This is a genomic window from Streptomyces sp. PR69 (assembly GCF_026420845.1).
Taxonomy (GTDB): Bacteria; Actinomycetota; Actinomycetes; order Streptomycetales; family Streptomycetaceae; genus Streptomyces.
In genome coordinates, this window is the sequence record NZ_JAOWCB010000022.1 from 57,271 (window position 1) to 101,825 (window position 44,555).

General features: G+C 70.6%; 35 protein-coding genes, 2 tRNA genes and 1 pseudogene (1 of these 38 running past the window's edge). 10 read left to right on the forward strand and 28 right to left on the reverse strand.

The features are described 5' to 3' along the window. The 3 genes from OF819_RS20555 to hrcA all read right to left on the reverse strand — a co-directional run. Positions 1 to 1,080, reverse strand: partial view of a nitronate monooxygenase gene (locus OF819_RS20555; protein ID WP_267245071.1) — the 5' portion only. It extends 42 nt beyond the left edge of the window; only the first 1,080 of its 1,122 coding nucleotides appear in the window; it begins with the start codon at positions 1,078 to 1,080; the stop codon falls past the left edge of the window. Positions 1,081 to 1,324: 244 nt separating this feature from the next. Then, positions 1,325 to 2,467, reverse strand: a complete 1,143-nt coding sequence (gene dnaJ / locus OF819_RS20560; protein WP_267245072.1) for a molecular chaperone DnaJ — start codon at positions 2,465 to 2,467, stop codon at positions 1,325 to 1,327. After that, on the reverse strand, positions 2,468 to 3,484 hold the full coding sequence (hrcA, locus tag OF819_RS20565) for a heat-inducible transcriptional repressor HrcA (RefSeq protein WP_267245073.1): 1,017 nt from the start codon (positions 3,482 to 3,484) through the stop codon (positions 2,468 to 2,470). Positions 3,485 to 3,683: 199 nt separating this feature from the next. On the opposite strand from hrcA, the gene OF819_RS20570 reads away from it, so the two are divergent. Together OF819_RS20570 and OF819_RS20575 are read left to right on the forward strand one after the other, a co-directional pair. Then, positions 3,684 to 4,406 (forward strand): MBL fold metallo-hydrolase, encoded by a 723-nt coding sequence (locus OF819_RS20570; protein WP_267245074.1) that lies wholly within the window; start codon positions 3,684 to 3,686, stop codon positions 4,404 to 4,406. A gap of 95 nt (positions 4,407 to 4,501) precedes the next feature. Beyond that, positions 4,502 to 5,308, forward strand: a complete 807-nt coding sequence (locus OF819_RS20575) for a DUF3097 domain-containing protein (RefSeq protein ID WP_267245075.1) — start codon at positions 4,502 to 4,504, stop codon at positions 5,306 to 5,308. A 164-nt stretch (positions 5,309 to 5,472) separates the two neighbouring features. On the opposite strand, the gene hemW is transcribed toward OF819_RS20575, so the two are convergent. From hemW to lepA, 3 genes are all read right to left on the reverse strand, one after another. After that, the gene (gene hemW, locus OF819_RS20580) at positions 5,473 to 6,705 is read right to left on the reverse strand and encodes a radical SAM family heme chaperone HemW (RefSeq protein ID WP_267245076.1); all 1,233 of its coding nucleotides are present in this window, start codon (positions 6,703 to 6,705) and stop codon (positions 5,473 to 5,475) included. Between the two features lie 70 nt (positions 6,706 to 6,775). Next, positions 6,776 to 8,665 (reverse strand): AMP-dependent synthetase/ligase, encoded by a 1,890-nt coding sequence (locus OF819_RS20585; RefSeq protein ID WP_267245077.1) that lies wholly within the window; start codon positions 8,663 to 8,665, stop codon positions 6,776 to 6,778. 288 nt (positions 8,666 to 8,953) lie between these two features. Then, the gene (gene lepA / locus OF819_RS20590; RefSeq protein WP_267245078.1) at positions 8,954 to 10,819 is read right to left on the reverse strand and encodes a translation elongation factor 4; all 1,866 of its coding nucleotides are present in this window, start codon (positions 10,817 to 10,819) and stop codon (positions 8,954 to 8,956) included. Between the two features lie 216 nt (positions 10,820 to 11,035). Here lepA and rpsT point away from each other — a divergent pair, with 216 nt between their 5' ends. Further along, positions 11,036 to 11,302: a 30S ribosomal protein S20 gene (gene rpsT, locus OF819_RS20595; RefSeq protein ID WP_267245079.1), complete on the forward strand. Its 267-nt coding sequence runs from the start codon at positions 11,036 to 11,038 to the stop codon at positions 11,300 to 11,302. 488 nt (positions 11,303 to 11,790) lie between these two features. On the opposite strand, the gene holA is transcribed toward rpsT, so the two are convergent. After that, positions 11,791 to 12,780: a DNA polymerase III subunit delta gene (gene holA, locus OF819_RS20600; protein ID WP_267245080.1), complete on the reverse strand. Its 990-nt coding sequence runs from the start codon at positions 12,778 to 12,780 to the stop codon at positions 11,791 to 11,793. A 72-nt stretch (positions 12,781 to 12,852) separates the two neighbouring features. On the opposite strand from holA, the gene OF819_RS20605 reads away from it, so the two are divergent. Further along, the gene (locus tag OF819_RS20605; RefSeq protein WP_416370585.1) at positions 12,853 to 13,080 is read left to right on the forward strand and encodes a hypothetical protein; all 228 of its coding nucleotides are present in this window, start codon (positions 12,853 to 12,855) and stop codon (positions 13,078 to 13,080) included. A gap of 41 nt (positions 13,081 to 13,121) precedes the next feature. On the opposite strand, the gene OF819_RS20610 is transcribed toward OF819_RS20605, so the two are convergent. The 6 genes and pseudogenes from OF819_RS20610 to leuS all read right to left on the reverse strand — a co-directional run bounded on the left by OF819_RS20610 (position 13,122) and on the right by leuS (position 22,983). Further along, positions 13,122 to 13,949 carry an arylamine N-acetyltransferase family protein gene (locus OF819_RS20610; RefSeq protein WP_323748947.1) on the reverse strand — a complete coding sequence of 276 codons (828 nt, stop codon included), beginning with the start codon at positions 13,947 to 13,949 and terminating at the stop codon, positions 13,122 to 13,124. 234 nt (positions 13,950 to 14,183) lie between these two features. Beyond that, a pseudogene (locus OF819_RS20615) lies at positions 14,184 to 16,784 on the reverse strand (ComEC/Rec2 family competence protein); the annotation flags it as partial. Continuing rightward, positions 16,781 to 17,599: a helix-hairpin-helix domain-containing protein gene (locus OF819_RS20620; RefSeq protein WP_416370583.1), complete on the reverse strand. Its 819-nt coding sequence runs from the start codon at positions 17,597 to 17,599 to the stop codon at positions 16,781 to 16,783. The pseudogene OF819_RS20615 and the gene OF819_RS20620, both read right to left, overlap by 4 nt. Positions 17,600 to 18,086: 487 nt before the next feature. Continuing rightward, positions 18,087 to 18,932, reverse strand: a complete 846-nt coding sequence (locus OF819_RS20625; protein WP_267245083.1) for a DegV family protein — start codon at positions 18,930 to 18,932, stop codon at positions 18,087 to 18,089. 177 nt (positions 18,933 to 19,109) lie between these two features. Further along, positions 19,110 to 19,970, reverse strand: coding sequence for a hypothetical protein (locus tag OF819_RS20630; RefSeq protein ID WP_267245084.1), 861 nt, complete (start codon positions 19,968 to 19,970; stop codon positions 19,110 to 19,112). A gap of 142 nt (positions 19,971 to 20,112) precedes the next feature. Then, on the reverse strand, positions 20,113 to 22,983 hold the full coding sequence (leuS, locus tag OF819_RS20635; protein ID WP_267245085.1) for a leucine--tRNA ligase: 2,871 nt from the start codon (positions 22,981 to 22,983) through the stop codon (positions 20,113 to 20,115). Positions 22,984 to 23,409: 426 nt separating this feature from the next. Here leuS and OF819_RS20640 point away from each other — a divergent pair, with 426 nt between their 5' ends. Then, positions 23,410 to 25,044 (forward strand): hypothetical protein, encoded by a 1,635-nt coding sequence (locus tag OF819_RS20640; RefSeq protein WP_267245086.1) that lies wholly within the window; start codon positions 23,410 to 23,412, stop codon positions 25,042 to 25,044. Continuing rightward, positions 25,041 to 26,630: an NADH-quinone oxidoreductase subunit NuoF family protein gene (locus OF819_RS20645; protein ID WP_267245087.1), complete on the forward strand. Its 1,590-nt coding sequence runs from the start codon at positions 25,041 to 25,043 to the stop codon at positions 26,628 to 26,630. The genes OF819_RS20640 and OF819_RS20645 overlap by 4 nt, the downstream gene beginning before the upstream one ends. A 153-nt stretch (positions 26,631 to 26,783) precedes the next feature. Here the strand turns inward: OF819_RS20645 and OF819_RS20650 are convergent. From OF819_RS20650 to OF819_RS20690, 9 genes are all read right to left on the reverse strand, one after another. Continuing rightward, positions 26,784 to 26,856: transfer RNA gene (locus OF819_RS20650), tRNA-Ala, on the reverse strand. Between the two features lie 158 nt (positions 26,857 to 27,014). Further along, positions 27,015 to 27,248: a hypothetical protein gene (locus OF819_RS20655; protein WP_030352343.1), complete on the reverse strand. Its 234-nt coding sequence runs from the start codon at positions 27,246 to 27,248 to the stop codon at positions 27,015 to 27,017. Between the two features lie 3 nt (positions 27,249 to 27,251). Next, positions 27,252 to 27,416 (reverse strand): hypothetical protein, encoded by a 165-nt coding sequence (locus tag OF819_RS20660; RefSeq protein ID WP_267245088.1) that lies wholly within the window; start codon positions 27,414 to 27,416, stop codon positions 27,252 to 27,254. A gap of 136 nt (positions 27,417 to 27,552) precedes the next feature. Then, a tRNA-Ala gene (locus tag OF819_RS20665) sits at positions 27,553 to 27,625 on the reverse strand. A 138-nt stretch (positions 27,626 to 27,763) separates the two neighbouring features. Beyond that, positions 27,764 to 28,384, reverse strand: a complete 621-nt coding sequence (locus OF819_RS20670; protein ID WP_267245105.1) for a histidine phosphatase family protein — start codon at positions 28,382 to 28,384, stop codon at positions 27,764 to 27,766. 164 nt (positions 28,385 to 28,548) lie between these two features. Then, a complete protein-coding gene (gene rsfS / locus OF819_RS20675; RefSeq protein ID WP_267245089.1) occupies positions 28,549 to 28,980 on the reverse strand; it encodes a ribosome silencing factor in 432 nt (143 codons plus the stop codon). 113 nt (positions 28,981 to 29,093) lie between these two features. Continuing rightward, positions 29,094 to 30,779: an LCP family protein gene (locus OF819_RS20680; protein WP_267245090.1), complete on the reverse strand. Its 1,686-nt coding sequence runs from the start codon at positions 30,777 to 30,779 to the stop codon at positions 29,094 to 29,096. Positions 30,780 to 30,798: 19 nt separating this feature from the next. Beyond that, complete coding sequence (gene nadD / locus OF819_RS20685) at positions 30,799 to 31,422, reverse strand: nicotinate-nucleotide adenylyltransferase (protein WP_267245091.1); 624 nt, start codon at positions 31,420 to 31,422, stop codon at positions 30,799 to 30,801. Between the two features lie 40 nt (positions 31,423 to 31,462). Further along, positions 31,463 to 31,627 carry a hypothetical protein gene (locus OF819_RS20690; protein ID WP_267245092.1) on the reverse strand — a complete coding sequence of 55 codons (165 nt, stop codon included), beginning with the start codon at positions 31,625 to 31,627 and terminating at the stop codon, positions 31,463 to 31,465. A 277-nt stretch (positions 31,628 to 31,904) separates the two neighbouring features. On the opposite strand from OF819_RS20690, the gene OF819_RS20695 reads away from it, so the two are divergent. Next, positions 31,905 to 33,014, forward strand: coding sequence for a M48 family metallopeptidase (locus OF819_RS20695; RefSeq protein ID WP_267245093.1), 1,110 nt, complete (start codon positions 31,905 to 31,907; stop codon positions 33,012 to 33,014). Between the two features lie 92 nt (positions 33,015 to 33,106). On the opposite strand, the gene OF819_RS20700 is transcribed toward OF819_RS20695, so the two are convergent. The 5 genes from OF819_RS20700 to proB form a co-directional block, all read right to left on the reverse strand. Then, complete coding sequence (locus tag OF819_RS20700; RefSeq protein WP_267245094.1) at positions 33,107 to 34,189, reverse strand: hypothetical protein; 1,083 nt, start codon at positions 34,187 to 34,189, stop codon at positions 33,107 to 33,109. A 123-nt stretch (positions 34,190 to 34,312) separates the two neighbouring features. Beyond that, positions 34,313 to 34,939, reverse strand: a complete 627-nt coding sequence (locus OF819_RS20705; RefSeq protein ID WP_267245095.1) for a hypothetical protein — start codon at positions 34,937 to 34,939, stop codon at positions 34,313 to 34,315. Positions 34,940 to 35,017: 78 nt separating this feature from the next. After that, positions 35,018 to 36,316, reverse strand: a complete 1,299-nt coding sequence (locus OF819_RS20710) for a glutamate-5-semialdehyde dehydrogenase (protein ID WP_267245096.1) — start codon at positions 36,314 to 36,316, stop codon at positions 35,018 to 35,020. 191 nt (positions 36,317 to 36,507) lie between these two features. Then, positions 36,508 to 37,182 (reverse strand): hypothetical protein, encoded by a 675-nt coding sequence (locus tag OF819_RS20715; protein ID WP_416370584.1) that lies wholly within the window; start codon positions 37,180 to 37,182, stop codon positions 36,508 to 36,510. 130 nt (positions 37,183 to 37,312) lie between these two features. Next, the gene (gene proB / locus OF819_RS20720; RefSeq protein WP_267245097.1) at positions 37,313 to 38,440 is read right to left on the reverse strand and encodes a glutamate 5-kinase; all 1,128 of its coding nucleotides are present in this window, start codon (positions 38,438 to 38,440) and stop codon (positions 37,313 to 37,315) included. 276 nt (positions 38,441 to 38,716) lie between these two features. Here proB and OF819_RS20725 point away from each other — a divergent pair, with 276 nt between their 5' ends. From OF819_RS20725 to OF819_RS20735, 3 genes are all read left to right on the forward strand, one after another. Next, positions 38,717 to 41,581, forward strand: coding sequence for a bifunctional glycosyltransferase/CDP-glycerol:glycerophosphate glycerophosphotransferase (locus OF819_RS20725; RefSeq protein ID WP_267245098.1), 2,865 nt, complete (start codon positions 38,717 to 38,719; stop codon positions 41,579 to 41,581). A gap of 41 nt (positions 41,582 to 41,622) precedes the next feature. Next, the gene (locus tag OF819_RS20730; RefSeq protein WP_267245107.1) at positions 41,623 to 42,786 is read left to right on the forward strand and encodes a glycosyltransferase; all 1,164 of its coding nucleotides are present in this window, start codon (positions 41,623 to 41,625) and stop codon (positions 42,784 to 42,786) included. 346 nt (positions 42,787 to 43,132) lie between these two features. Continuing rightward, the gene (locus tag OF819_RS20735; RefSeq protein WP_267245099.1) at positions 43,133 to 43,996 is read left to right on the forward strand and encodes a transposase; all 864 of its coding nucleotides are present in this window, start codon (positions 43,133 to 43,135) and stop codon (positions 43,994 to 43,996) included. A 31-nt stretch (positions 43,997 to 44,027) separates the two neighbouring features. Here the strand turns inward: OF819_RS20735 and OF819_RS20740 are convergent, their stop codons facing one another. Continuing rightward, positions 44,028 to 44,297, reverse strand: coding sequence for a hypothetical protein (locus tag OF819_RS20740; protein ID WP_267245100.1), 270 nt, complete (start codon positions 44,295 to 44,297; stop codon positions 44,028 to 44,030). Positions 44,298 to 44,555: the final 258 nt, after the last annotated feature.

Sequence of the window (44,555 nt, forward strand, 5' to 3'; positions counted from 1 at the left end):
CACGCTGTCTGCGGCGCCGGGCTCAAGGCCGGCCCTGGCCGCCTCCGCCTCGGCGGCCAGCACGGCGACAAGCTCTCCCGCGGGCAGGGCACGGGCCAGCCGGTGCCCCTGTCCGGCCCACAGGGCCATGCCCTGAGGGTCGCCCGCCTTGGCGGCGGCCTTGCGCAGGCCACTGGTCAGATGGTGGATCTGCGGATAGGCGGCGGGGGCGTACGGGCCGTGCTCCCGCATAAAGCGGTTCACCAGGCCCCGGGCCGGCCGTCCGGAGAACGCCCGGGTCAGCTCGGTGCGGACGAACAGCGGATCGGTCATGGCCTGCTTGTGCAGCGCGTGCGCCCCGGACTCAGGGCAGACGAGAAACGCGGTGCCCAGCTGCGCGGCGCTCGCGCCCGCGGCGAGGGCCGCGGCGATCTGGCCGCCGCGCATCAGCCCGCCGGCGGCGACGATCGGCAGCCGTACGGTCTCGCGGACCAGCGCGATCAGCGAGAGGAGCCCGAGGCCCGATCCGTCGGCGTCCGGGTCGTCCCGGTGCGTGCCCTGGTGCCCGCCCGCCTCGATGCCCTGCACGCACACGGCGGCCGCCCCCGCCTCCTCGGCGGCCAGCGCCTCCTCCGGGGTGGTCACGGTGACGACGGTGAGCGTGCCGACCTTCGCGAACGCCTCAAACACCGTGGGAGTGGGGCAGCCGAAGGTGAACGACACCACGGCGACCGGATCGTCGAGGAGAACGGCCAGCTTGGCCTCGTACCCGTCGTCCGTGCCGCTGTCGGGGTCGCCCAGCTCTGTCTCGTACCAGGCGGACTCCCCGGCGAGCTGCTGCCGGTAGACGTCCACGGCGGCGGTGTCGGCGGTCGCGGGCTGCGGCATGAAGAGATTCACCCCGAAGGGGTGGCCGGTGAGCGCGCGGAGCTGTTTCACCTCTTGGTACATGCCGTCCGCCGTCTTGTACCCGGCCGCGAGGAACCCCAGCCCGCCTGCCTCGGCCACGGCGGCGGCGAGCCGGGGACACGATGCGCCGCCGGCCATGGGGGCCTGCACGATCGGGAGCCGGCAGAGGGTGGTCAGTGCGGTGGACGACATGCCCAGCATCGTGCCACGTCCCGCTCTGTGCTGGGGCTCCGCCCCAGACCCCGTCTTCCGGGGGCTTAAGCCCCCGGACCCCCGCGCCTCAAACTCCCCCAGCTACCTCCCCCAGACTCCGTCCGGGGGTACCCCCACGGAGGTGCCCCCAGGGGTGCCCCCAGGCGAGGCTGATTTTGTCCTCAAGCGCCGGACCGGCTGGAAAATCCAGCCGGTTGGGGGAGCTTGAGGACACAGCCAAAGGCTAACGCCCGTTGAACGCGTCCTTCAGGCGGGAGAACAGCCCCTGCTGCCCCGGCTGGAACTGCCCCATCGGCCGCTCCTCGCCCCGCAGCTTCGCCAGCTCCCGCAGCAGCCGCTCCTGCTCCGGGTCCAGCTTGGACGGGGTCTGCACCTCCACATGCACGATGAGATCGCCACGGCCGCCGCCGCGCAGGTGGGTGACGCCGCGGCCGTGCAGCGGGATGGACTGGCCGGACTGGGTGCCGGGGCGGATGTCGACCTCCTCCATCCCGTCCAGCGTCTCCAGCGGGCACTTCGTGCCCAGCGCCGCCGCCGTCATCGGGATGGTCACCGTGCAGTGCAGATCGTCGCCGCGCCGCTGGAAGACGGGGTGCGACAGCTCATGGATCTCTACGTAGAGATCACCCGCGGGCCCGCCGCCGGGGCCGACCTCGCCCTCGCCCGCGAGCTGGATGCGCGTGCCGTTGTCGACCCCGGCCGGGATCTTGACGGTGAGCGTCCGCCGGGAGCGCACCCGCCCGTCGCCCGCGCACTCCGGGCACGGCGTCGGCACGACGGTGCCGAAGCCCTGGCACTGGGGGCACGGCCGCGAGGTCATGACCTGGCCCAGGAAGGACCGGGTGACCTGCGAGACCTCGCCACGGCCGCGGCACATGTCGCACGTCTGCGCGGATGTGCCGGGGGCCGCGCCCTCGCCGCTGCACGTCGTGCAGACGACGGCGGTGTCGACCTGGATGTCCTTGGTGGTGCCGAAGGCGGCCTCGGTGAGCTCGACCTCCAGGCGGATCATCGCGTCCTGGCCGCGCCGGGTCCGCGAGCGCGGTCCGCGCTGCGACGCCGTGCCGAAGAACGCGTCCATGATGTCCGAGAAGTTCCCGAACCCGCCCGCGCCGAAGCCGGCGCCCGCGCCACCGCCGCCGCCCGCCTGGGACAGCGGATCGCCGCCGAGGTCGTAGACCTGCTTCTTCTGCGGGTCCGACAGCACCTCGTACGCCGCATTGATCTCCTTGAAGCGCTCCTGCGTCTTCGGGTCCGGATTCACATCCGGGTGGAGTTCGCGCGCGAGGCGGCGAAAGGCCTTCTTGATCTCGTCCTGCGATGCATCGCGACGCACGCCGAGTACGGCGTAGTAGTCCGTGGCCACTTACGACTCCGCCAGGATCTGTCCGACGTAACGTGCCACTGCGCGTACCGCTCCCATCGTTCCGGGGTAGTCCATGCGGGTCGGTCCGACCACGCCGAGTTTGGCGACTGCCTCGTCGCCCGAACCGTAGCCGACCGCGACGACGGACGTGGAACTGAGCCCCTCGTGCTCATTCTCATGTCCGATCCGCACGGTCACACCGGAGTCCTTGGCCTCGCCGAACAGCTTGAGGAGCACGACCTGCTCCTCAAGCGCCTCCAGCACCGGCCGGATGGTCAGCGGGAAATCATGCGCGAAGCGGGTCAGATTGGCGGTGCCGCCGATCATCAGCCGCTCCTCGGTCTCCTCGACCAGGGTCTCCAGCAGGGTCGCGAGCACCGTGGAGACGGTGGCCCGGTCTTCCGCTTCGAACGACTCGGGAAGGTCCTGCACCAGCTGCGGCACATCCGTGAAGCGCCGGCCGACGACACGGGCGTTGAGCCGGGCCCGCAGATCCGCGAGCGAGGTCTCGCCGAACGGCGCGGGGCAGTCGACCATGCGCTGTTCGACCCGCCCGGTGTCCGTGATCAGCACGAGCATCAGCCGGGCGGGGGCGAGAGAGAGCAGTTCCACATGCCGGACCGTGGAGCGGGTCAGCGAGGGGTACTGGACGACGGCGACCTGCCGGGTCAGCTGCGCCAGCAGCCGCACCGTGCGCCCGACGATGTCGTCGAGGTCGACGGCCCCGTCCAGGAAATTCTGAATCGCCCGGCGCTCCGGGGAGGACAGCGGCTTCACACCCGCCAGCCTGTCCACGAACAGCCGGTAGCCCTTGTCGGTCGGGATCCGCCCGGCGCTGGTGTGCGGCTGGGCGATGAAGCCCTCCTCCTCCAGCACCGCCATGTCATTGCGGACGGTCGCGGGCGAGACGCCGAGCCGGTGACGCTCGGTGAGCGCCTTGGAGCCGACGGGCTCCTCCGTGCCGACATAGTCCTGGACGATCGCGCGCAGCACTTCGAGTCTGCGTTCGCTGAGCACTGCGCACACCTCCAGCTGTGGTCTCTCTCGGTCCTGCTTGGCGCCTGCTCGGCGCCTTCTGGCTTCTTGCCTGGCACTCACTGCGTCCGAGTGCCAGCCTTCCCCCGAGCCAGTGTACGGCCGTGGGGTACGCCCTGAGCAAGGGCGGCCGACCACGCTACCGCGAGCCGTCCCAGGTCGTTGCCAGTAGCGTCGCCGTATGGACGTCAGTTGGGAAGACTTCGGCTGGGAGCGGCTGGCCGACGGGGTGGGCCGACGACGGCTTCCGGTGTGGGACGCGACCGTGGGTCTGGTGGCCGGCAGGGACGCCGTTCTGCTGTTCGACACGGGGTCCACGCTGCGTGAGGGGGCCGCGATCCGGGCCCAGACCGAGGCCCTGACGGGCGGGCGCCGCGTGACGCATATCGCACTGAGCCATCCGCACTTCGACCATGTGCTGGGCACGGCGGCCTTCTCCGGCGCCCAGGTGTACGGGGCGGTCGGCGTCGACGCCCTGATGCGGCGGGAGCGGGACGCGATCCGCGCGGACGCGGTACGGGAGGGGCTGGACGCGGCCGAGGCGGGCGAGTCCGTCGATCTGATGGTCATCCCCCAGCACGGGGTGTTCGGCGAGCAGACGCTGGACCTCGGCGGCCGCCAGGTGCTGCTGGCCAATGTGGGGCCCGGCCACACCGGCCACGATCTGGCGCTGCTGGCGCCGGGCAGCCCCGAGGTGGTGTTCTGCGGCGATCTGGTCGAGGAGTCGGGCGAGCCCCAGGCGGGCCCGGACGCCATCGCCTCGCGCTGGCCCGCCGCCCTGGACCGGCTGCTGGCGCTGGGCGGGGACGACGCGGTGTATGTGCCGGGGCACGGGGCGGTGGTCGACGCCGCGTTCGTACGGCGTCAGCGCGATGAGCTGGCGAGACGCTTCGGGGTGTCGTAACGTCGGCCAAATGCGCAGCTACAGCCCGGACCTGACACCCCCTTGGCTGCATCTCCCGGGGGACAACCCCCGGACCCCCGGCAGAATGGCCCCCCATGCGACCGCGACACTACAGCGCTGACCTGACAGCCCCCTGGAAGAAATCCGCCGCCGTGCCCGAGGTGGCCGCGGAGGCGGATCTGGTGGTGGAGGAGGTCTCGACGGGCTTCTGCGGCGCGGTGATCCGCTGTGAGGCGGGGACGGTGACCCTGGAGGACCGCTTCGGCAAGCACCGGGTCTTTCCGCTCGCCCCGCGTGGCTTCCTGCTGGAGGGCGAGGTCGTCACCCTGGTCCGCCCCTCCTCCCAGGCCCCGTCGCGCCCCGCCCGTACCGCCTCCGGCTCCCTCGCGGTGCCGGGCGCACGGGCCCGTGTCGCCCGCGCGGGGCGCATCTATGTGGAGGGCCGCCATGACGCGGAGCTGGTCGAGAAGGTGTGGGGCGACGATCTGCGCATCGAGGGCGTCGTCGTGGAGTACCTGGAGGGCGTCGACGACCTTGCCGCGATCGTCGCCGACTTCGCGCCGGGGCCGGACGCCCGGCTGGGCGTCCTGGTCGACCATCTGGTGCCGGGTTCGAAGGAGTCCCGGATCGCGGCCCGGGTCACGGGCGATGACGTCCTCGTGGTGGGCCACCCTTACGTCGACGTCTGGCAGGCGGTGAAGCCCGCCGCCCTGGGCATTGCCGCCTGGCCTGCGGTCCCGCCCGGCGAGGACTGGAAGACCGGCGTCTGCCGGGCGCTCGGCTGGCCTCCCAACACCGGGGCGGCCTGGCAGCGCGTTCTGGGCTCCGTCCGCTCCTACAAGGACCTGGAGCCGGCGCTGCTGGGCGCTGTGGAGCGGCTCATCGACTTCGTGACGGAATAAGGCCCCGTATAGGGCCCGGTACAGGGCCCCGTTGCGGGAGATCGTTCCGCAGGCTGGGCCCCCGGGCGAAGCTCTGGGGGAGGGTTGGCACAACGCCCCGTGACCGGGTACGCGCACGGGGTGCGCCCGCCCCGATCACCTGGGCCCTGGGGGCTCTGGTGCCCTCAGTCCACCAGGTCCCGCACCACCGCGTCCGCGAGCAGCCGCCCCCGCAGCGTCAGCGCCGCCCGCCCCGCCTCGTACGGCCCGGGTTCGAGGAGCCCGTCCGCCAGCGCCTTGCGGGAGGCGGCCAGCCCGGCGTCCCGCAGCAGCTCCAGCGGCACTCCCTCCCGCAGCCTCAGCTCCAGCAGCACCCGCTCCACCCGGCGGTCCTCCGCCGACAGGAGTTCGCGGCCCGCGCCCGGGGAGCGTCCCTGCGCCAGGGCGGCCGCGTACGCACCCGGGTGCTTCACATTCCACCACCGCACGCCGCCGACATGGCTGTGCGCGCCAGGGCCCGCGCCCCACCAGTCCGCGCCGCGCCAGTAGAGCTCGTTGTGCAGGCAGCGGCCCGCCTCGGAGGCGGTCCAGTTCGATACCTCGTACCACTCGAAACCGGCCGCGGAGAGGGTCTCCTCGGCGATCAGATACCGGTCCGCGTGCACGTCGTCGTCGGTCATCGGGACCTCGCCGCGCCGGATGCGCCGGGCGAGCTGGGTGCCCTCCTCGACGATCAGGGCGTATGCCGACACATGGTCCGGGCCCGCGCCGACGGCGGCGTCGAGCGAGGCCCGCCAGTCGTCGTCGCTCTCCCCCGGCGTACCGTAGATCAGGTCGAGGTTCACATGGTCGAAGCCGGCGGCCCGGGCCTCGGCCACGCATGCCTCCGGGCGCCCCGGGGTGTGCGTGCGGTCGAGGACCTTCAGCACATGCTGCCGGGCGCTCTGCATGCCGAAGGAGATCCGGTTGAAGCCGCCTTCCCGCAGCGCGGCCAGATAGGCGGGGTCCACGGACTCCGGGTTGGCCTCCGTGGTGATCTCCGCGTCGTCGGCGAGCCCGAACTCGTCCCGTACCGCTGTGAGCATCGCCACCAGATCGCCTGCGGCCAGCAGCGTCGGGGTGCCGCCGCCGACGAAGACGGTCCGCACCGGCCGGGGGTCGTCGCCGAGGACCTTGCGGGCGAGGCGGATCTCGTCGGCGAGCGTGGCGGCGTAGTTGTCGCGGGAGGCGAGCACGCCGCCGCTGCCGCGAAGCTCGGTGGCGGTGTAGGTGTTGAAGTCGCAGTAGCCGCAGCGGGTGGCGCAGTACGGCACATGCAGATAGAAGGCGAGCGGACGGTCCGCGGACGCGTCGAGCGCGGACGCGGGCAGGGCGCCGTCCTGAGGCACGGGCTCGCCGTCGGGCAGTACGGAAGGCATGCCCTCCATTGTCCGTCACCGGCGGCGAACCCCTGCCGGGCGCCGTGTGCTGTACGCGTATGCCGTGCGCTCACGCCTCGCGGGCGCCGTCGTACATCTCCTCGATGAGGTCCTTGTACTCGCGCTCGACGACCGGGCGCTTGAGCTTGAGGCTGGGCGTCAGCTCGCCGTGCTCGATGTCGAGGTCGCGCGGCAGCAGCCGGAACTTCTTGATCGTCTGCCAGCGCTGGAGGCCTTCGTTGAGGCGCTGCACATAGCCGTCGATGAGCTGCTCGACCTCCTTGGAGGCCACCACCTCGGCGTATGGCTTGCCGCCGAGGCCGTGCTCCTCGGCCCAGCCAAGGATGGTCGGCTCATCGAGGGCGATCAGGGCGGTGCAGTAGTTCCGGTCCGCGCCGTGCACCAGGATGTTGGAGACGAACGGGCAGACCGCCTTGAACTGGCCCTCGATCTCGGCGGGCGCCACGTACTTGCCGCCGGACGTCTTGATCAGGTCCTTCTTGCGGTCGGTGATCCGCAGATAGCCGTCGGCGGACAGCTCTCCGATGTCGCCGGTGTGCAGCCAGCCGTCGGGCTCCAGGACCTCGGCGGTCTTGTCGGGCAGCCCGTGGTAGCCCTCCATGATTCCGGGGCCGCGGAGCAGGATCTCGCCGTCGTCCGCGATGCGCACCTCGCAGCCGGGCAGCGGCTTGCCGACGGTGCCGGTGCGGTACGCCTCGCCGGGGTTGACGAAGCTGGCGGCGCTGGACTCGGTCAGGCCGTAGCCCTCGAGGATGTGGATGCCCGCGCCGGCGAAGAAGTAGCCGATGTCGGGTGAGAGGGCGGCGGAGCCGGAGACGGCGGCGCGCAGCCGGCCGCCGAAGGCCGCGCGGAGCTTGCTGTAGACGAGCGCGTCGGCGATCTTGTGCTTGACGGTCAGCCCGAAGGGGGCGGATGCCTTGCCGGTGCGGCGGTAGCTGTCCTGCGCGGCCTTGGCGTACTCGCGGGCGACGCCGGCCGCCCACTGGAAGATCTTGTACTTGGCCCCGCCGCCCGCGCGCGCCTTGGCGGCGACGCCGTTGTAGACCTTTTCGAAGATCCGCGGGACGGAGGCCATATAGGTGGGCTGTACGACCGGCAGATTCTCAATGATCTTCTCGACCCGGCCGTCGACGGCCGTGACATGGCCGACCTCGATCTGGCCGGAGGTGAGCACCTTGCCGAAGACATGGGCGAGCGGCAGCCACAGGTACTGCACATCGTCCTTGTTGATCAGACCGGTGCCGGCGATGGCCTTGGCCATATACGACCAGTTGTCATGCGGCAGCCGGACTCCCTTCGGGCGGCCCGTGGTGCCCGAGGTATAGATCAGCGTCGCAAGCTGATCGGCCGTGATCGCCTTGATGCGATCCCTGACCGCGTCGGGGTGCTTCTCCAGGTGCTGTGCGCCGCGCGCCTCCAGCTCGGCGAGCGAGAGCAGCCAGCCTTCGGGGTCCGCCGGGTCGGCCTCCACCCCCTCGGTGTCGATGACCACGACATGGCTGAGGCCCGGCAGCTCGGCTCGCTTCTCGCGCGCCTTGGCGAGCTGTACGGCGTCCTCGGCGATCAGCACCCGGCTCTCGGAGTCGGCCAGGATGTAGGCGGACTCCTCGGCGTTGGTGGACGGATAGACGGTCGTGGTCGCACCGCCCGCGCACATCACGCCGAGGTCCGCGAGGATCCACTCGACGCGGGTGGAGGAGGCGAGGGCCACCCGCTCCTCGGGGCGCAGCCCCAGGTCGATCAGCCCGGCGGCGATGGCGTCGACGCGGTCGGCGGCCTGCCGCCAGCTCAGCGACTTCCAGTCGTCCGGGCCCTGACCGGAAGCGGGGGGCACCGGATAGCGATAGGCCTCGCCGTCGGGCGTGGCCGCGACGCGCTCGGTGAAGAGCATCGCCACGGAGGGCGGTCGGTTCTCGATCAGAGTCTGGTTTTCGCTCACGACGTCGTCCTCCGAGCCTGGCCTTCCTGGCCTTTTTAACTGGCGAGTAACCATCGAGCCGTGATCAGAGTAGAGCGGACGCGTCCGCCGCGTAAGACTCTGCACGCTGCCGCTTCATAACGAACACGGCGCGAACACGGCGCGAGAAAGCATCCGCCCCGGCCGTGCACCGGGGCGGATCCTCTCACGTCACTTCTTTTCGGCGCTTCGAGCCGTTTCCCGCAGCTTCCCGCCCCACTTGTCGCTTCCTGCCCTGCTTCTTGTCCTGCGTCTTGTCCTGCGTCTGCCCTACTTCTTGCCCTTGGCGCCTTCGTCGCTGGAGAGGACGGCGATGAAAGCCTCCTGCGGGACCTCCACGCTGCCGACCATCTTCATCCGCTTCTTGCCTTCCTTCTGCTTCTCCAGCAGCTTCCGCTTACGGGAGATGTCACCGCCGTAGCACTTGGCGAGGACGTCCTTGCGGATGGCGCGGATGGTCTCGCGGGCGATCACGCGCGAGCCGATGGCCGCCTGGACCGGCACCTCGAAGGCCTGCCGGGGGATCAGTTCCTTGAGCTTGGCGACCAGCCGTACGCCGTATGCGTACGCCTGATCCTTGTGGGTGATCGCGGAGAACGCGTCGACCTTGTCGCCGTGCAGCAGGATGTCCACCTTGACCAGGCTGGAGCTCTGCTCGCCGGTCGGCTCGTAGTCGAGGGAGGCATAACCGCGCGTCTTGGACTTCAGCTGGTCGAAGAAGTCGAAGACGATCTCGGCGAGCGGAAGGGTGTAGCGGATCTCCACCCGGTCCTCGGAGAGGTAGTCCATGCCGAGCAGAGTGCCGCGGCGGGCCTGGCAGAGCTCCATGATCGAGCCGATGAACTCGCTGGGAGCGAGGATCGTGGCCCGCACGACCGGCTCATGGACCTCGGCGATCTTCCCCTCGGGGAACTCACTCGGGTTGGTGACCGTGTACTCCGTCCCGTCCTCCATCACCACGCGGTAGACCACGTTGGGCGCGGTGGCGATCAGGTCGAGGCCGAACTCGCGCTCCAGGCGCTCGCGGATGACGTCCAGGTGCAGCAGGCCCAGGAAGCCCACGCGGAAGCCGAAGCCGAGGGCCGCGGAGGTCTCCGGCTCGTAGACCAGCGCGGCGTCGTTGAGCTGCAGCTTGTCGAGGGCTTCCCGCAGCTCCGGGTAGTCGGAGCCGTCCAGCGGATACAGGCCGGAGAACACCATCGGCTTGGGGTCCTTGTAGCCGCCCAGCGGCTCCTCGGCGCCCTTGGTCTGCTGGGTGATGGTGTCGCCGACCTTGGACTGGCGGACGTCCTTCACACCGGTGATCAGATAGCCCACCTCGCCGACCCCGAGACCGTCGGCCGGGAGCATCTCGGGCGAGTTGGTCCCGATCTCCAGCAGCTCGTGGGTGGCGTTCGTGGACATCATCCTGATGCGCTCGCGCTTGCTGAGCTGTCCGTCGACCACACGGACATAGGTGACGACGCCCCGGTAGGAGTCATAGACCGAGTCGAAGATCATCGCGCGGGCCGGGGCGTCCTTCACGCCGACCGGGGCGGGGACCTCGCGGACGACGCGGTCGAGCAGCGCCTCGACGCCGAGGCCCGTCTTGGCCGACACCTTCAGCACGTCCTCGGGCTCGCAGCCCACCAGGTTGGCCAGCTCTTCCGAGAACTTCTCGGGCTGGGCGGCCGGCAGGTCGATCTTGTTGAGGACCGGCACGATCGTGAGGTCGTTCTCCATCGCCAGATAGAGGTTGGCGAGGGTCTGTGCCTCGATGCCCTGAGCGGCGTCGACGAGCAGGATCGTGCCCTCGCAGGCGGCGAGGGAGCGCGACACCTCATAGGTGAAGTCGACGTGCCCCGGGGTGTCGATCATGTTGAGGATATGGGGCTTTCCCTGGTCGGGGCCCTCGGTGGGGGCCCAGGGCAGCCGCACGGCCTGGGACTTGATCGTGATGCCGCGCTCGCGCTCGATGTCCATGCGGTCGAGGTACTGGGCGCGCATCTGCCGCTGCTCGACCACTCCGGTCAGCTGGAGCATCCGGTCGGCAAGCGTCGACTTGCCGTGGTCGATGTGCGCGATGATGCAGAAGTTGCGGATCAGCGCCGGGTCGGTACGGCTCGGCTCGGGCACATTGCTGGGGGTCGCGGGCACGCAGGGTCCTGATTCTCGAGACGCCGGGCGCGTCTGGCTCGGTCGATGGCTGAGGCTTACGTCTTCAGTCGATACGTAGGCTCTATGGTCCCACGCGCACGGGAGTGTGCTCGGTTTGGGCCGCTCGATGAGCGACTGGTAGCCTGGGCAGCTGTGTCTCGCGCACCCTCTCGCGTGGGACGGACAAGAGATCATCGAACCTGTAAAGGCTCTTTCGTGGCGAACATCAAGTCCCAGATCAAGCGGAACAAGACCAACGAGAAGGCGCGCCTGCGCAACAAGGCCGTCAAGTCCTCGGTCAAGACCGCGGTCCGCCAGGCCCGCGAGGCCATCGCGGCGGGCGACGCCGAGAAGGCCACCGCGGCCGTCGCGCTGGCGTCGAAGAAGCTCGACAAGGCCGCCTCGAAGGGTGTCCTCCACAAGAACAACGCCGCCAACAAGAAGTCGGCGCTGGCTGCCAAGGTTGCCACCCTCAAGGGCTGAGCTCTTGATTGATCGCCGGTAGGGATCCGGCGGGCCCTCTCATCCGCCCCCTTCCCCGGCACCACACTCTCCGCGCCGCACGCGGCCTGCGTTCGCCACGCGGGTGCGGCGCACCAGCCGAAAACGAAGGCCCCGGCCCTCGCCCTTTCCCCAGGGCAGGCGTACCGGGGCCTTCGCCATGCGGCTCTTTCCGGTAACTGGGGGCAAGCCCCCAGACCCCCATTACGGCCTGAAGGCCATGCCCTCAAGCGCCGGAGGGGCTCCAAGCGAGCCCGTCCGGCGCTTGAGGCGCGGGGGCCGGAAGTTCAGCCTCGCCGGCGATTGAGGCGCAGGGGGCTGCACCATCAAGCCCCGTGGGGGCACCCCCGGACGGAGTCTGGGGGAGATTGAGGCGCGGGGGTCAGGGGGCGGAGCCCCTGGAAACGGGGTCTGGGGCGGAGCCCCAGTTACGGGAAAGGGCGGGGAGGGGAAACCCGCCCGGCCACCGCCTAGCCACGGCGAGCCCGCGCCGCCCGCGCCACCGCCACCACCGCCTTCTCAAGCGCGTACTCCGGGTCGTCCCCACCGCCCTTCACCCCTTCGTCCGCCTCCGCGACCGCCCGCATCGCCGCCGCGACGCCGTCCGGGGTCCAGCCGCGCATCTGCTGCCTTACGCGGTCGATCTTCCACGGCGGCATGCCCAGCTCGCGTGCGAGATCGGCGGGCCGTCCGCCTCGTGCGGAGGACAGCTTGCCGATCGCCCGGACGCCCTGCGCCAGCGCGCTGGTGATCAGGACTGGGGCGACCCCGGTGGACAGCGACCAGCGGAGCGCCTCCAGGGCCTCCGCCGCCCGCCCCTCCACCGCACGGTCGGCCACGGTGAAGCTCGACGCCTCGGCACGGCCCGTGTAGTAGCGGGCGACGACCGCTTCGTCGATCGTGCCGTCCACATCCGCCGTGAGCTGCGCCACCGCGCTCGCCAGCTCCCGCAGATCGCTTCCGATCGCGTCGACCAGCGCCTGGCACGCCTCGGGCGTCGCCGATCTGCCAAGCCCCCGGAACTCCGACCGGACGAACGTCAGCCGCTCCGCGGGCTTCGTCGTCTTCGGGCAGGCGACCTCACGCGCTCCGGCCTTCCGGGCCGCGTCCAGCAGGCCCTTGCCCTTGGCTCCCCCCGGGTGCAGCAGCACCAGCGTGATCTCCTCCGCGGGCGCTGCGAGATAGGCCTTCACGTCTTTGACCGTGTCGGCGGACAGATCCTGCGCGTTCCGCACGATCACGACCTTGCGCTCGGCGAACAGCGACGGGCTGGTCAGCTCGGCGAGCGTGCCGGGCTGCAGCTGGTCGGCGATGAGGTCGCGGACGTCCGTATCGGGGTCGGCGGCTCGCGCCGCCGCCACCACCTGCCGCACCGCCCGGTCCAGAAGCAGGTCCTCCTGGCCCACCGCGAGCGTGACGGGGGCGAGCGGATCGTCGGTCGAATTCTTTCTGCTGGCCATTGCCCTCCAGCATCCCATGGCCCGCTGACACTCCTGCCCGTGCCGGAGAATGGGCGGGTGAGTGAACGACACATTCTGGTGCTGCCGGACCGCGACTCGGCGGAAGAGGTGGCCGAGGGGCTTGCCGACCGCTTCGGGGTGACGGAGGAACCCCAGCTCGTACGGGACGCCCTGGCCGGCGAGGACGATGCGGAAGACGCCCAGTGGCTGGTCGTCGTGGAAGATCCGGACGGCCGGCTGGCCCCCGCCGCGCTGGACGGCTTCGCCGCCGAATTCGACGGCTGGCTCGAAGTCCCCTGACCCTCCGGCCTCCCACGGGCTGTCGGCTCATATAGCGGGCCCTAGCTCTGCCGCCGCGCCACGGGCTCGGACGGCAGCCGGTCGAGCCGCAGCCCGAAGTGGTCGCGGTAGGCGGCGAGCAGAGCGGCGTCGTTGGCCAGCTTCCGCTCCTGGCGTTCACCGTGTTCGTGGGTCACCAGTTTTCTGCCGGAGATCGTGATCCGGCCGGTGGAGGTGAGCCGGGAGCACACGACGGACCGGCAGAACTGCGATTGGGGCGACGTACGGTGCCACCATGCCCCGGCGGTGAAGTCCCTCAGCTCACGGGGCCGTGTCTCCAGCCGGAACTGGGGCTTGTCGTCCCGGAGCACATCGAGGTCGCCCTCCGGCGCCTCGGTGACCCGGAACGTGCCCGCGGGGTCCAGCTGGTCGCCGCGCTCGTCGAGCGCGAGCGGGTAGTGGCTGTGGTCGCCGAAGCCGACGTCCGCCAGCCAGGGCCCTGAGGAGTCGGCCGTCTCCACCCGCAAGGCGAGATGGTCGTACGGGATGCCCAGCCGGCCGTCTTCCCCGAACACCCGCGCCTGGAGCAGATCGACCCGGAAGCCCAGCGCCCGCAGCAAGAGGGCGAAGGCTCCGTTGAGTTCGTAGCAGAAGCCGCCGCGCCGTGCGTCCACGATCTTGGTGAGGAGCGCTTCCTCCTCCAGCAGAATGTCCTCGCCGAGATGGATGGACAGATTCTCGAACGGCACCTCCGTCAGATGGTGCAGCTGAAGCTGGCGCAGGGCGCCGGCGTCCGCCCGCTCCGGGCGGTCGGCTCCGATACGGCTGAGGTAGTCGTCCATGGGGTCCATGGGGCCAGTGTCGTCTTCCGGTGATCCTTCCGCATGCATCCCAAGTCCTGGGCCTGTCGGCCAGGCCACGGTCGGGCCACCTCCCGCCCGGCCTCTCGACTGCGGCCGGCGTCGGGCGGCATCGAGCGGCGTGGGGCGACGTGCCTCCGGCCGTCGGCAGCAGGCAGCAGGCAGCAGGCGTCCTGCGGGGAGGCCGGCGGGGGGAGACCGTGGCCGGTGGCGGCTGTGAAGGGATGCGCCTCCGGCGGCGGTGAGGGCCGACGGCTTGCTGACGAGCGCGCGCAGCCCGCCGCCCTCGCCCGTCACCGCGATCGCCCCGGCCTCGTCGGTCCGCAGCACGCGCGCCCCCGCGGCCCGCAGGGCCGCCACGGTGCGAGGAGACGGATGGCCGTACCGGTTGTCCCTTCCGCAGGAGATCAGCGCGAGACGCGGGCGGACGGCTCGCAGCAGTCCCGGATGCTGGTGAGCGGAGCCGTGGTGGGCGACCTTGAGGACGTCGACCGGCGGCAGCGTGGGATGCGCCCGCAGCAGACCGCGCTGGGCGGGCGGCTCAAGATCGCCGGGGAGCAGTACGGTCGGTCCGCCCTCGATCCGCACGAGCAGCGTGACACTCGCGTCGTTGGCCCCTTCCGGAGCTGTCGGCCGCCCGCCGGAAGCGCCAGGTCCGCCCTGCCTCTCACGCCCCTCAGACCCTTCACGCCCCTCAGGCCAGAGGACCTGCCACGAGAGCCGCCCCACGGCCCGCCGTTCTCCGGCCGCCGCGGTGATCACGGGCACTCGGGCGTCGGCGGCCGCTCGCCGGACGAACCGCGCCTGGTCGCCCGGCTCGCCGAACGCCGTCGTCTGGACGACGCCCACCGCTCTGCCCCTGAGGACCCCCGGGAGCCCGTGCACATGGTCGGCGTGGAAGTGGGTGAGCAGCACCAGGGGGATCCGGGTGACGCCGAGCTCCCGCAGACAGCGGTCCGCCGGCTCCGGATCGGGCCCCGCGTCCACGACGACCGCCGCTCCGTCGCCCGCCGCGAGAACCATGGCGTCGCCCTGTCCGACATCGCACATCACCAGCGCCCACGCCGGGGGCGGCCAGCCGGTGACGGCTCTGGTCACGGAGGGCGGGCGCAGCAGGACGAGCAGGAGCAGCAGCGCGCACCCCGCGGCCGCCCATGGGTGCCGGGGCGCCCTGCGCACGGCGACCACAGCGATCAGCATGGCGAGGGCGAGCAGCAGCCCGCCGGTCCAGCCGCCCGGCCAGCTTGCCTCCGCTCCGGGCAGCGCGGCGCCGGTGTAGGCGACGGAGGCGATCCATTCGGCGGGCCACCCCGCGCAGCGGGCCAGCAGTTCGGCGATGGGCATCGCCGCCGGCGCGGTGGCGAGCGCGGCGAATCCGAGGACCGTGGCAGGGGCCACCGCGAGCTCTGCGATCAGGTTGCAGGGAATCGCGACCAGGCTGACCCGGGAGGCGAAGACGGTGACCACAGGTGCGCAGACGACCTGCGCGGCCGCGGCGGCGGCCAGCGCCTCGGCGAGCCTCGGCGGCACCCGGCGGCGCTGCAGTGCGCTGCTCCAGCCGGGCGCGAGGGTGAGCAGGGCCCCGGTGGCCAGTACGGAGAGCAGGAAGCCGTAACTGCGGGACAGCCATGGGTCGTAGAGCAGCAACAGCAGCACTGCCGCGGCCAGGGCGGGGAGCAGCGAGCGGCGGCGGCCCGTGCCGATGGCGAGCAGGGTGACGGCCCCACATGCGGCGGCCCGGAGCACGCTGGGTTCCGGGCGGCAGAGGATGACGAAGGCGAGGGTGACCGCCCCGCCCGCCAGGGCGGTCTGACGCAGAGTGATGCCCAACCGCGGTGCCAGTCCCCGCCGCTCTGCGAGCAGCGCCGCACCCGGCGGACCCACCAGCAGGATCAGCAGGATGCTCAGGTTGCTGCCGGACACGGCCAGCAGGTGGGTCAGGTCGGTCGCCTCGAAGGCGTCTTTCAGCTCGGGTCCGATGCGCGAGGTGTCTCCCACGACCAGGCCGGGCAGCAGGGCCCGGGCGTCCTCCGGAAGCCGGTCGGTCGCCTCGCGCAGCCCTGCGCGGAGGCTGCCCGCCGCGCTCTGCAGGACGCTCGGCTGTCCGGTGACGTGGGGCGGCTCCGCACCGCGCGTTCTCAGTGCGGCGGCGTAGGGGTCGCCGTCCCGCAGCGGAGGGGTGAGCCTCCCGGTCAGGGTGAGCCGGGTGGAGGGCAGCAGTTTCAGCCACTGCTCTGTGCTCTTCCCCGCCGGGACGATCACCAGCAGCGGTGTCCTGGTCGCGGTAACCGCTCCGTCGGCCGTGGTGACTTTTGTCGCCTCGGCGTCGAGCACGACGGCGGTCCCGGCCATCCGGTTGCCCTGGACCTTCGGCTGGGTGGTCCGCGGATCGGCGGAGACTGCCACCTCGACCGTCGCCCTGGCTCGCTGCCGGGCCAGCTCGGGCAGCGGCCCCCGGTGCAGATCCGCGCCGTGCAGACCCGCGGAGGCGGCGGCCGCCGAGGCGCACAGGAGGACGGCCGCGGCGGCCGTGCGGCCACGCCAGCGCCGCTGCGGCCCGCGCCTCGGTGGCCGGTGCTTCGGCGGCCGGGTCTTGTGCGCCTCCTGCCGCATCCGCTCGCGTGCGCCGTGTGCTGCCCGCAGGGCCCGCGCCGCCGCTGGGATGCTCAGCAGACAGGCGGCCAGAACGCAGACCGCGACAGCTGTCGCCGTCCACCGGCCGGGCGCGTCCAGTGCGAGGGCCGATGCCGCCCAGGCCGCCAGGGCGGGCGGCACCAGCCGCAGATCGGCCGGCCCCTCTTGCAAGGGGCGTGCGGGGCCCGCGGGCAGGCTGTCCGTGCCCCGGCCGGCCGTGGCGCTCCTCATGGCCGCACCAGAGGCTGCAGGTCCTCGAACCTGCGGTCGCCGATGCCGTTCACCTCACGCAGTTCGTCCACCGACCGGAAGCCGCCGTGACGGGTGCGGTAGTCGACGATGTGCTGGGCCAGGACGGGGCCCACGCCCGGCAGGGTGTCCAGCTGCTCAAGCGAGGCGGAGTTGAGGCTGACCGGCCCCGCCGGCTGCGCGCTGCCGGAACCCGGCCCGCCTGCGGCGGAAGCCGGCGGCGCCGGAGCGCCCACCAGCACCTGCTCTCCGTCGAGCAGCGGGCGGGCCTGGTTGAGCCCGGTGAGATCCGTGCCGGGCTTTGCGCCTCCGGCCGCCTTGAGCGCGTCGACGACCCTGGAGCCCGCGGGCAGCCGCTGGATCCCCGGTCGTCGCACCTTGCCGCTCACATCGATGACGATCGTCGCTGTGGGTCCCGCTGCGGACGGCGCCGCCCCCGGCGAGGGCCGCGGCTCATTCGCCGCACCGGCCCCTGTCCCGGAGTCCGGGCCAGGGCCGGGATCCGGGCCCGTGGCCGCTGCCGCCGCCCCATGGCGCACCAGCTCCGGGGCGTGGACGGTCTGCGGCTCCCCGGTCCAGAAATGCCGTACGGCGAAGGCTGCCGCGACCATCAGCACAACGGCCAGCGCGGCGAGAGCACGCGGCTCCAGTCCGCAGCGGAGCCGTACCCACAGGGGGAGGCGTTCCCGGAGGGCGAGCATCGCCCGCTGCCGTGCGGAAGGACTGGGCTCGGCTGCCTCCTCCCCCGCTCTCTCCGCCGTGGCGGAGGCGGTCGAGTCGGGCTGGGAGCAGATCACGCCACCGAGGGGAGGGATTGGCGGATCGACGCCGAACATGGCGTCGGCGCGTCGGCGCACCGCGTCAGCCGGAGGGGACGGCGGCCTGGTATGTCCCCGCAGGCGTCGTGTGCGGCCGGGTCGGCAGTCCGGGTCTGCTCCCCCGCTGAGAGGAGGTTCCGGGCCGGGGCCGCCGCCTGAGACTTCGGCGTCTCGCGGCGGCCGGGCGCCCGGGAAAAGCTCGGTGTCCGCTCGGCGCAGCACCTCGGCTCGGCGGATCGAGCGGGCACGGCGAGTGGAGTGTGCGCCGCGCCCGTCACGGACACGGCCGTCCGAGGCCGGGGCACGGCCCGGTCCGCTGGTTGCAGAACGTGTTCGAAGAGCCATGTGCGAGACGGTAGGCACATCCGCACGAACCTGCTGAGCCGACCCAATTCCCGTGGATTACCAGCCGGTTGTGGATAATTCGCTCACCCTCACGGGTGAAATGGACGGTGCGGAGCGCCGCTCAGCGCGGAGACACGACGGCTGCCAGCAGGCCCGGACCCGTGTGTGCGCCGATGACCGCCCCCACCTCGCTGACATGCAATTCCTCCAGCCCCGGCACCCGTTCACGCAGCCGTTCGGCCAGCGCCGCGGCCCGCTCGGGCGCGGCGAGGTGGTGCACCGCGATGTCCACCGTGTTGGCGCCTGCGCTGTCGGCCGCGATCTCCTCAAGCCGGGCGATGGCCTTGGACGCCGTACGCACCTTCTCCAGCAACTCGATCCGGCCGCCGTCGAGCTGCAGCAGCGGCTTCACCGCGAGCGCGGAGCCGAGCAGCGCCTGCGCGGCGCCGATGCGTCCACCACGGCGCAGGTAGTCGAGAGTGTCGACATAGAAATAGGCGGAGGTGCCCGAAGCCCGCTTCTCAGCCGCGGCTACGGCGTCGTCCAGGGTTCCGCCGGCCCCCACGGCCTCGGCGGCCGCGAGCGCGCAGAACCCCAGTGCCATGGCGACCATTCTGGTGTCGACCACCCGCACGGGCACCGGCGCGTCCTTGGCGGCCAGCACGGCGGCGTCGTACGTCCCGGAGAGCTCCGACGACAGATGCAGCGAGACGATTCCATCGGCGCCTGCCTCCGCTCTCGCCCGGTAGGCCGCGGCGAATGTCTCCGGACTCGGCCGGGACGTGGTCACAGGACGTCGCTTCTGCAGTGCGAGGGCGAGAGAACGGGCCGAGATATCGGTGCCTTCCTCCAGCGCCTCGTCGCCGAGAACAACGGTCAGCGGCACCGTGGTGATGCCGTGCCGTTCCATCGTCTGCGGCGGAAGGTAGGCCGTGGAATCGGTGACGATCGCGACATGGCGGGACATGAGCGGGAGGTTACTCGCCGACGCCGGTGCACCGCAGCCCGGCCCCGCCCGTCGCCCTCAACCCGTCACAGGAGCGTCCCGTCACACGAGCGTCCCGTCAACGGAGCCTGCCGTCAGAGGAGCACACCATCACAGGGAACACACCGTCACAGGACGCGCCGTCATACGACACGGCTCTCAGGTCGTCGTCTCCGGGCGGGAGGTCTTCTCCCAGGGATAGGCCGTCCGCTGCCGGGGATCGCGGCCCGTGATGGCCGGCGGCTGGTCGGCGAGCGTCGACCCGGGCCCCGTACCCGCACCCGTACCTGCTCCGGCGGCTGCCGTCTGCCCCGCCCCCTGATCAATGCCGGTCTCCGGCCATATCTGCTCTGCGGGCACCCCCTCGGCGGCGGGCGGCCCCGCCTCCGGCCAGTCGGCGGCCGTCACCGGCCGGTCCTTCGCGGACGGCGACACGGACGACGGCGACGCGGACGCCGAGGTGTGCGAGGGCGTCTCCGACGACCAGTGCCGCAGCGCACCCGCCTCCACATCGATCTGCGCGCTGAGCGAGTCCAGATCGTCGTCGGCGAACCTCCGCGCACGGTCCCTGGCCGCCCATCTCAGCGACTCGGCCGATGCCGTGATCCGTTCCGTCCGCTCCCTCAGCCCCGGCAGCAGGGACGCGGTGGCAGCCCGGTCCGGCTCGCGCTCCAGACGCTTCAGTTCGTCGTCCAGCTCATGTCCATGGGCACTGAGCCGCTGGAACAGCCCGAGGGACTCGGAGAGCGAGGCGTCCTCCGCCGCGCCCGCCTGCAGAGCGTCCTGGGTGGCCCTCATGGAGGTGCGCAGCTGCAGCCGCAGCTGCGCGAGCTCGGCCGTGACGCCGCCCTGGCCATAGCTCTTGGCGCGCAGCGCGGTGTCCTCGACGGTGCGGCGTGCCTGTGTGACCGTACGCTCCACTCCCCGCTTGGCCGCGCGCACAGCCTTGACGGTCACATACACCCCCAGCGCCACGAAGGCGATGAACAGCAGCGCCAGGATGAGTACCACGGCCTCCATGAGCGCCCTCCGGCGTCGGTCGGTTGTCCTTCCACGGTAAACGCATCGGGCAGGCTGCGGGTTCCAGGAGAACCCCCAACCTGCCCGTAAGGGAAACCCCGGAATCCGGGAGAATCTCCATGCGAGGGGCGTAAGGGGACGCCTACGCGGGCACGATGTTCACCAGCTTCGGCGCCCGCACGATCACCTTGCGGATGCCGGCGCCGCCCAGCGCCGCGACCACGGCCGGCTCCCCCAGCGCCAGCTTCTCCAGTTCCTCGTCGGAGACGGACGGCGAGACCTCCAGACGCGCCTTGATCTTGCCCTTGATCTGCACCACGCAGGTCACGGTCTCGTCCACCACATAGGCCGGGTCGGCGACCGGGAAGTCCTGGTGCACGACCGAGCTGCTGTGGCCCAGCCTGTGCCACAGCTCCTCCGCGATATGCGGGGCCAGCGGGGCGATCAGCAGCACCAGCCGCTCCGCGACACTGCGCGGGACGGGACCGCCCGCCTTCGTCAGATGGTTGTTCAGCTCAGTGATCTTGGCGATGGCGGTGTTGAACCGCAGGCCTTCCATGTCCTGGCCGACGCCGTCGATGGCCTTGTGCAGGGCGCGCAGCGTGTCCTCGTCCGGCTCGGCGTCGACGACGGTGACCTGGCCGGTGGTCTCGTCGACGACATTGCGCCACAGGCGCTGCAGCAGCCGGTACTGGCCGACGACGGCGCGCGTGTCCCAGGGGCGGGAGACGTCCAGCGGCCCCATGGCCATCTCGTACAGGCGCAGCGTGTCGGCGCCGTATTCCGCGCAGATCTCGTCCGGAGTGACCGCGTTCTTCAGGGACTTGCCCATCTTGCCCAGCTCACGCTTGACCTGCTCGCCCTCGAAGAAGAACTTTCCGTCCCGCTCCTCGACTTCGGCGGCGGGCACCGGGAAGCCGCGGCTGTTCCGGTACACATAAGCCTGGATCATGCCCTGGTTGAACAGCTTGTGGAAGGGTTCGGCGGAGGAGACATGCCCCAGGTCGTACAGGACCTTCGACCAGAAGCGCGCGTACAGCAGATGCAGCACGGCGTGCTCCGCGCCGCCGACGTACAGGTCGACGCCGCCGTGGGGCGCCCCCTCGCGCGGCCCCATCCAGTAGCGCTCGATCTCGGGGTCGACCAGCTGGGAGTCGTTGTGCGGGTCCAGGTAGCGCAGCTCGTACCAGCACGAACCCGCCCAGTTGGGCATGGTGTTGGTCTCGCGGCGGTAGCGCCGCAGACCTGCGCCGTCGCCCAGGTCCAGTTCGACGTTGACCCAGTCCTCGTTGCGGGACAGCGGCGTCTCGGGCTGGGTGTGGCGGTCGTCCGGGTCGAAGGTGCGCGGCGCGTAGTCGTCGACCTCCGGCAGCTCCAGCGGCAGCATCGACTCGGGCAGCGCGTGCGCGACGCCGTCCTCGTCGTAGACGATGGGGAACGGCTCGCCCCAGTAGCGCTGACGGCTGAACAGCCAGTCACGCAGCCGGAAGTTGACGGTGCCCTCGCCGATGCCCTTGTTCCGCAGCCACTCGGTGATGGCGGCCTTGGCCTCGGCGACGCCCAGGCCGTTCAGTGAGATCTCGTCGTTCGCCGAGTTCACGATCTTCGCCTCGTGTGAGACGAAGGCGTCGTCCCAGGAGGCCGGGTCGGCGTCGCGGCCGTCCGAGGGCTCGACGACACAGCGCATCGGCAGTTCGAAGGCGCGCGCGAAGGCGAAGTCGCGGGTGTCGTGCGCCGGGACGGCCATGATCGCGCCGGTGCCGTAGCCCATCAGCACATAGTCGGCGATGAAGACGGGGACGCGCTCGCCGCTGGCGGGATTGACGGCGTACGCGCCCGTGAAGACTCCGGTCTTGTCCTTGGCCTCGGCCTGGCGCTCGACGTCGGACTTGGCGGCGGCCTGCTTGCGGTAGGCGTCGACGGCCTCGGCGGGCGTGGCGTGGCCGCCGGTCCACACGTCGTGCGTGCCCTCGGGCCAGGCGTCCGGCACGAACTTCTCGACCAGGGGGTGCTCGGGGGCCAGCACCATGTACGTCGCGCCGAACAGGGTGTCCTGGCGCGTGGTGAAGACCGTGATCTGCTCGCCGTCGATCGGGAAGTCGACGCGCGCGCCCTCGGAGCGGCCGATCCAGTTGCGCTGCTGCAGCTTGATGGCGTCCGGCCAGTCCAGCTCGTCCAGGTCCTCCAGCAGCCGGTCGGCGTAGGCGGTGATGCGCATGTTCCACTGGCGCAGCTTGGCCTTGAAGACGGGGAAGTTGCCGCGCTCGGAGCGGCCGTCGGCAGTGACCTCCTCGTTGGCCAGCACGGTGCCCAGGCCGGGGCACCAGTTGACGGGTGCGTCGGAGGCGTACGCCAGGCGGTACTCGCCCAGGATGTCGGAGCGCTCCACGGCGCTCAGCTCACTCCACGCGCGCCCTCCGGGGACCGGGCGCCGTCCGCTCTCGAACTGCTCGACCAGCTCGGCGATCGGGCGGGCCTTCCGCGCCGCCTCGTCGTACCAGGAATTGAAGATCTGCACGAAGATCCACTGGGTCCACTTGTAGTAGTCCGGGTCGATCGTCGCGAAGGAGCGGCGCTTGTCGTGGCCCAGACCCAGGCGGCGCAGCTGGGCCTTCATATTGACGATATTGGCCTCGGTGGACACGCGCGGGTGGGTGCCGGTCTGCACGGCGTACTGCTCGGCCGGCAGGCCGAAGGCGTCGAAGCCCAGGGTGTGCAGGACGTTGTGCCCGGTCATGCGCTGGTGGCGGGCGTAGACGTCCGTGGCGATATAGCCCAGCGGGTGGCCGACGTGCAGCCCCGCACCCGAGGGATACGGGAACATGTCCATGACGAACTTCCTGGGCCGGGCGATGTACTCCGGATCGCCCGCCAGATCCCCGGCCGGGTTCGGCGCCGCGTATGTGCCCTCGGCGTCCCAGACGTCCTGCCAGCGTGCCTCGATGTCGGCGGCCATGGCCGCCGTGTAACGATGCGGGGCCGCCGTCTCGGCAGCCGTGTTCGTCTCGCTCATGATCCCTAAAGCTCCATCGATCGTCTCTGCCAGCCGGGCCCGCACCCAAGCCGAGCCCACAAACAAAAGGGCCCCTCGCACAGGAGGGGTCGCCGCGCTGATTCCGGCCGGGTCTCTCATCGGCCGGGACTGATCAGCGCGGCTCGCTAAGCAGAAGGCGTACGGCACGCATGGCGTCAGGGTACAGCACGGCGGCGAGGGGACCCGGCGGAACGGTTCGCAACGGTCCGCAATGGTCTGCACCCGCCCCGTGAACGGGGCTTACTCCGCGTAACACCGCGTTCCAGGGCAACCCAAAAGTCAGTTGCGGTCGCTTCTGCGTCTAAACCCGCAAACCTCGTACCAGCTGGTATGCGGCGACCTAGCATGCGTCAGCGGGACCGCCTTTGCCGCACCACTGGGAGGAGCCCCATGAACCCTCACCGCATGCCGCGTCCGTCGCCCGAATCGGGCCCGGGTCTGAGCCGCCGGGCGCAAGGAGGTGTGGTCGCGGGGGCGTTGGTACTCCTGCCCCTCATCGCCGCCGTCGGAGGCGACGGCTTCCAGGCCGCGCTCGACTTCACCACCGGGGTGCTCTCCCTGGTCTCCCTGAGCGCGTCCGTGGCATGGGGACTGATCGCCACCGACCGGCTGCTGCTCTCCCCGCGCCACCGTCTGCTCGCCCAGGCCGTGCACCGGACCACCGCCATCGCATCGCTGGCCTTTCTGCTGCTGCACGTCACCGTGAAGGTGTCGCTTGGGCATGTCGCCCTGATCGGCGCGCTGATCCCCTTCAGCCTGGGCGTCACCAGCACGGAGGCCCTGATCGGCTTCGGCTCGCTGGCCGGGCTGCTGATGGTCGTCGCCGGCACGACCGGCGCGCTGCGCAGTGCGCTGGCGGGCAATGTACGGACGGCGGGGCGCTGGCGTCCCCTGCACATGCTGGCCTACCCGGCATGGTGTTTCGCGCTGGTGCACGGCCTGTACACGGGGCGGCCCGCGGCCGGCTGGGTGGTGGCGATGTACTCCCTGGCGCTGCTGGGCGTCGCCGCCGTGGTGTCGCTGCGGCTGCTGCCGCCGCAAGCGAAGCGCACGATCGCCGCCCGGATCACGGCACTGACGGGCCGCGCGGACTCGGCAGCCGCCGAGGAGCAGTTCCGCCGCAACCTCAGCGCCTCACCGCTGCCGGGCGCCGCCGGCCTGGCGGGCATGCCGGGCGCGGCGGCCGCCGCCGGCCGTGGGGACCGCTCGGCCGGACGGCGGGGCGGTGCATCCCCGCAGGGAGCCTTCGGACGGTACGCGCAGGACGTCGGGCGGGAGTCCCCCCTGGAGCAGACGCGTGTACAGGCGCCAAGGATCGAGGCGCCGTCGCCGCAGCTGTACGAGGTGCCGCCGCCGGCCGAGGACGGCCCCGCGGGCCCGGGCCCCGGCCCCGGCCCCGGTCGCGGGATCGCCGCCGCGTACCGCGCCGTCTCCCTGTCGGGAGACCGTGGGGGCCGCGGTGCGTCACCGGGCGACGCACCGGGTGCTCCGCTGGCCGAGCGGGTGCCGATGACCGAGGAACTGCCGGTCGTGTCCGAACCCGGAGCGGCCAGGCCCGCGCTGTGGCCGACTCCCTCGCCTCCGCCGCCCGCACCCGCTTCCCCCGCCTCTCCCCCGCCGGCCCCGTCGGCCTCACCGGGGGCCGCTTCCGCTTATGGAGCCCCCGGGGCGTCCGTGCCGTACGAGACGCCGCCCACGCACGCGTACGACGCCGCGGACGGCATGACGGCGCAGTACGGCACCGCCGCCACCGGCGCCTCCGAGGCCGCGTACGGCAACACCCCGTACGGCTCTTCGTACGCCCCGGGGGGCGGCGGATACGAAAGCCCCGCCCCCTTCGACCCGCCCGGCTCCTCGTTTGGAGCCTCGTCCGACTCCCCCTTCAACGCCCCCTTCAACGCCCCCTTCGACGACCCCTTGGCTCCCGACCCCGTTCCCCGCCCCTCCGGCGCCTTCGACGAGACGGCTCCGCTGCCCGGGCCGCTCTTCCCGCCCCCGGCCGGGGAACCCTGGCACGCACCCGCAGGAGAACGACCGTGAACGCCCCCCTCCCCGACGTCCCCGAGGTCCGCGTCGTCGGCCTCCCCCAGCTGACCCAGGGGTTCGACCTCGTCGAGCGCCTCGACCTCCAGATGCACCTCAAGGTGCACGGGCCGTTGGAACCCGTGACCGGAGAGCGGCTGGCCCAGCTCGCCGAGGAGATCTCACTGCGCGGCCGCGGCGGCGCGGGCTTCCCCTTCGGGCAGAAACTCCGCGCCGTCGCCAAGTCATCCATCAGGCGCGGGGTGCGGCCCGTCGTCGTGATCAACGGCAGTGAGGGCGAGCCCGCCTGCCGCAAGGACACGGTCCTGCTCAACCGCGCCCCCCATCTGATCCTGGACGGGGCGCTGCTGGCCGCGGAGGCGCTCGGCGCACGCACGCTGGTCGTCGCGGTCACCCGTAATTCCACGGAGATCTCGATACGCGCCGCCCTGGCCGAGCGAGGGCTGACGGACCGGCGCGGCGCACAGCTGCGGGCCCGTGTGGTGCGCACCCCCGAGCGCATGGTCTCCGGTGAGGCGTCCGCGGTCATCCGCGCCGTGGGCGGGGGGCCCGCGCTGCCGCCGGGCAGGCGGGAGCGCGCCTCCGACTCGGGCGTCGGCGGTGCTCCGACGCTGCTGTCCAACGCCGAGACGTTCGCCCAGCTCGCCGTGGCCGCCCGGATCGGGTCTCACCGATACGGCCACATGGGGCTGGACACCGAGCCCGGCACGGTCATGCTCACGCTCTCCGGGGCCGTGGCGCGCCCGATGGTGATCGAGGCCCCCACCGGTGTGCCACTGCGGTACATCCTCCAGCTGGCCGGCGCCCCGCCGCTGCCTCAGGGAGTGCTCACCGGCGGCTACCACGGCAACTGGATCGACTCGGTCGCCGTCCAGGAGGCGGTCGTCTCACGGGAGTCCCTGGCGTCCGTCGGCGGCTCGCTGGGCGCGGGCGCGATCCTGCCCATCGGCCCGGAGACCTGCCCTCTGGGGGAGGCACTGCGCGTCGCCAACTGGCTGGCCGCCGAGACCGCGGGCCAGTGCGGTCCGTGCCGCCTGGGCCTGCCGGCGGCGGCCGGCGGACTGTCCGACGTGCTGAACGGCGGCGGCCCCGCGGCCCTGGAGGCGCTGCGTGAGGTCACCCAGGCCGTGAAGGGCCGGGGAGCGTGCAAACACCCGGACGGCTCTGCCCGGTTCTTCTCGTCGACCCTGTCGGCCTTCACGGACGATCTCGCCGCCCATGTCCTGGACGGCGGCTGCGGCCGGGAGACGACCGGTGTGCTGCCGCTACCGGGACCGGGCTACGAGGAGGCGGAGGAGTCCATTCCGAGCGGCGAGAAGCTGGCGGTGGACTGGACGCTCTGCCAGGGCCACGGGCTCTGCGCCGACATCGTGCCCGAACTGATCAGGCTGGGCCCCGACGGCTATCCGGCGCTGGCGGACGCGGCGGTGCCGATGCATCTGCGGGGGCGCGCACAGCGAGCGGTGCGCCGCTGCCCCGCGCTGGCGCTCCGTATCGAGCAGGGTCCCGCTCCCGCCCCGTCGAAGCGCCCTGAGCTGCCGCCCGGCAGCGGCCGGAAGGCCCTGGGCAGCGGGCGCAGTTGACCCGTCGTCACGGCGGTCCGCCGTCGCGGTGCTGCGACAGCAGCCTGTGGCGGCGGGCCCTGTGACAGCTGGCCCTATGACGGCTGCAGCGGAGCGGCACAGCGGCGACATGCCGAGAGGGCCATCCGGATCGGATGGCCCTCTCGGCTTCTGTGGAGCTAAGGAGAATTGAACTCCTGACCTCTTGCATGCCATGCAAGCGCTCTACCAACTGAGCTATAGCCCCTTGCGGTGCGCCGACCGGTTCAGCCGAGGGAATCGGCCTGCTTGGCTTGGGGTTTCCCCCGCGGCGACACCGACAACATTACACGGTCACCCCGGCCCATCACCAAATCGTTTGCCGTTCCGCATGGACAAGGCCGGTAATGTCCGGTTTCGCGCGGGCTACGCGGTGGCGAACGAGTAGAAGCGTTTGAGCGTGCAGTGCTCGTCGAGGAGACGCCCGTAGATGGGCTCCCCCTCAAGCTCCCGGTAGGTCTCGATGGGGTCGCCCTTTATGATCAGCGCCCGGGCGCACTCCTCGCACCAGTACTGGTACTCGGGGTTGAGCGGGTCCATGTCCCGGACGATCGGCGTACCGCTGCCGCACCAGTCGCATTTCCGCCTGTGTGCACCCATCATTCAGCTCCAGCTGTGGCCGCAGGCCGTGCACACGTAGGAAACCCCTCCGTTGTCACCGAGGACTTGGGCGACATGGCCGGAACCGCAGGACGGGCAGCTGAGGTGGGCCGGCGCCTGAGCCGCGGCAAGCAGGTCGTCGGCCTCCTCGCTGCTGCTGGCGGACATGGCGCTCACCCTCCCGTTCCCGCCGGTGTCCCCTCCGGCCGTCTGATTCTGCCATGACCACGCAACGAGGTCAGCGGCGTTCACGAACGCACTCAACGCGAAATCCCGCCCTCACTGGAGGACGGGATCCGGTCTGTGGAGCTAAGGAGAATTGAACTCCTGACCTCCTGCATGCCATGCAGGCGCTCTACCAACTGAGCTATAGCCCCTTGTGTTCTTCGCGCTCCGCGCTGCGAACAAGAAGAACTTTAGCCTGTGACCTGCCGGAAAGTGAAATCCGGGGTCCCGGGCCCGGTGCGCCGGGGCTCACGGCCCGCGCGGGGGCCGCGGGACCCGGTGCTCAGGCGTCAGTCGTCGTCGCCGAGGACCGGCTCGGGGAGCGTGCCGGCGTTGTGCTCCAGCAGCCGCCAGCCGCGCGCGCCCTCGCCCAGGACCGACCAGCTGCAGTTGGAGAGTCCGCCGAGGCTCTCCCAGTGGCGGGCCTCCAGGCCGAGCAGCCGCCCGATGGTGGTGCGGATGGTGCCTCCGTGGCTGACGACGACGAGGGTGCCGTCCGCGGGCAGCTTCTCCGCGTGGTGCAGCACGACCGGGGCGGCCCGGTCCGCGACCTCGCTCTCCAGTTCGCCGCCGCCTCGGCGCACGGGCTCGCCGCGCTTCCAGGCCGCGTACTGCTCGCCGTACCGGGCGACGATCTCGTCGTGTGTGAGCCCCTGCCATGCGCCCGCGTATGTCTCACGCAGGGCGGCGTCGTACGAGATGTCGAGGCCGGTGATCGCGGCCAGCTCGCCGGCGGTGGCGACGGCCCGCTTGAGGTCGGAGGCGACGATGGCGTCGGGCTTGAGCGAGGCGAGGAGACGGGCGGACCGGCGCGCCTGGGCGAGGCCGGTCACCGTCAGCTCGATGTCCGTGGAGCCCTGGAAGCGGCGCTCAAGATTCCAGGACGTCTGCCCGTGCCTCCACAGCACGATGCGCCGGCCGCGGACGGGCCTGCGTGCCGCGTCCGCCGTGGAACCGGACTGTCCGGGGCTCCTGGACTCCCCGGGTGTGCTGGACTCGCCAGGAGGTCTGGACTCCTCGGGTGCGCTGGACTCGCCAGGAGCGCTGGGCTCTCCGGCGCGGTGGGCCGTGCCGCTCAGCTCAGCTCACCGTCCGTGCCGCCGGTGAGCCGGGCGTGCTCTTCTCCCTTGCCGCGGGTCTTCTGCGCGTCCTCGGGGAGCGTGATCTCCGGGCAGTCCTTCCACAGGCGCTCCAGAGCGTAGAACACGCGCTCCTCCGTGTGCTGGACGTGCACCACGATGTCGACGTAGTCGAGCAGGATCCAGCGGGCGTCCCGGTCGCCCTCCCGGCGCACGGGCTTGGCGCCGAGGTCCTTGTTCAGCCGCTCCTCGATCTCGTCGACGATCGACTTGACCTGGCGGTCGTTCGGGGCGGAGGCGAGGAGGAAGGCGTCGGTGATCGACAGCACATCGCTGACGTCATACGCGATGATGTCGTGCGCGAGTCGATCGGCGGCCGCCTGGGCGGCGGCGTTGACAAGCTCCAGGGAGCGGTCAGTGGCGGTCACAAGCTGGCTTTCGTCGGCGGTCGGTACCTCTCAAGGGTCTCACGGACGGCCGACAGTCCTCACGGGCATTGTTTCCCGGCTCCTTCAGTCCCGGACCCCGGAACGGAGCCCGCTCACTCCTGCCGGTACTCGAAGTCCTTGCCGAGAATGACCGTGACCTGGGCGTTGCGGGCTGTTTCGCCCTTCTCGACCGCGCTCTCCGGCAGGCCCAGCGTCTTGGCGACCTCCACGGCCTTGGCCTTCTCCGTCCCGTCACCGTAGGTGACGCGTGAGGCGGTCTCCGCGTCCGCCGTCCCTCCGTCGACGACCGAGTAGCCGCCGTTGACGAGAGAGACCCGGGCCGGCTCGGTGGCGGCGTCGTCCCCTGTGGCGTTCCGGATGCCCACGCGCACGGTGGCGCCCTGCTCCGGGGCGGTGACGGAGCCGCCCAGGACGTCCTTGACGACGCTGTTCGCGGCCTCCTGACTGAGCGTGCCGTCCTCCTGCACGGGGAGCACGGCGGTCGTGTAGTCGCCGCCCTTGGCGTGCCGGGCCAGGGAGGCGAGGGACGCGCCGAGGTCCTTCTCCGTCAGCGAGGGGTCGAGGATCTGCGCCAGGGTCTCGACGATGACGGTCGCCGACTTCGGGTCGTCGGGGAACTTGCGCAGCACACCCTGCATGACCTGTCCGAAGCGCTGCAGCTGCTTCTGCTCGGCCTCCCCGGGGGCGAGGTAGGTGGCGTAGGCGACGGCCGCGCGGCCGCCCAGCGTCTGGTTCTCGCCCTTCTTCACCTGCGGCTCCTCGCCCTTCTTCACGGCGGGGACCTCGATGTCGGTGGTCAGGTCGATGCCGCCGACCAGTTCGACGAGGTTTTCCAGGTACGGGGTGTCAAGCCGCCAGGTGCCGCTGATCTTCGCACCGAGCAGTGAGCCGAGGGCTTCGCGGGTGCCGGTCGAGCCGTCGTCCTCGACGGATTTTCCGAGGGTGGTGGCCGTGCCGTCGTCCTGGGCGACGGACAGGGAGCGGGGCAGCAGGACGGTGGTGCCGTGCTGCCTCGTGGTGTTGTCCACGAGCAGCGCGGTGGAGGTGCCCTCCTTCTTGGTGTTGTGCAGATGGACCACGATCACGTCCCTTTTCTGCGGGCCGGACGCGGCTGTGGTGTTCTGTTTCCGGGAATCGGACAGCCCGGGGAGCTTGCCCGCGTACCAGAGGTAGCCGACGCCGCTGACGGCGGCGAGGGCCATGACGACGATCAGCCCGACGATGCGGTTGCGGCCGCGGCGCTTGGCCTCCTCGCGCCTCTCAGAGCGGCTCTCGGTGAACTTCAGCCAGTCGATGACGTCTTCGGAGTCCTCGTCCGGCTCCTCGATGAAGGAGAACTGCTCAGTCCGGTATCCCCCGCCGTCGGCATCGGCCACAGGCCTGCGCGGCTCGTCCCGCCGTTGCTCCGGGATGGCGGGTTCCGGGGCAGGGCGCTCCGGGGCAGTGGGCTCCGGGGCCGCGGTGAAGGAGCGCTCCGGCGACTCCGGCTGCGCCTGGGCGTGCTGCTGGGGGCTGCTCCACTGCTGGGGGGCGTAGCCGTACCCCTGCTGGGCGTAGGGGTCGTACTGCTGGGGCTGCGCGTAGGGGTCGTAGCCGTAGCCCTGGTCGTCCCGGGGCTGGGCATACGGGTCGTACCCGCCGTAGTTCTGCTGCTGCGGCTGGGCCTGGGACTGATGCTGGGTCTGAGGCTGGACGTAGACCGGCTGTCCGTACTCGTCGTAGCCGATCACCTGCGGCTGCGGGTGGTACGGATCGTATGGCTGCTGCTGGTCGTTCACCGGTGCCCCTCTCCGTGGCTCACTCGCCGCGGTACAACTGGCGCTTGTCGATGTAGCGCACCACACCGTCCGGCACCAAATACCAGACCGGGTCGCCCTGCGCGACCCTCGCCCGGCAGTCCGTCGACGAGATGGCCAGCGCGGGGACCTCGACCAGCGAGACCCCGCCTTCCGGCAGCCCGTCGTCCGTCAGATCGTGGCCTGGCCGGGTCACGCCGATGAAGTGGGCGAGCGAGAAGAGCTCTTCGGCGTCCCGCCAGCCCAGGATCTGGGAGAGCGCGTCGGCGCCCGTGATGAAGAACAGATCCGCGTCGTCGTTGAGTGCGCGCAGCTCACGCAGGGTGTCGATGGTGTACGTGGGCCCGCCGCGGTCGATGTCGATGCGGCTGACGGAGAACTGGGGGTTGGACGCCGTGGCGATGACCGTCATCAGATAGCGGTCCTCCGCCGGGGAGACGTTTTTGTGGGACTTCTGCCACGGCTGTCCGGTCGGCACGAACACGACCTCGTCCAGATGGAACAAGGCGGCGACCTCGCTGGCCGCCACCAGGTGTCCATGGTGGATCGGGTCGAATGTCCCGCCCATCACGCCGAGTCGGCGTTTGCCGGAACGCGCACCGGCAGGCACTTCCTGCTCTCCCATGCGTGCAGAGCCTACTGGCATGGCGGCCGGCCCGGTCCGGTCAGCGGTCCCGGTTGAAGCGGGTGGTGATCCACAGCAGCAGAAGCAGCGCCAGGAGAGCGCCGCCACCGGTGATGTAGGGGTTGAGGCTGGCGTGGTTGCCGCCGTGCTCGGCGCCTTCGGCGAAAGTGACGAGGCTGGCTGCGGCGGTGCTGGCGAGGGTCATCGTCGGCTGGACCTATCGATCGGGGGTCGGACGTCGCGCGGAGCCCGGAGCGGACTTCGGGCACATCGTATGCGGGCGGCCCGGGCACGCTCACGCCGACTCAGTCGTTGTCGTCGTTGTCGCCTGCGGACTGCCTCCCTGTGGTCCTCGGGCCGGGTTATCCACAGGCCCCGACGCACGGCGGGTCGAACACCTACGCTGTGAGGTGTTCGGGGGACGGGTCAGCACAGGCACACAGGACCGGCAGGACTCGTGAAACAGGAAGCAGGGGGCATCCATGACCGATGACCACGACAGCACGGGCGGCGGCGCGAGCGGCAGCACGGGTGACGGCGACGGCAGGCGTGAGAAGACGCCGAGCCGGCAGCGCAGGCGCTTCCCCGGCATCTCCTCCCGTGCGTATGAGCACCCCGCGGACCGCTCGGCGCTGGTGGCGCTGCGCAAGCTCAGCGGCTTTGACACCGTCTTCAAGGCACTGAGCGGGCTGCTTCCGGAGCGCAGCCTGCGACTGCTCTTCCTCTCCGACTCGGTGCGGGTGAGCGACGCCCAGTTCGCCCATCTCCACACCATGCTGCGCGACGCCTGCTACATCCTGGATCTGGAGAAGGTCCCGGCGATGTACGTCACACAGGACCCCAAGCCGAACGCCATGTGCATCGGCCTGGACGAGCCGATCATCGTGGTCAGCACCGGCCTGGTGGAGCTGCTCGACGAAGAGGAGATGCGGGCCGTCGTCGGGCATGAGGCCGGGCATGCCCTCTCCGGCCACGCCGTGTACCGCACGATTCTGCTCTTCCTGACGAATCTGGCGCTGAAGGTCGCGTGGATCCCCCTCGGCAATGTGGCGATCATGGCGATCGTCACGGCTCTGCGCGAGTGGTTCCGCAAGTCCGAGCTGTCGGCCGACCGGGCCGGGCTGCTGGTCGGACAGGATCTGCAGGCGTCGATGCGGGGCCTGATGAAGATCGCGGGTGGCAATCATCTGCATGAGATGAACGTCGACGCGTTCCTGGAGCAGGCGGAGGAGTACGAGGCGTCGGGCGATCTGCGGGACTCGGTGCTCAAGATCCTCAATGTGCTGCCCCGCTCCCACCCGTTCACCACGGTGCGCGCGGCCGAGCTGAAGAAGTGGGCCGCGAGCCGCGACTACCAGCGGATCATGGACGGTCACTATCCGCGGCGGACGGAGGACGGCGACACCTCGGTGTCCGACTCCTTCCGCGAGTCCGCGGCGCACTATGCCGACACGGTGCGCTCGAGCAAGGATCCGCTGATGAAGCTCGTCGGGGACATAGCAGGGGGCGCCGGGGACCTGGGCGGCAAGCTGCGCGAGAAGTTCACCGGAGGCAGCGGGGGCGGCGGGGGCGGCTCCAAGAGCACCGGCTGAGCGTTCGGCGTCCGGCACCCCGGTCGGTCACCCACCTGGCGTGCGCCCCGCCGCAAGACGGCTCACGGCGAGGCGGTTCAGGGCGAGGCGATTCAGGGCGAGGGCTGGGCGGCCGGGGCGAGCGTGCCGCACAGCCCAGCGGTCGCCGGGCCGTGCTCATACGGGTCGGTGTCCGCGGGGCCCTCCTGGCCCGCCCGCTCCCCGGCGAGCAGCGGCCGCAGTACGTCGGACAGGTCGGCGGAGCAGGACTGGGGGCCGGCCATGACCATGCTGGCCGTGAGCTCGGCCCGGCGGTGCTGCAGATCGTCGCGGTCGAAGCGGAAGTGCAGCTCGCGGCGGACGGTGAACAGGGACGCCTGGTCGGACGCGGTCTTCTCGGCCGGGCGCAGGGCGAAGGCGAATGTGTGGTCGGAGACCACCTCAAGGGAGTCCGGGCCGGTCTGGCTGTAGCTCAGCGTGCCGTGGACGCGCACCTCCGGGTCGGCCAGCTCCACCTCGGCCGGGTCATAGCGCACCAGCCAGCCGGTGGCGGCGTGCGCGGCGTCGACGGCCGAGCCCTCGACGCTTCGGTCGAACTGCTCGAACTGACCGGGGTCGAGCAGGACCCGCACCGGTCGCACCGCGGCGCCGCTGAGCACCTCGGGGTTGAGGGTGGATTCGACGATGTAGTCCTTGGCGGTGGTGAGCGCGGTCATCACCTGGCCCTCGGAGAAGTCCGCCGTGCGGCGGGCGGCGGGCAGGGTGATGCCGGCCGCCCCGGCGCGGTACTCGGCGGCGGGCCCGTTCCTGTAGAGCTCCTCGGGGGTGCCGCCGGGGACCGGGCCCTGCGGGGCGAGCGGGATCACGGTCATCCGCAGCGGTTCGGCGGCTGTGACGGGGGCCGGTTTGTAAGGCTGGCGGACGCCCAGGTAGACGGCCGTGCCGAAGGCGATGGCGACCAGAAGGAGGATGACCAGGATCTGTGTTCTCGCGGTTCTGCCGCTCCAGGCGGGGAGGCTCCGTACGGCTTGGGCGTGCTCGCCCATCCGCTCCTGTGCGGAGAACTCCTGGAGCCGGGCAGCACGTACGAACGATTCGTCGAAGACGACGGACCGGAACTCGTCCTCGTTGCCGCCGTGGGGCTCCTCGGGTGTCCCGTCAGGCGTTCCCTCGGGCGGGTCTCCACGCCCTGCCATACCTTCAGGGTAGGTCTGGCAGGGCCACGGTAAACGCGCTGGTACATGACAAGTTTGGATGGCTTCCGACGGCCTCTCGTCGGGCTGGTCGACCAGGGGTCCGCGGGACTTCGACCAGAGGTCTCAGGGGGTGCGGGGGTCGGCTGAGACGGGCGGGGCGTAGTACTCGGCCGAGGCCGAGGGGCTGCCGCCGCGGCCGGCGACGGAGCCCTTGGCGGGGGTGGTGCTGTCCACGCCGGTCGTCGCGGGGGGCGGGGCCGGGTCCTGGCGGTTGCCGGCCCCGCCGCCCCGGTAGACGGCGGTGAAGGCCAGGGCGACCATGCCGATGCCCATCACGACGGCCAGGACCCAGGCGACGGGGCGGTGCCAGCGGGTGCTGCCGCGGTAGGGGCGCAGAGCCCCGCCATGGCGGCCGTAGGGGTCGGCGTACTCGCCGTACTCGGCGTCTTCGCCGTCGTGGCCGCGGCTGTGGGCATGGCCGCCGGGGCCGTATGCGCCGTAGCCGTCGTCGTCCTCGTAGAACTCGTCGTCGGCGGGACTCCGGCCGGGTGAGTGGCGGGCGGCCTCGGCCTCGGCGCGGGCCTGGGCGGCGGCGAGCAGGCGCTCGACCGCGGTGGGTTCATGGACCTCGGCGGCCCGGACGAAGTCCTCGTCGAACACCACGGAGGCGAAGTCCTCGTCCGCGCCTCCGCGGTCGTCGTCGGGCTCCCAGCCGTCCGGGAACGGCCTGCCCCCCACGTCGTCCGGCACGCCTTCAGAGTAGACCTGGGGCAGCCGTTTTGTGCAGGGAGAGCGTGAACTCTCCCTGGGTCCAGTGACGGACGGTGTCTACCGAGTGTGACCGTCGCCGGTCACGATGTACTTGGTGGAGGTCAGTTCCGGCAGGCCCATGGGGCCTCGGGCGTGCAGTTTCTGCGTGGAAATGCCGATCTCCGCGCCGAAGCCGAACTGGCCTCCGTCCGTGAAGCGTGTGGACGCGTTCACGGCGACTGTGGTGGAGTCCACCAATTGGGTGAAGCGGCGGGCGGCTGCCTGGGAGGTGGTGACGATCGCCTCGGTGTGCCCCGAGGACCACAGCCGGATGTGGGCCACGGCGGCGTCCAGGGAGTCCACGACGGCGGCGGCGATGTCGTAGGAGAGGTATTCGGCCTCCCAGTCGTCTGCGGTGGCCTCCACGACGGTCGCCTTGGCGCCGGCGGTCCGGGCGATGTCCAGGACCCGTTCGTCGCCGTGGACGGTCACGCCGGCGTCGGCGAGGGCGTCCAGGGCGCGGGGCAGGAAGGCGTCGGCGATGTCCTGGTGGACAAGGAGCGTCTCGGCGGCGTTGCAGACGCTGGGACGCTGTGCCTTGGAGTTGATCAGGATGTCGACGGCCATGTCCAGATCGGTCTGCGCGTCGATGTACACATGGCAGTTGCCGGTGCCGGTCTCGATGACCGGGACGGTGGACTCCTCGACGACGGTGCGGATGAGCGAGGCGCCGCCGCGCGGGATGAGGACGTCCACCATGCCGCGGGCGCGCATCAGCTCCCGTACCGAGTCGCGGCTTTCGCCGGGCACGAGCTGGACGGCGTCGGCGGGCAGTCCGGAGCCGCCGACGGCGTCGCGGATGACCCTCACCAGTGCGGTGTTGGAGGAGTACGCGGACGACGAACCGCGCAGCAGGACGGCGTTGCCCGACTTCAGGCAGAGCGCCGCGGCGTCCACGGTGACGTTGGGGCGGGCCTCGTAGATGATGCCGACGACGCCGAGGGGGACGCGCACCTGGCGCAGATCGATGCCGTTGGGCAGGGTCGAGCCGCGGACGACCTCGCCGACCGGGTCGGGCAGCGCGGCGACGTGGCGCACATCGGCGGCGATGGCGCGGACGCGCTCCGGGGTCAGGGTGAGCCGGTCGATGATCGCCTCACTGGTGCCCGCCTCACGGGCGCGGGCGATGTCCTCGGCGTTGGCCGTGACGATCTCGCTCGTCCGCACCTCAAGGGCGTCAGCGATCGCCAGCAGCGCGTCGTCCTTGGCCGAGCGCGGCAGGGGCGCGAGGTCGGCTGCGGCGGCACGGGCGCGGTAGGCGGCCTGGGCGACGGGGGACATGTTGTCGTAGGGCGAGACCGAAGGGAGCGACGTCATGCCCGCAGGGTAATGCGCTCCCCGGGGGCGTCCATCACATATCCCGCACTCCGAGACGCAAACCTCGTATACGAGACAGAAGCCTCACAGAGATGGCCTGGAGGAGACGATCTCCGGAGGGCACGGCCTGCGGGGATGGCTCAGAGAGCAGGGATGGCTCAGAGAGGAGGGTGAGGGTTCGGAGAGGACGTTCAGAAGGGATGGATGCCCACCGGTGAGGCAGGGGGCGGGCCATAGCCCTCGGCGACGCGCTGGTGGTAGGTCTGCCGGTCGATGACCTCCAGGCCCACGATCTTCCAGGGCGGAAGCTTGGCGGTCGACCGGTGCTCGCCCCAGAGCCGCAGCGCCACGGCCGCGGCGTCGTGCAGATCCCGGGCCTCTTCCCAGTAGCGGATCTCGGCGTGGTCGTCGGCGTATCGGCTGGTGAGCAGGAAGGGGTGGTCGTGGGCAAGCTGCTCCAGAGCGCGGCGTACCTCCTTCAGCGGGGCGCGGGGGCCGGAGACGCTCAGCGTGATGTGCCACAGCTTGGACTGCGCCTGCTCCTCACCGTGGGCTCCGGTCCGCGTCTCCTCTCCGACGGGCTCCGTGCCCGTGTCGAGGCCCTGCCGCGACGCGGCTCTGGCCTCCCGGCTGCGCCGCTCCCACTCGGCGCGACGGGCGTGTACGCCGCCGCCCGCCTCAGCAGCCGCCTCAGCGGCGGCGTCGGCGGCGGCGTCGGCGGCGGCGTCGGCATCGTCCGCGACGCCGTCCGCTCCGTCCCCGGCCGCTTTGACGCTGGTCAGGAATCGTTCCTCGCCCCCTGCCCTGCGGGCGTGGGGGACTCCCCCCGCCCCCCGGGGCACATCCCCTGGGCGCGCTCGTCTCACCGGCGGCCTCCTGTTGCTGAGTTGTCGTGCGGGACCCCGCCTTCCCCCGGAACAAAGTTGAGCAGCCCGCGACGGAACGCGGGGCGTTTTTGCCGAAGGTCTCCGTTGGATGGCCGGAGTTTCAGCCGTTTCAGGGGTGCAGAACAACCAGATCGTCTCTATGTACGACTTCCCGCTCATATGCCGGGCCCAGTTCCTTGGCCAGCTCGCGTGTGGAACGGCCGAGGAGCAGCGGAATCTCCTTGGAGTCGAAGTTTACGAGCCCCCGGGCCACCGGCCGGCCCGCGGAGTCCCGCAGCTCCACCGGATCTCCCGCGCTGAACTCGCCTTCCACCGCCGCGATTCCGGCGGGCAGCAGCGACTTCCTGCCCTCCACCACGGCCCGCACCGCGCCGTCGTCGAGTGTGAGGGCGCCCTGCGGGGTGGAGGCGTGGGCAAGCCAGAGCAGCCGGTCCGCCGAGCGGCGTCCGGTGCTGTGGAAGTACGTGCCCGTGGCGCGCCCGGCGAGGGCGTCGGCGGCCCGGCTCGCGGAGGTCAGGACGACCGGAACGCCCGCCGCGGCCGCGATCCTGGCGGCCTCCACCTTGGTGACCATGCCGCCGGTGCCCACGCCGGCCCTGCCCGCGCTGCCGATCTGCACATGCGCGATGTCGGCCGGGCCGCGCACCTCGTCGATCCGTGCGGTCCCGGGGCGCGACGGGTCACCGTCATAGAGCCCGTCCACGTCGGACAGGAGCACCAGCAGATCGGCCCGTACGAGATGGGCGACGAGCGCGGCGAGGCGGTCGTTGTCCCCGAAGCGGATCTCGTCGGTCGCCACGGTGTCGTTCTCGTTGACGACCGGCACGGCCCCCATGTCCAGCAGCTGGTCGAGGGTCCGGCAGGCGTTGCGGTAGTGCGCGCGCCGGCTGGTGTCGTCGGTGGTCAGCAGCACCTGCCCGACACGCACCCCGTAGCGGGCGAAGGAGGCGGTGTAGCGGGCGACCAGCAGCCCCTGCCCCACACTGGCCGCGGCCTGCTGACGGGCCAGGTCCTTCGGCCGCCGGGCGAGCCCGAGCGGCGCGAGCCCGGCGGCGATGGCGCCGGAGGAGACGAGCACTATCTCCTTCTCCCCGCCGCTGCGCACCTTGGCGAGGACGTCGACAAGCGCGTCGACCCGGTCGGCGTCCAGCCCGCCGGCCGCCGTGGTCAACGACGACGAGCCGATCTTGACGACGATCCTGCGAGCCTCTGTTACCTGCTGCCTTGCCACTGTCACAAGCCCGAATCTATGCCAGAGCGGGCGCCGGACGCGCATGCATTCCGCCCGCTGGACGCCCACGCGACGAAGCCAGCCTCGGCGTACCTCTCTGCACGGTGTGGCGATTTGAGCAATCCATCACCGTGAGCAGGCTGGGTGACCGGTAACGCCGCTGGGTGGCACTAAAATCGACGATCGAATCAGTAGAGCCGCCACCGGGCTCCCGTTCTGGACGAAAACGAACACGAGGTAGCTTTGAGGCAGCCTGCAGAGAACAAGTGGATCGAGGTGCCTGTGCCTGACGTGTCAGTGGTCGTCATCGCCTATAATGACGCGGAGCGCCTGCCGACGGCCGTCCGGTCAGTGCTGGATCAGACACTGCAGAACGTCGAAGTCGTGATCGTGGACGACTGCAGCGGAGACCGTACATTCGAGGTCGCCAAGGAGCTGGAGGCAGCACATCCCGGCAAGGTCCGCGCTTACCAGCTCGCCGAGAACAGCGGAGCGGGCGGTGAACCTCGCAACATCGGCATCGGGCACGCTCGGGGCCGCTACGTGATGTTCCTCGACAGCGATGACGCCCTCGAAGCCAACGCCTGCCGGAACATGGTGGCCGCAGCGGAGGAGACGGAGGCGGACATGGTCTCCGGTCTCTGTGTGCGCGTCCACAAGGACACGAGGGCCCAGAAGCGGGATGAGTGGTACTCCTGGCTCTACTCCAAGACCCGCACGCTGAACTCGGTCACCGAGCTGCCAGACCTCTTCGTCTGGGACACGCTCTCCACCAACAAGTGCTACCGCCGCGCCTTCCTCGTTGACAACGACCTGCGCTTCCCCAAGGGCATGTTCTACGAGGACCTGATGTTCATCGCCGAGGCATATCTCAAGGCGAAGAAGATCACACTGATCCCCAACCAGGTCTATTTCTGGAACGTCCATGCGCAGGCCAAGGTCAAGTCAGTGACCAACCGCCGCCACGAGATGACCAACTACATCCACCGGCTGGAGATCCACCGGCGGATCGACACCCTGCTGGAGCAGCACGGTCTGGCGGAGCTCAAGCACGCCAAGGACGTCAAGTTTCTCAAGCACGACCTGGTGCTACACCTGCGCGACCTGCCATTCCGCGACCAGTCGTACCGAGACGAGTTCGCCTCGCTCTCCCAGGACTATCTCGGTAGCCTGTCACGCGCGGCCTACGGCCAGGTAGCGCCCATCCAGGCGATCTGCGCGTACCTGCTGGAGAAGGGCGACTGGGCGAACCTCCTGCCCGCCGTGGACACCCTGACGCACCGCGACAAGGTCTCCTCCTCTCTCACCGAGCGCAACGGTCGGATCTACTGGTGCGCCGAGCATCTCGACGACGGGAACACCGAGGCCGCCAAGTTCGCCCGCAGTGTGCTGGACGTCACCGACCTCGGGTATCACCAGAAGCCGCTGAACAAGCTGTTCCTCCGCAATGAACTGACTCACTACGCAGAGTCTGACGGCACCATTCGGCTGGCCGGCCGCATCACCAACCCGCTTGGCATTGTCAAGAGTGTCGCCACACTCAGGGCGGAGCTGGAGTTCCGGGCTCGCAGGCGGAGCCTGCAGACCTTCGTCTTTCCGGTGAAAACGGTGCGCCACTCGGGCGACACCATCCATTGGGAGGCGGAGGCCGACCTCAGCGCCAAGCTGCGGCCCCTCGGTGTCATCGACTCAGTATGGGATCTCCGGGTCAACCTCAGCGCCGACGGTGTGCGCACCCACACCCGGCTGACCGTCGGGGAGAACGAACTGGGCGGCGGTGCCCTGCCGGTACGGCCCCGTCTCACCCGGCTGGTGGGCGACCACATCGAGCCGCATGCCACCGCTAAGGGTCATCTCGCCTTCCGCCTGGTCTCCACCCACCGCGGCAGCGACCGGCTCGAGGAACTCATCCAGCGTGGGGTGCGCGGCGCGCCCGGCAAGCTGGCGAAGTCCGGTTACCGCCGGGCCAAGCAGCTGCGCACAACACTCACCTCAGGCACCAGCAAACTGCGGCTCTACCACGAGCTCTACAGCCGACTGCCCGTCAAGAAGCGGACCGTCGTCTTCGAAAGCCATCTGGGCAAGCAGTTCAGCGACAGCCCGCGCGCCATCTACGAGGAGATGCGTCGCCGAAACCTGGACTTCGAGGCCATTTGGTCGTACAGCGGCAACTCCGAAGACTTCCCCAAGGATGCCCAGTTGGTGCGCCGTTGGTCCCTTCCGTACCTCAAAGCGCTCGCTCGCGCCGAGTTCTGGGTGGACAACCAGAGCTATCCGCTCAAGCTCGCCAAGCGTCGAGAAACCACCTACATCCAGACCTGGCATGGCTCGGCGCTCAAGAAAATGGGCTTCGATCAGCCCAGCCTCAAAGCGGCCACACGCCAGCAGCAGGAGGCGGAGCAACGACACCTGGACCGCTTCGACTACTTCCTGGTGCGCTCGGAGCACGATGTGCGCACCTTGGCCCGGGCCTTCCGGCTCAAGGACAGCACCCTGCTCCGGGTTGGCTACCCGCGCAACGACGTGCTAGCGCAGGCGCGGGAGCGGGAGGAGGCAGAAGGCCACCGCGAGCGCGGTCCGCTCGCCGCCGAGCTGGGCATCGACGCTGACAAGAAGATCCTGCTGTACGCCCCGACATTCCGCACCGCAGGCCGTAACTCCCGGTTCGCGCTGCCGTTCGACGTGGAGCGCTTCGCCGAGGAGTTCGGCGACCGCTATGTCCTGCTGGTGCGCGCCCACTACCTCAACCACGTGGTGTTGCCGCCCACCGTCCAGGGCACGGTCATCGACGTTTCAGACCACCATGACGTGATGCCGCTGATGGAGCTGGCCGATGCGCTGATCACGGACTACTCCTCCGTGATGTTCGACTATGCCCTGCTCAACCGGCCGATGCTGTTCTTCACCTACGACTACGAGCAGTACGTGCACGAGGGCCGCGGCACCTACTTCGACCTGCTGGAGCACGCGCCAGGGCCGGTGGTGTACACAGAGGACGAGTTCCTCACGGCAGTGCGGGATCTGGAAGATCAGGACCAGCCGTACGCGGACGCACGCAAGCGCTTCGTCGCCGAGTTCGGCGAATACGACCAGGGCACCGCCGCGCGGAGCATCGTCGATCAGTTCTTCTCCCGCTGGAGCCGTTGATGACTGAGCAGAAGAACGAGCTGAAGCGCGGGGCGACCTCTATGTGCAACGACCACACCGCACGCGACATCTTCCTGGTCTCTAACAGCGTCGACGAGCTGGGCGGCATCACCAGCTTCACGCACCAGATGGCCCAGCTGTTCACGAACCGCGGCCACGCGGTGCATGTGCTCGGCATCGTCCCAGCGCCGGAGGGCCGCCGCGCTGACCTCGACGACGACCTGCCGTACCGTACGACGACGCTGTACGACGTCCACCCGCCGTCGCTCAAGCCACTGCGGGGCATCAAAGGCAAGCTCGACCTGGTCGAGCGGCGGCGGCGGGCGGCCCGCGAGGCCGGCATGCGCGAGCAGGCCGCCAAGCTGACCGCACTCTTCCGTGTCGCTCGGCCGGGCTCCGTAGTAATCGTCACACAGGTGTGGGCGATGGAGTGGGTTGCACTTGCAGACACCACGGGGCTGCGCGTCATCGGCATGAGCCATGAGTCGTTCGAGACGTGCCGCAAGTCTTCGCGCTTCGCCCGGGTCAAGAAGTACTACGCGGACGTCGACCGGATGCTGACGCTGACTCGCGAAGACGCGGACTTGTGGATCCGGCAGCGTTTCGACCATGTAGGCGCCATGCCGAACCCACTGCCCTTCTTCCCTGACCAGCCTTCGCCACGTACCGCCAAGCGCGTGGTCAGCATCGGTCGCCTGCATGAGGAGAAGGGCGTCGACCTGCTGCTCGACGCCTGGGCCAAGGTCGCGCCGCGACACCCGGACTGGATGCTGCGAATTTACGGCTCCGGCGAGGAGGAGGCAGCTCTCAAGAAGCAGTGCGCGGAACTGGGGTTGGTCGATTCCGTCGAATGGATGGGGCGCACCTCCGATGTTCCGGGGGCTCTGCGGGAGAGCTCGTTGTTCGCCCTCTCCTCCCGCGGCGAAGGTTTTCCGCTCTCGCTGATGGAGGCCATGGCCACAGCCGTGCCCTGTGTGGCCTTCAATGTCGCTCCAGGCGTCCGCGAGATCATCACGGACGGGGAGAACGGGTATCTCGCTCCTCCGGGCAGCACCGAAGAGTTCGCTCGCCGCCTAGACGAGCTGATGACCGACCAGGCGCTCCGGGACCGGATGGGCGAGCAGGCCCGTAACGACATCCAGCGCTACTCGACAGATGAGATCATCGCGCGCTGGGAGAGTCTCTTCACCCTGCTGGAGAGGTAACCCGGCACCCAGGGGCATCTGAGCGGCATGGGCCGCCTCTCACGGGCTCCGGCCAGAAAGGCTTAGGCATTCGCGTAATCGGACGCTGACGCGATCACGCCCCCTGTCGTTCGATCACCGGTCACGCTAGAGCCCGACCGGTCGGGCACAGGTCCCTAGCTTGACTCTGTCGGGGATCTTGGGGATCCCCGGCGGGGCAGCATGACCAACGGGCATGCTCGGCTCTGTTCAAGGACCGATGCAGTTGTCGAGGTGCCCGTTGTCGCTCCACGCCCGCTCTGGTGAGCAAGTCCCTTCTCTGACCGTGCAGATGGCGCGGGCGGGCAACCCGGGCGGTACAACGGCGATGTGGGTCAGAGACCACCTGGGCGGGCTGTGGCGGGACGAGGACTTCGCCGACTGGTACCCGCGCGATGGCCGCCCGGGACTCGCGCCCGCCCAGCTGGCCACCGTCTGCGTGCTGCAGTTCCTGCTCGGTCTGTCGGACCGGCAGGCGGCCGAGGCGGTCCGCTGCCGCATCGATTTCAAGTACGCGCTGGCCATGGAACTGGACGATCCCGGCTTCCACCACAGCGTGCTGGCCGACTTCCGCGAGCGTCTCACCGAGGACGGCCGAGCTGACCGTCTCCTCGACCTCGCGCTCGCGCGCCTGAAGAAGGCCAGTCTCGCCCGCGAGCGCACCACCCAGCGCACGGACTCCACCCACGTCCTGGCCGCGGTGCGCGACCTGACCCGGCTGGAACTGGCCACCGAGGCCGTCCGCGCAGCGCTGGAAGAGCTGGCCGGCACAGCTCCGCACCTGCTGGCCGGCCTGATCGACGGGGAGTGGGGGCGCCGCTACGGCCGTCCGGTCCGTCTGGGCAGGAACCCCACCCGCCCCAAGGCCAGGGTCCTTGCCACAGGCGGCGACGCCGTCCGGCTGATCGAGCACCTCGGGGAGCATGGGGCGGATCGCCTGTCCGGTCCCCGGGTCCAGGCCCTGCGGCAGATCATGGTGCAGAACTACTACCGCGACGGGGCCGGCCGCCTGCGCTGGCGCCCCTCCGAGGACGGCGGCCTGCCGCCCTCGGCCGTCGCAGTCGTCTGGCCCTACGACCCGACGACCCGCTACGCGCGCCGCGGACATATCACCCGTTGGAAAGGGTTCGTCGCACATCTCACTTCGTCGCACATCTCACCGAGACCTGTGATCCTGACGGCGTCAACGTGATCACCGATGTGGCCACCGCCGACGCCACCGGCTACGACGCGAAGGCTCTGCCCGGCATCCACACCCGGCTCAGCACCGCGGACTGCTGCCCGCCGAGCATCTGGTCGACGGCGGCTACACCTCCCTGGTCCATCTGGAACAGGCAGCCCGTGAACACCAGGTCACGGTCACCGGACCGCTGCCGGTCAACTCCACCCGCCAGCACCGCAAGAACGACGGCTTCGGCCGCGACGACTTCCACATCGACGTCGACCGCCGGCAGGTCACCTGCCCACGGGGCGAGACCAGCGCGGGATGGCACGGCCCCTATCCGACCTCCTCACCCACCGCGGCACCTCTGATCGTGGCACGGTTCACCAAGAGCCAGTGCCGTCCCTGCCCGGTCCGCACCCGCTGCACGACCACCACCGACAGCGCCCGAACCGTGGGCTCCCCCCGTTGTGTTTTTTTCGCGGTCCTGCAAGAGGGCCGCTGGCCTCCGGGCCCGGCATGACTGTTGCCCCCTGTCGAACGGATGACAATGCCGTTGCTTTAGTGGTCGTGCCACCGGTGGTTCAAG

Bases quoted from the DNA above. Each gene is read 5' to 3' on its own strand.
- OF819_RS20570 (WP_267245074.1), top strand. From the start codon at position 3,684: ATGGACGTCAGTTGGGAAGACTTCGGCTGGGAGCGGCTGGCCGACGGG.
- OF819_RS20575 (WP_267245075.1), top strand. From the start codon at position 4,502: ATGCGACCGCGACACTACAGCGCTGACCTGACAGCCCCCTGGAAGAAA.
- hemW (WP_267245076.1), bottom strand. From the start codon at position 6,705: ATGCCTTCCGTACTGCCCGACGGCGAGCCCGTGCCTCAGGACGGCGCC.
- holA (WP_267245080.1), bottom strand. From the start codon at position 12,780: ATGGCCAGCAGAAAGAATTCGACCGACGATCCGCTCGCCCCCGTCACG.
- OF819_RS20610 (WP_323748947.1), bottom strand. From the start codon at position 13,949: ATGCATGCGGAAGGATCACCGGAAGACGACACTGGCCCCATGGACCCC.
- OF819_RS20625 (WP_267245083.1), bottom strand. From the start codon at position 18,932: ATGTCCCGCCATGTCGCGATCGTCACCGATTCCACGGCCTACCTTCCG.
- OF819_RS20630 (WP_267245084.1), bottom strand. From the start codon at position 19,970: ATGGAGGCCGTGGTACTCATCCTGGCGCTGCTGTTCATCGCCTTCGTG.
- leuS (WP_267245085.1), bottom strand. From the start codon at position 22,983: ATGAGCGAGACGAACACGGCTGCCGAGACGGCGGCCCCGCATCGTTAC.
- OF819_RS20640 (WP_267245086.1), top strand. From the start codon at position 23,410: ATGCCGCGTCCGTCGCCCGAATCGGGCCCGGGTCTGAGCCGCCGGGCG.
- OF819_RS20655 (WP_030352343.1), bottom strand. From the start codon at position 27,248: ATGGGTGCACACAGGCGGAAATGCGACTGGTGCGGCAGCGGTACGCCG.
- OF819_RS20660 (WP_267245088.1), bottom strand. From the start codon at position 27,416: ATGTCCGCCAGCAGCAGCGAGGAGGCCGACGACCTGCTTGCCGCGGCT.
- nadD (WP_267245091.1), bottom strand. From the start codon at position 31,422: ATGGGAGAGCAGGAAGTGCCTGCCGGTGCGCGTTCCGGCAAACGCCGA.
- OF819_RS20690 (WP_267245092.1), bottom strand. From the start codon at position 31,627: ATGACCCTCGCCAGCACCGCCGCAGCCAGCCTCGTCACTTTCGCCGAA.
- OF819_RS20695 (WP_267245093.1), top strand. From the start codon at position 31,905: ATGACCGATGACCACGACAGCACGGGCGGCGGCGCGAGCGGCAGCACG.
- OF819_RS20700 (WP_267245094.1), bottom strand. From the start codon at position 34,189: ATGGCAGGGCGTGGAGACCCGCCCGAGGGAACGCCTGACGGGACACCC.
- OF819_RS20710 (WP_267245096.1), bottom strand. From the start codon at position 36,316: ATGACGTCGCTCCCTTCGGTCTCGCCCTACGACAACATGTCCCCCGTC.
- OF819_RS20730 (WP_267245107.1), top strand. From the start codon at position 41,623: ATGTGCAACGACCACACCGCACGCGACATCTTCCTGGTCTCTAACAGC.
- OF819_RS20735 (WP_267245099.1), top strand. From the start codon at position 43,133: ATGTGGGTCAGAGACCACCTGGGCGGGCTGTGGCGGGACGAGGACTTC.